At 62.2% G+C, this 56,074-nt stretch carries 53 protein-coding genes and 1 pseudogene (2 of these 54 cut by a window edge); 26 read left to right on the top strand and 28 right to left on the bottom strand.

Translation table 11 applies throughout. From position 1 onward, the window contains the following. Window positions 1-414, bottom strand: the 5' portion of a protein-coding gene (locus tag QOS90_RS15645; RefSeq protein WP_027593826.1) for a sigma-70 family RNA polymerase sigma factor. It extends 93 nt beyond the left edge of the window; 414 of the gene's 507 nt are visible here — the first part of the coding sequence; it begins with the start codon at window positions 412-414; the stop codon falls past the left edge of the window. Window positions 415-609: 195 nt separating this feature from the next. Next, a complete protein-coding gene (locus QOS90_RS15640; protein ID WP_085273275.1) occupies window positions 610-1,515 on the bottom strand; it encodes an AraC family transcriptional regulator in 906 nt (301 codons plus the stop codon). Window positions 1,516-1,695: 180 nt separating this feature from the next. Between QOS90_RS15640 and calA the strand changes: the two genes are divergently transcribed. Beyond that, window positions 1,696-2,748: a vanillin reductase gene (calA, locus tag QOS90_RS15635; protein ID WP_085273276.1), complete on the top strand. Its 1,053-nt coding sequence runs from the start codon at window positions 1,696-1,698 to the stop codon at window positions 2,746-2,748. 64 nt (window positions 2,749-2,812) lie between these two features. Here calA and QOS90_RS15630 read toward each other — a convergent pair whose 3' ends face one another. Next, entirely contained in the window at window positions 2,813-4,129 is a 1,317-nt protein-coding gene (locus tag QOS90_RS15630) for a hypothetical protein (protein ID WP_085273277.1), read from the bottom strand. A 202-nt stretch (window positions 4,130-4,331) separates the two neighbouring features. Here QOS90_RS15630 and QOS90_RS15625 point away from each other — a divergent pair, with 202 nt between their 5' ends. Continuing rightward, window positions 4,332-5,531: a sugar transporter gene (locus QOS90_RS15625; RefSeq protein WP_027593822.1), complete on the top strand. Its 1,200-nt coding sequence runs from the start codon at window positions 4,332-4,334 to the stop codon at window positions 5,529-5,531. Between the two features lie 140 nt (window positions 5,532-5,671). Here the strand turns inward: QOS90_RS15625 and QOS90_RS15620 are convergent, their stop codons facing one another. The 3 genes from QOS90_RS15620 to QOS90_RS15610 are packed head-to-tail and all read right to left on the bottom strand — an operon-like array spanning window position 5,672 to window position 8,109. Next, window positions 5,672-6,256 (bottom strand): LysE family translocator, encoded by a 585-nt coding sequence (locus tag QOS90_RS15620; protein ID WP_027593821.1) that lies wholly within the window; start codon window positions 6,254-6,256, stop codon window positions 5,672-5,674. A gap of 50 nt (window positions 6,257-6,306) precedes the next feature. Continuing rightward, window positions 6,307-7,137, bottom strand: coding sequence for an AraC family transcriptional regulator (locus QOS90_RS15615; protein WP_027593820.1), 831 nt, complete (start codon window positions 7,135-7,137; stop codon window positions 6,307-6,309). Between the two features lie 48 nt (window positions 7,138-7,185). Continuing rightward, window positions 7,186-8,109 carry a LysR family transcriptional regulator gene (locus QOS90_RS15610; protein WP_085273278.1) on the bottom strand — a complete coding sequence of 308 codons (924 nt, stop codon included), beginning with the start codon at window positions 8,107-8,109 and terminating at the stop codon, window positions 7,186-7,188. Window positions 8,110-8,212: 103 nt separating this feature from the next. Between QOS90_RS15610 and nfsB the strand changes: the two genes are divergently transcribed. After that, window positions 8,213-8,866: an oxygen-insensitive NAD(P)H nitroreductase gene (gene nfsB, locus QOS90_RS15605; protein WP_027593818.1), complete on the top strand. Its 654-nt coding sequence runs from the start codon at window positions 8,213-8,215 to the stop codon at window positions 8,864-8,866. A 139-nt stretch (window positions 8,867-9,005) separates the two neighbouring features. Here nfsB and QOS90_RS15600 read toward each other — a convergent pair whose 3' ends face one another. Beyond that, on the bottom strand, window positions 9,006-10,160 hold the full coding sequence (locus QOS90_RS15600) for a cysteine desulfurase family protein (RefSeq protein ID WP_085273279.1): 1,155 nt from the start codon (window positions 10,158-10,160) through the stop codon (window positions 9,006-9,008). 185 nt (window positions 10,161-10,345) lie between these two features. Continuing rightward, on the bottom strand, window positions 10,346-11,272 hold the full coding sequence (locus QOS90_RS15595) for a LysR family transcriptional regulator (RefSeq protein ID WP_085273280.1): 927 nt from the start codon (window positions 11,270-11,272) through the stop codon (window positions 10,346-10,348). Between the two features lie 140 nt (window positions 11,273-11,412). Here QOS90_RS15595 and QOS90_RS15590 point away from each other — a divergent pair, with 140 nt between their 5' ends. The 3 genes from QOS90_RS15590 to QOS90_RS15580 all read left to right on the top strand — a co-directional run bounded on the left by QOS90_RS15590 (window position 11,413) and on the right by QOS90_RS15580 (window position 14,551). Continuing rightward, entirely contained in the window at window positions 11,413-12,642 is a 1,230-nt protein-coding gene (locus QOS90_RS15590) for an acyl-CoA dehydrogenase (RefSeq protein WP_085273281.1), read from the top strand. Window positions 12,643-12,759: 117 nt separating this feature from the next. Continuing rightward, a complete protein-coding gene (locus QOS90_RS15585; RefSeq protein WP_027593814.1) occupies window positions 12,760-14,157 on the top strand; it encodes a PAAR domain-containing protein in 1,398 nt (465 codons plus the stop codon). Next, window positions 14,150-14,551, top strand: a complete 402-nt coding sequence (locus QOS90_RS15580; protein WP_143491067.1) for a hypothetical protein — start codon at window positions 14,150-14,152, stop codon at window positions 14,549-14,551. Before QOS90_RS15585 ends, QOS90_RS15580 begins: the two co-directional genes overlap by 8 nt. Before the next feature lie 53 nt (window positions 14,552-14,604). Here the strand turns inward: QOS90_RS15580 and QOS90_RS15575 are convergent, their stop codons facing one another. The 7 genes from QOS90_RS15575 to ribBA form a co-directional block, all read right to left on the bottom strand. After that, complete coding sequence (locus tag QOS90_RS15575; protein ID WP_033694108.1) at window positions 14,605-15,672, bottom strand: TerC family protein; 1,068 nt, start codon at window positions 15,670-15,672, stop codon at window positions 14,605-14,607. A gap of 169 nt (window positions 15,673-15,841) precedes the next feature. Continuing rightward, the gene (locus QOS90_RS15570) at window positions 15,842-17,149 is read right to left on the bottom strand and encodes a substrate-binding domain-containing protein (protein WP_027593813.1); all 1,308 of its coding nucleotides are present in this window, start codon (window positions 17,147-17,149) and stop codon (window positions 15,842-15,844) included. 161 nt (window positions 17,150-17,310) lie between these two features. Beyond that, window positions 17,311-18,459 carry an ABC transporter ATP-binding protein gene (locus tag QOS90_RS15565; protein WP_027593812.1) on the bottom strand — a complete coding sequence of 383 codons (1,149 nt, stop codon included), beginning with the start codon at window positions 18,457-18,459 and terminating at the stop codon, window positions 17,311-17,313. 19 nt (window positions 18,460-18,478) lie between these two features. After that, entirely contained in the window at window positions 18,479-19,288 is an 810-nt protein-coding gene (locus tag QOS90_RS15560; protein WP_027593811.1) for an ABC transporter permease, read from the bottom strand. A gap of 6 nt (window positions 19,289-19,294) precedes the next feature. Further along, window positions 19,295-20,212: an ABC transporter permease gene (locus QOS90_RS15555; RefSeq protein WP_033694105.1), complete on the bottom strand. Its 918-nt coding sequence runs from the start codon at window positions 20,210-20,212 to the stop codon at window positions 19,295-19,297. Beyond that, window positions 20,209-21,234: a polyamine ABC transporter substrate-binding protein gene (locus QOS90_RS15550; protein ID WP_027593809.1), complete on the bottom strand. Its 1,026-nt coding sequence runs from the start codon at window positions 21,232-21,234 to the stop codon at window positions 20,209-20,211. Before QOS90_RS15550 ends, QOS90_RS15555 begins: the two co-directional genes overlap by 4 nt. A 348-nt stretch (window positions 21,235-21,582) precedes the next feature. Continuing rightward, window positions 21,583-22,704 (bottom strand): bifunctional 3,4-dihydroxy-2-butanone-4-phosphate synthase/GTP cyclohydrolase II, encoded by a 1,122-nt coding sequence (gene ribBA, locus QOS90_RS15545; RefSeq protein ID WP_085273282.1) that lies wholly within the window; start codon window positions 22,702-22,704, stop codon window positions 21,583-21,585. Window positions 22,705-22,782: 78 nt separating this feature from the next. On the opposite strand from ribBA, the gene QOS90_RS15540 reads away from it, so the two are divergent. Continuing rightward, window positions 22,783-23,076 (top strand): DUF1330 domain-containing protein, encoded by a 294-nt coding sequence (locus tag QOS90_RS15540; protein WP_027593807.1) that lies wholly within the window; start codon window positions 22,783-22,785, stop codon window positions 23,074-23,076. Window positions 23,077-23,098: 22 nt separating this feature from the next. Here the strand turns inward: QOS90_RS15540 and QOS90_RS15535 are convergent, their stop codons facing one another. Further along, window positions 23,099-23,821, bottom strand: coding sequence for a pirin family protein (locus tag QOS90_RS15535; RefSeq protein ID WP_085273283.1), 723 nt, complete (start codon window positions 23,819-23,821; stop codon window positions 23,099-23,101). A 246-nt stretch (window positions 23,822-24,067) separates the two neighbouring features. Here QOS90_RS15535 and QOS90_RS15530 point away from each other — a divergent pair, with 246 nt between their 5' ends. Further along, window positions 24,068-25,465, top strand: a complete 1,398-nt coding sequence (locus QOS90_RS15530; RefSeq protein ID WP_085273284.1) for a PAAR domain-containing protein — start codon at window positions 24,068-24,070, stop codon at window positions 25,463-25,465. Beyond that, window positions 25,458-25,856, top strand: coding sequence for a hypothetical protein (locus tag QOS90_RS15525; RefSeq protein ID WP_143491068.1), 399 nt, complete (start codon window positions 25,458-25,460; stop codon window positions 25,854-25,856). The genes QOS90_RS15530 and QOS90_RS15525 overlap by 8 nt, the downstream gene beginning before the upstream one ends. A gap of 40 nt (window positions 25,857-25,896) precedes the next feature. Here QOS90_RS15525 and QOS90_RS15520 read toward each other — a convergent pair whose 3' ends face one another. Further along, window positions 25,897-26,916: an alpha/beta hydrolase gene (locus QOS90_RS15520; protein ID WP_085273285.1), complete on the bottom strand. Its 1,020-nt coding sequence runs from the start codon at window positions 26,914-26,916 to the stop codon at window positions 25,897-25,899. 146 nt (window positions 26,917-27,062) lie between these two features. On the opposite strand from QOS90_RS15520, the gene QOS90_RS15515 reads away from it, so the two are divergent. Together QOS90_RS15515 and QOS90_RS15510 are read left to right on the top strand one after the other, a co-directional pair. Further along, the gene (locus QOS90_RS15515; protein ID WP_027593802.1) at window positions 27,063-27,947 is read left to right on the top strand and encodes a LysR family transcriptional regulator; all 885 of its coding nucleotides are present in this window, start codon (window positions 27,063-27,065) and stop codon (window positions 27,945-27,947) included. Window positions 27,948-28,068: 121 nt separating this feature from the next. Beyond that, window positions 28,069-28,833 carry a hypothetical protein gene (locus QOS90_RS15510; protein ID WP_085273286.1) on the top strand — a complete coding sequence of 255 codons (765 nt, stop codon included), beginning with the start codon at window positions 28,069-28,071 and terminating at the stop codon, window positions 28,831-28,833. A 32-nt stretch (window positions 28,834-28,865) separates the two neighbouring features. On the opposite strand, the gene QOS90_RS15505 is transcribed toward QOS90_RS15510, so the two are convergent. Beyond that, complete coding sequence (locus QOS90_RS15505; RefSeq protein WP_027593800.1) at window positions 28,866-29,489, bottom strand: glutathione S-transferase family protein; 624 nt, start codon at window positions 29,487-29,489, stop codon at window positions 28,866-28,868. A 177-nt stretch (window positions 29,490-29,666) separates the two neighbouring features. Between QOS90_RS15505 and QOS90_RS15500 the strand changes: the two genes are divergently transcribed. Then, entirely contained in the window at window positions 29,667-32,093 is a 2,427-nt protein-coding gene (locus tag QOS90_RS15500) for a TonB-dependent receptor (protein ID WP_085273287.1), read from the top strand. Window positions 32,094-32,265: 172 nt separating this feature from the next. Further along, window positions 32,266-33,000, top strand: a complete 735-nt coding sequence (locus QOS90_RS15495) for a hypothetical protein (protein ID WP_085273288.1) — start codon at window positions 32,266-32,268, stop codon at window positions 32,998-33,000. A 108-nt stretch (window positions 33,001-33,108) separates the two neighbouring features. Here the strand turns inward: QOS90_RS15495 and QOS90_RS15490 are convergent, their stop codons facing one another. Together QOS90_RS15490 and QOS90_RS15485 are read right to left on the bottom strand one after the other, a co-directional pair. Next, window positions 33,109-33,597, bottom strand: coding sequence for an REP-associated tyrosine transposase (locus QOS90_RS15490; RefSeq protein WP_085273289.1), 489 nt, complete (start codon window positions 33,595-33,597; stop codon window positions 33,109-33,111). 215 nt (window positions 33,598-33,812) lie between these two features. Beyond that, a complete protein-coding gene (locus QOS90_RS15485) occupies window positions 33,813-34,355 on the bottom strand; it encodes a WYL domain-containing transcriptional regulator (protein ID WP_085273290.1) in 543 nt (180 codons plus the stop codon). A gap of 166 nt (window positions 34,356-34,521) precedes the next feature. Here QOS90_RS15485 and QOS90_RS15480 point away from each other — a divergent pair, with 166 nt between their 5' ends. Continuing rightward, window positions 34,522-34,767, top strand: coding sequence for a type II toxin-antitoxin system Phd/YefM family antitoxin (locus QOS90_RS15480; RefSeq protein ID WP_027593796.1), 246 nt, complete (start codon window positions 34,522-34,524; stop codon window positions 34,765-34,767). Continuing rightward, window positions 34,757-35,026: pseudogene (locus QOS90_RS15475) on the top strand (type II toxin-antitoxin system RelE family toxin). The gene QOS90_RS15480 and the pseudogene QOS90_RS15475 overlap by 11 nt, the downstream one beginning before the upstream one ends. Window positions 35,027-35,084: 58 nt before the next feature. Here QOS90_RS15475 and QOS90_RS15470 read toward each other — a convergent pair. From QOS90_RS15470 to QOS90_RS15460, 3 genes are all read right to left on the bottom strand, one after another. Next, complete coding sequence (locus QOS90_RS15470) at window positions 35,085-36,005, bottom strand: LysR family transcriptional regulator (protein WP_027593794.1); 921 nt, start codon at window positions 36,003-36,005, stop codon at window positions 35,085-35,087. A gap of 300 nt (window positions 36,006-36,305) precedes the next feature. After that, the gene (locus tag QOS90_RS15465) at window positions 36,306-37,379 is read right to left on the bottom strand and encodes an RHS repeat-associated core domain-containing protein (RefSeq protein WP_085273291.1); all 1,074 of its coding nucleotides are present in this window, start codon (window positions 37,377-37,379) and stop codon (window positions 36,306-36,308) included. An 84-nt stretch (window positions 37,380-37,463) separates the two neighbouring features. Next, window positions 37,464-38,888, bottom strand: a complete 1,425-nt coding sequence (locus QOS90_RS15460; protein WP_027593793.1) for an aminotransferase-like domain-containing protein — start codon at window positions 38,886-38,888, stop codon at window positions 37,464-37,466. Window positions 38,889-39,215: 327 nt separating this feature from the next. Between QOS90_RS15460 and QOS90_RS15455 the strand changes: the two genes are divergently transcribed. Continuing rightward, window positions 39,216-40,625 (top strand): amino acid permease, encoded by a 1,410-nt coding sequence (locus tag QOS90_RS15455; protein WP_085273292.1) that lies wholly within the window; start codon window positions 39,216-39,218, stop codon window positions 40,623-40,625. Between the two features lie 3 nt (window positions 40,626-40,628). On the opposite strand, the gene QOS90_RS15450 is transcribed toward QOS90_RS15455, so the two are convergent. After that, complete coding sequence (locus QOS90_RS15450) at window positions 40,629-40,808, bottom strand: hypothetical protein (RefSeq protein ID WP_085273293.1); 180 nt, start codon at window positions 40,806-40,808, stop codon at window positions 40,629-40,631. Window positions 40,809-40,915: 107 nt separating this feature from the next. Between QOS90_RS15450 and tam the strand changes: the two genes are divergently transcribed. After that, entirely contained in the window at window positions 40,916-41,692 is a 777-nt protein-coding gene (gene tam / locus QOS90_RS15445) for a trans-aconitate 2-methyltransferase (RefSeq protein ID WP_085273294.1), read from the top strand. Here the strand turns inward: tam and QOS90_RS15440 are convergent. Both QOS90_RS15440 and QOS90_RS15435 read right to left on the bottom strand, forming a co-directional pair. Beyond that, window positions 41,682-42,053, bottom strand: a complete 372-nt coding sequence (locus tag QOS90_RS15440; RefSeq protein WP_085273295.1) for a DUF2784 domain-containing protein — start codon at window positions 42,051-42,053, stop codon at window positions 41,682-41,684. The genes tam and QOS90_RS15440 overlap by 11 nt on opposite strands. 159 nt (window positions 42,054-42,212) lie before the next feature. Then, complete coding sequence (locus QOS90_RS15435; protein ID WP_085273296.1) at window positions 42,213-43,082, bottom strand: LysR substrate-binding domain-containing protein; 870 nt, start codon at window positions 43,080-43,082, stop codon at window positions 42,213-42,215. 244 nt (window positions 43,083-43,326) lie between these two features. Here QOS90_RS15435 and QOS90_RS15430 point away from each other — a divergent pair, with 244 nt between their 5' ends. From QOS90_RS15430 to QOS90_RS15410, 5 genes are all read left to right on the top strand, one after another. Next, window positions 43,327-44,643, top strand: coding sequence for an MFS transporter (locus QOS90_RS15430; RefSeq protein WP_027593787.1), 1,317 nt, complete (start codon window positions 43,327-43,329; stop codon window positions 44,641-44,643). Window positions 44,644-44,657: 14 nt separating this feature from the next. Then, window positions 44,658-46,049: an FAD-dependent oxidoreductase gene (locus tag QOS90_RS15425; protein WP_085273297.1), complete on the top strand. Its 1,392-nt coding sequence runs from the start codon at window positions 44,658-44,660 to the stop codon at window positions 46,047-46,049. Window positions 46,050-46,143: 94 nt separating this feature from the next. Continuing rightward, the gene (locus QOS90_RS15420) at window positions 46,144-46,854 is read left to right on the top strand and encodes a YebC/PmpR family DNA-binding transcriptional regulator (RefSeq protein WP_085273298.1); all 711 of its coding nucleotides are present in this window, start codon (window positions 46,144-46,146) and stop codon (window positions 46,852-46,854) included. Between the two features lie 136 nt (window positions 46,855-46,990). Next, window positions 46,991-47,935, top strand: coding sequence for a LysR family transcriptional regulator (locus tag QOS90_RS15415; protein ID WP_085273299.1), 945 nt, complete (start codon window positions 46,991-46,993; stop codon window positions 47,933-47,935). 87 nt (window positions 47,936-48,022) lie between these two features. Further along, window positions 48,023-49,435, top strand: a complete 1,413-nt coding sequence (locus QOS90_RS15410) for a DOPA decarboxylase (RefSeq protein ID WP_085273300.1) — start codon at window positions 48,023-48,025, stop codon at window positions 49,433-49,435. A gap of 119 nt (window positions 49,436-49,554) precedes the next feature. Here the strand turns inward: QOS90_RS15410 and QOS90_RS15405 are convergent, their stop codons facing one another. Further along, window positions 49,555-50,928, bottom strand: a complete 1,374-nt coding sequence (locus tag QOS90_RS15405) for an MFS transporter (RefSeq protein ID WP_027593782.1) — start codon at window positions 50,926-50,928, stop codon at window positions 49,555-49,557. Between the two features lie 466 nt (window positions 50,929-51,394). Between QOS90_RS15405 and quiC the strand changes: the two genes are divergently transcribed. After that, complete coding sequence (quiC, locus tag QOS90_RS15400; protein WP_027593781.1) at window positions 51,395-53,302, top strand: 3-dehydroshikimate dehydratase QuiC; 1,908 nt, start codon at window positions 51,395-51,397, stop codon at window positions 53,300-53,302. Window positions 53,303-53,443: 141 nt separating this feature from the next. On the opposite strand, the gene QOS90_RS15395 is transcribed toward quiC, so the two are convergent. Next, on the bottom strand, window positions 53,444-54,112 hold the full coding sequence (locus tag QOS90_RS15395; RefSeq protein WP_085273301.1) for a class I SAM-dependent methyltransferase: 669 nt from the start codon (window positions 54,110-54,112) through the stop codon (window positions 53,444-53,446). A gap of 148 nt (window positions 54,113-54,260) precedes the next feature. Between QOS90_RS15395 and QOS90_RS15390 the strand changes: the two genes are divergently transcribed. The 3 genes from QOS90_RS15390 to QOS90_RS15380 form a co-directional block, all read left to right on the top strand. Further along, window positions 54,261-54,773: a sigma-70 family RNA polymerase sigma factor gene (locus QOS90_RS15390; RefSeq protein WP_027593779.1), complete on the top strand. Its 513-nt coding sequence runs from the start codon at window positions 54,261-54,263 to the stop codon at window positions 54,771-54,773. Further along, window positions 54,774-55,751 carry a FecR domain-containing protein gene (locus tag QOS90_RS15385; protein WP_027593778.1) on the top strand — a complete coding sequence of 326 codons (978 nt, stop codon included), beginning with the start codon at window positions 54,774-54,776 and terminating at the stop codon, window positions 55,749-55,751. It begins immediately after the preceding gene. A 101-nt stretch (window positions 55,752-55,852) separates the two neighbouring features. Then, on the top strand, window positions 55,853-56,074 hold the beginning of the coding sequence (locus QOS90_RS15380) for a TonB-dependent receptor (RefSeq protein WP_085273302.1). The gene runs 2,196 nt beyond the window's last position; the window shows 222 of its 2,418 coding nt (coding positions 1-222); it begins with the start codon at window positions 55,853-55,855; its stop codon lies off the right edge, out of view.

Here is a 56,074-nt window from a genome sequence, read left to right as displayed (position 1 = left end):
GTCGACGTAGCTCATGCCGTCGAGCTGGCTGTACAGGAAGGCGGCCTTGACCATGGCGGGCAAGCCGTCCAGCACCTTGTCGATGGTCACCAGTGCCTCGATCAGCAGCAGTTGCTCTTCGGCAGAAGGGGCGATGGGTTCGGGCAGCAGCGCCAAGCGCTCGAGGTACGCCTGCTCGAGTTGGCGACGGCGGTACCGATCGAAGATCAGCCGACGGGCGATGGTCGAGAGGTAGGCACGTGGTTGCTCGATGCTGTCCGGATCGACGCGTGCGCCCAGCATCTGGCAGAACGCCTCGGCTGCCGTGTCCTCGGCATCGGCGCGATTACGCAGGCGTTTGAAGACATGTTGGAGCAGCCAGCGGTGATGGTCGCTGAAGAAGAAGCCCAGCTTGCGGGTCGATGTGCTGTCCAACGCCTGGTATCCAGTTGTGAGTGTGAATCGTTCTCAATATTAGCTGGGTCGGTTGGTGGGTAGCAATGGGGGGTGAGATGCTGGGTGTGTATGGCTGGGGTTTGATGGTGTGGCGGAAACCGAGCGCCGCGCGGGCGGCGCTCGGTTTCTGCCACACCACAACGCCCCAGCCAGACACCTGACGGCCACCACCAATCAAACCGGCAAACTCTGGTACGCCACTTCATCCCCCGGGCTGCGGTCAAACTGGCGTTTGTACTCGCGGCTGAACTGCGAGGTGCTCTGGTAGCCCACCCGGTGCGCCGTCTGCGCCACTCCCAGGCCCTCGCCGATCAGCATCTGCTGCGCCTTGAGCAGCCGCAGGCGCTTGAGGTATTGCATGGGGGCCATGTCGGTGCAGCGTTTGAAATGCTCATGGAAGGTCGACACGCTCATGTTGGCGCGTGCCGCCAGCGCCTCGACGCTCAAGGGTTCGGTGTAGTGTTCACGCAAGTGGGCGAGGGCGGCGCCGATGCGGGCGAAATGCCCCTGCTGTTCGACCAACGCCCGCAACACGCCGGCTTGCGGGCCGCGTAGCGCGGTATAGAGCACTTCGCGCACCCGCGCCGGGCCGAGCACCTTGGCATCCAGCGGGTCTTGCAGGCAGCTCAGCAGCCGTTCGACGCTTTCGCGCATGGGCGCATCCAGCGCTGCAGAGGTCATGGATTGCGGGGTCTGGGCTTGGACGGCGGCATCCGGTGCCAGGTCCATGCTTTGCACCAATTCACCGAGCACGCTGCGGTCAATGTCCACTGCCACGCCCAACAGCGGCGCCTCGCGGGTGGCGAAGGTTTCGCACATGAACGGCACCGACAACGCCTGGACCAAGTAGTGGCCCGCACCGTACTCCAGGGTGCGCGGCCCCAGCCGCGCGAGTTTGCTGCCCTGGGCCAGGATCATCAGGCTTGGCTCGTAAATTTGTGGGCTGCTGGCGACATAGTGGTCCCAGCTCAGCACTTGCACCTGGGGCAGGTGAGTGGGCACGAAACCCGGGCGCGTGGCGAGGCGGCGGATCAGCGCGCAGAGGGGGGCGTTGGCGTCGACATGGCGGGTGAGCTGCATGGTGAACCTGGGCAGAGAATCAGACAGTTGCATCATCGCAGATTGAAGGTCTAGCGTCAGATGCTTGCGGGTAACTCCGGAGAATCAGGCATGCATGCCGGAGAATCTGCGGTGGGCGAGGCGAGGCAGGGCGCGCAAAATGCGCCGCCTGAATCGTTTCACTTCTCTGCGAGGTCCCGCATGTACACCGCCATCGGTTATGCCGCCCAAACCCCGACCAGCCCTCTGGCTCCCATGACCTTCGAACGCCGCAGCCCGCGCCCGGACGATGTTGCCATCGAGATTCTCTACTGCGGCGTGTGCCACTCCGACATCCACCAGGCGCGCAACGAATGGGGCATCGCCGTGTACCCGTTGATGCCGGGCCACGAGATCATCGGCCGGGTCACCGCGGTGGGCGACAAGGTGTCCGCGCACAAGGTCGGCGACCTGGTAGGCGTCGGTTGCATGGTCGATTCCTGCCGCCACTGTGAGGCGTGCGCCAAGGACCTGGAGCAATATTGCCTGGAAGGCCCGACCATGACCTACGCCACCCCTGACCGGGTCGATGGCAGCAACACCATGGGTGGCTATTCCAGCAGCATCGTCGTCAGCGAGCACTTTGTGGTGCGTATCCCTGCCGGCATGGACCTGCCAAGCGCCGCGCCGATCTTGTGCGCCGGTATCACCACCTATTCGCCGCTCAAGCACCACGGCGTTGGCCCTGGCCACAAGGTAGGCATCCTGGGCATGGGCGGCCTCGGCCACATGGGTATCAAACTGGCCAAGGCGCTGGGCGCGGAAGTGACCTTGTTCACCCGTTCGCCAGCCAAGGCCGAGGAAGCGCGCCGCCAGGGTGCCGACCATGTGATCGTGTCCACCGATGATGAGCAGATGCGCGCCGCGGCAGGTCGCTTCGACTTCCTGCTCGACACCATTCCGGTGCAGCACGACCTCAATCCGTACCTGGAAACCCTCACCTTCGATGGTGTGCATATTCTGGTCGGCCTGATCGAACCGATTGAACCGGCGCTGCACGCGGCCAACCTGGTGCTCAAGCGTCGGGTACTGGCCGGCTCGCTGATCGGCGGCATCGCCGAGACTCAGGAAGTGCTGGATTTCTGTGCGGAGCACGACATCCGTTGCGATATCGAGATGCTCGATATTCGTAATATCAACCAGGCTTACGAGCGGATGATTGCTGGGGATGTGAAGTACCGCTTTGTGATCGACATGGCCACGCTTCAGGGCTGATCGAGTAGTCGACTGTGCTGGCCTCTTTGCGGTCCGACTTGCCCGCGAAGAAGCCAGTGCAGATCTACCAGACCAGCGCCTTGTCCCACCCCTTCCAGAACAACCAGCGCCGCACTTCACCATGCTCGCCGGTACCGATCTGCCACTCAGGCCGCCCACTGCCCAGCGCAATCACCGAGATGAACCCGGCATGGCTCGCCGCTACCAGCGTGCGTCCATCGGCGCTGATGTCCATGGCGCTGATGGTCGACCCCAGGAAGTGCTGCCAATGTTCCGTGCCCTCTTCGCCAAAGGCCCGCAGGTAGCCGTAGGCATCGCCGACGATGTACTCGCCATTGCCTGCGACCCCGGCATACACCCGCGCTCCGTCTTGCAGCAGTGGGGTGCGTGGGTCTTCGCTGTAATAGTCGGTGTCCAGGCCCGCAAGGTCTGCCACGCGTACCCCCAGTGTGCCGCCGTTGTAGAAGTGGCAGGCATTGACGATCAACTGGTCGCCGCTGCGGTTGAACAGGGCGAAGTGCGGGTATTCGCCGCCGGGGCCGATCTGCGCCACTTCCTCCAACTGGTCATTCAGCACCAGGTGGCGGCTGCATTGTTCACCCACCACGATCAGGCGCCCGTCCGGCGACACTGCACCGTGCTCCATGGCCAGGCCCAGGGCAATATCATCCGGGTCGGTGCCTTCGGCCAGTTCCTCGAGAATCTGCGATTGGCGTGGCATCAGCCGGGTGGCACCTTCGGCGGCCAGCAGGTAAATCCCCTCGGCGCTCACCAGCAGCACCCGCTGGCCATCGGCGAAGGGCACCAGGCTGGTGGGTGTGGGTGGCAGGTCGAGCGGCTCGAACGGGTAACCCGCTGGCAGGCCTTCGAGCCCGCTAGGCCAGGCCAGGCGAGCGACCTGTGGGCCGCCCCAGCCATCGGTCACGCGCACGCCCTCGGCGTTGGCCAGGGCAAAGTAGCGGCGCTGCGGGCAGCGCCCGAAGTGCTCGATACCGATGACGGGCGTCACGCCTTGTTGATCGATGCGCACCACCTGGCCCTTTTCATAGGGCATGCCAATGCGCGCGAGCAGGCTGCCGTCGTCCAGCAGCAGGACGCTGCAGATGCCTTGCCCATGCGCATCGAGCAGCGGCACCAGCGGCAGGTGGGCGGGCGGCCAGGCGGCGCGGAAGGCTTGGCGTTGCTGTTCGTCCACCCCCGGCCGGTTGATCGCTTCCAAGGCGGCCTGCCAGGCGTCGAGCAGGTGCTCGGTGGCCGCAGGCTGTGGTTCTTCGAGGTTGTCCCAGCCCTGTGCGCAGCCTTGCGCGACGTAGCGGTTGATGGCTTGGGCGTAGGTGGTGACCGCCTGCTGCCACTGCTGCTGGGGTTGTTGCTTGTCCATGGGCGGATCGGGCTCCTTGTTCCGCTTGCAATTCACATTAAGCGGGCATGTTACTCGCAATGTGCCGCTGGTTGTGAGGCCCGGTATTGACGCGTACCATGCCGGCATTCCTTCCAATAACAAACCCGTGCCCCAGCGCGGCCGATACTTGGCCCCTGACGCGCGTCTTTTCGCCATGCCTGCGGAGAATAGAACCCCACCCATGAACGGACCCCTACCCACCGATGTGCCGCCGACCACCGGTAACGGCAGCTGGCTGAGCGTGATCGCCCTGGCCCTCGCGGCCTTCATCTTCAACACCACCGAGTTTGTCCCGGTAGCGTTGCTCAGCGACATTGGCCGCAGCTTCGACATGAGCACTGCCCAAGTCGGCCTGATGCTGACCATCTATGCCTGGGTCGTGGCCCTGGCTTCGCTGCCGATGATGCTGCTGACCCGCAACATCGAGCGCCGGCGCCTGCTGCTGTTCGTGTTTCTCGTGTTCATCGTCAGCCACCTGTTGTCGTGGCTGTCGCAGAGCTTTGCCATGTTGCTGGTGAGCCGCATCGGCATCGCCTTGGCCCACGCCGTGTTCTGGGCGATTACCGCGTCGCTGGCCGTGCGTGTGGCCCCGCCTGGCCAGCAGGCCAAGGCGCTGGGCCTGCTGGCCACCGGCACGACCTTGGCGATGGTGTTGGGTATCCCGCTGGGCCGTGTGGTGGGTGAAGCCCTGGGCTGGCGCGTGACGTTCCTCAGCATTGCCGGGGTGGCATTGGCCACCATGCTGTGCTTGATGAAGTCGTTGCCGCTGCTGCCCAGCCAGAACTCCGGTTCGCTGCGCAGTTTGCCGATCCTGTTCAAGCGCCCGGCCCTGGTGATCACCTACCTGTTGGTGACGCTGGTGATCACTGCGCAGTTCACCGCCTACAGCTACATCGAACCGTTTGCCCTGCATGTGGCGCAGATCAGCGGTGAGCGCACCACGTTGCTGCTGCTGTTGTTTGGTGGCGCCGGCGTGTTCGGCTCTGTGCTGTTCAGCCGTTACAGCGACCGCTTCCCCCAGGGTTTTCTGGTGGGCTCGATTGGCCTGCTGGCGGCCTGCCTGCTGTTGATGTTGCCGTTGTCGGGCAACTTCTATGCGTTTGCTGTGTTGAGCATGTTCTGGGGCGTGGCGATTTTGAGCTTCAGCCTGTCGCTGCAGTCCAAGACACTGAAGTTGGCGTCCGATGCCACGGACGTGGCCATGGCGTTGTTCTCGGGCATTTACAACATCGGTATTGGTGGCGGGGCATTGCTGGGCAGTATCGTCAGCAGCCAGATGGACGTGGCCGATATCGGCCTGGTCGGAGGCTGTGTCGCGGTTGTCGGGTTGCTGCTGGCGGCGGCCAGTACCCGGCGGTTCCGTGATGCCTTAGGTGGCTGATTTGCCTGTACTGGCCTCTTCGCGGGCAAGTCGGACCGCCGCACCGCCGCTCCCACAGGATCTTCACCGGCCTTGAAAGCAGTGGAATACCGGTGGGAGCGGGCTTGCCCGCGAAGAGGCCGGCAAAGCCAACATCACAATCAACCCAGCAGCGTCGCCCAAGCCGACACCAGCAACACCACCGCCAACCCCCGGTTGAACCACAGCAACCGCGCAGGCACCTGCAACCAGCGTGCACTTCCTACCCCCAGCAGTGCCCAGGCCGTCATGCACGGCAGGGCAATCAGCAGAAACACCAGCGCCAACTGCCACACCGGCAGTGCTGGCGCGGCAAATACCCCGATCACGGCCACGGCCATCATCCATACTTTCGGGTTCACCACTTGCAGCGACGCCGCACTGAGCGCATCCAAAGGCTTGTCTGCGTTGATGTCCAAGGGCTGCCCAGCGCTGCGCAGAATGCGCCACGCCAGCCAACTCAACCACAGCACGCCGGCCCAGCTCATCAACTGCTGGGCCAGTGGATGGCGCAGTAACAGCTCGCCCAGCCCCAGCCCGACCAGCAGCACCACGGCCGCCGCCGCGCCACAGCCGGCCAGGATGGGCGCTACGCTCGCCCGCAAGCCCTGCCGTGCGCCATGTGCCAGGATCAACAGATTGGTCGGCCCGGGGCTGATGCTGGCCACCAGGGCGAAGAGGATGAAAGGCAACAACGTCTGCGACATGGCACAAGGCTCCGAGGGTTCGAAGCGCCATGTTCGCTGCCTGGCTGCAGTCAGTCTGGAAGGTTTGAGCAGCGCCTGCGGTAGTCGGCCGGGGTCAACCGATACGCCCGGCGGAACCAGCGCCCCAAGTGGCTCTGGTCGGCAAAGCCCAGCGCCATGGCCACTTCAGCAGGTGTCTGGCCTTGGCTGAGCAGGCGCCGCGCGCGGGCCAGGCGCAACTGGATCAGGTAGGCGTGCGGGGCCAGGCCGAAGGCGGCTTTGAACGCCCGGGTCAGGCGAAAACGGTCGACGCCGCAGGCCTGGGCCAGGTCTTCCAGGCCGATGTCGCGGTCCAGGTGAGCATGCAGGTAGTCACGCGCCCGCTGCGCGGTCAACGGCAGGCGCGGGTCGGGGTTGACGCGTTTGCGCCAGTGCAGGTGGCGGGTCAGGCAGGCCAGCAGGTCGTCCATGGCGGTCTGGCGGACAATGCGCAGGTCCTGATAGTGCACGCTGTTAAAGGCCAGCGCGGTGGCGCGGGCCAGGCGCTCATCGTGGCACAAGGTATCGGCAAAGCTGGGCAGGCCGGCGCTGTGTGCGTGTTCGAACAAGGACCGCAATTGATCGTCCAGCCAGGCAGGCTCCAGGTACAGCGTCGAGTAGGTGAAGCCTTCCTCGGTCGGTGCAAGGCCGTCGTGGATGTCGCCGGGCTCGAGCAGAAACACCTGGCCCGGCGTGCTGCGATGGCGTACCCGCCGGCAGTTGAACTGCTGGACACCTTGCTCGGTGACGCCGACCAGGAAACTGTCGTGCCAGTGCGGGTCGTAGGCATGCCCGACAAAATGCGCGCGGACCGACTCGATGCCGGTGTCGGCGTCTTGTTTGAGGTCGATCCAGTTGCTCATGGGGGCAGGCCGTGGGGGTAAAACGCTACCTTAGCGCACGCGTGCGGTTCAGTCTGGAACGATTGTGCAGCCCTTGTTCAGCAGCCGCGGCCGCAGGGCCTCGAAGCGTTCGCGCAGCCACAGGTGCAGCTGTGTCACCGCCGGCGTCAGCTGTTTGCGGTGCGGGCAGACCAAGGTGACCGGCGTTGGCTCGCCCAGGTATTCGGGCAGCAGAATCTCCAGTGCGCCCGCCTCGATGTCGGCGCTGACATCCAGCCACGATTTGTAGACGATACCTTCACCGAGCAGCGCCAGGCGGCGGATCACGTCGGCGTCGTCGCTGACCAGCGGCCCACGCACCTGCACGGTGCGGTTACCCACCCGCCATTTGTCATAGACCCGGTTCTGTTGCATGTACAACAGGCAGGCATGTTGCTGCAGGGCCTCCGGCGTCAGTGGCCGGCCGTGGCGCGCGAGGTAGTCGGGGGAGGCGACCAGTACCCGGCGGTTCCAGCTGGCCAGGGGCAGGGCGATGTAGTTGGCATCCTGGTTGAGGCCGTAGCGGATGGCGATGTCCACCGGGTCACGATTGAGGTCGGCCATCTGGTCGGACAGAAAGAAGCGCAGGTGCAGCGCCGGGTGCTCGCGGCGAAAGGCACTCAACCAGGGCAGCAGCATGTTGCGGCCCATGTCCGAAGGGGCTGAAACCTGCAGGGTGCCGCGCAAGGTACTGGCATTACCGTGCAGGTCCTCGCGGCCCTGGCGCAGGCTTTCCAGCACGTTCTGCGCGGTCGGCAAGTACAACTCGCCCGCAGCGGTCAGGCGCAGGCTGCGGGTGGTCCGCGCAAACAGGCGCACGTCCAGCTCGCGTTCCAGGCGTTTGATGGCGGCGGCCACCTGGCCCGGCAGCAGTTCGGCCTCATGGGCGGCGGCGGTGAAGCTGCCCAGCACGCTGCTGCGTACGAACAGTTCAAGGTCAGTGATGCGCAGCATTTTCACTCACAGGATGAAAGTGTTGCTGTAGTTTGCCGGTTTTTCTTATCTGCAGGAAAGATAAGATGCGCGACAAATCCCGTTTCACTGCAGGAGTTGTTGCATGGATACCGTTTCCCTGGCCAAGCGCCGCTACACCACCAAGGCTTACGACGCCTCGCGTCGCATTCCCCAGGCCACCCTCGATGCGTTGCTCGAGCAACTGCGCCATAGCCCATCGTCGGTCAACTCACAGCCTTGGCACTTCATCGTCGCTGACAGCGCCGAAGGCAAGGCCCGGTTGGCCAAGAGTACCCAAGAGCGCTTCGCCTACAACACGCCGAAGATTCTCGATGCGTCCCATGTGATCGTGTTCTGCACCCGTACTGAGATGACCGAGGCCCATTTGGATGCGGTGCTCGCGCAGGAAGCCGCTGATGGCCGTTTTCGCGACGAACAGGCCCGCGCCGGGCAGAACCAGAGCCGTCGTCACTACGTCGACCTGCACCGCTTCGACCAGAAAGACGTGCAGCACTGGATGGAAAAGCAGACCTACCTGGCCTTGGGCACCGCACTGCTTGGCGCTGCGGCACATGGCCTGGATGCGACGCCGATCGAGGGCTTCGACAGCAAGGTGCTGGATGCCGAGCTGGGGCTGCGCGAGCAGGGCTACACCAGTGTGGTGATCATGAGCCTAGGCTATCGGAGCGAGGCTGACTTCAATGCGGGGCTGAGCAAGTCGCGGTTGCCGGCTTCGAAGGTCTTCACTTTCCTGTGATATCGCTGGGGGCCGCTTCGCGCCCCATCGCGGGCAAGCCAGCTCCCACCGGAATTGCGCCGTCTTCAGGACAGTGATGGCCCTGTAGGAGCTGGCTTGCCGGCGATGGGGCGCGAAGCGGCCCCTGACAAGCTCGGCCTCACCACAATGCCATTGAAGCCTGCGCTGTCACCTTGGCAAACACCTCGATGGCCTTGTCCACTTCAGCCTCGGTGCTGAACCGCCCAATGCTCAACCGCACGCTGTTACGTGCCTGGCTTTCATTCAGTCCCAGCGCCAGCAGCACATGCGATGGCGCATTGCTCGCCGAATTACACGCTGACGTGGTCGACAATGCCAGCTCACTGGCCAACGCCGCACTGTTGAAGCCTCGGCTCTCAATACACAGGTTCAAGGTATGCGCAATGCGCTGTGTGTCGCAGCCGTTGAGGCTGACCGCTGGCAAGGCCAGCAACCCATCGCGCAGTCGCCGGGACAGGTGCTCGATGCGCTGGTGCTCGCTGTCCCCCGGCTGGCCGGCGAGGGCAAAAGCGCTGCCCATGCCGACAATCTGGTGGGTCGCCAAGGTGCCGGAACGCAGCCCGTGTTCATGCCCGCCACCGTGCATCTGCGCACGCATCAGTTCGCGCGCGCGCGGCCCGACGTAGAGCGCGCCGATGCCTTTGGGGCCGTAGGCTTTGTGGGCCGAGAACGACATCAGGTCTACCGCCATTGCTGCCAGGTCGATGGCCAGTTTGCCCACCGCCTGCGCGGCGTCCACATGCAACAGCGCACCGTGGGCACGCACACGCTCGCCAATCGCCGCAAAATCGGTCACGGTGCCCAGTTCGTTATTGACCGCCATCAGCGAGACCAGGCGGGTATCGGCCTGCAGTGCCGCCTGCACGGCTTCAGGCTGAATGAGGCCCGAAGCATCCACAGCCAGGCGGGTAACGGCCCAACCTTGGCGCTCCAGTTCAGCGACCGTGTCAAGCACGGCTTTGTGTTCCAGCTGGCTGGTGATCAGGTGGCCGGGCTCGCCAATGCCTTGGGCGATACCCTTCAGCGCAAGGTTGTTGGACTCGGTAGCGCCTGATGTCCACACCAGCTCATCGGCGCGGGCGCCGACGCGTTCGGCGACCTGCTGGCGCGCCTGCTCCACAGCATTGCGGGCTGCTTGGCCATAGGCGTGGCCACTGGATGCGGGGTTACCGAAGTTGGCTTGGCGGCCAAGGCAGGCGAGCATCGTTTCGATGACGCGGTCGTCAACGGGCGTGGTAGCGGCGTAGTCGAAGTAGAGCGGGGCGCTGGGCATGGGGCAGGTCCGTGTCTGTCACGTTGAATTCAGTGATCGTTGCAGTAAGCGTACCCGGCCCTTGGCCAAACATTTTTGCCTTCTGTTTGGCTGATTCGCACCTTTTTGGTAAAAAAATCTATGTATGAAGGCTGGTAGAGAAAATAATTCTCCACCAGGCTGGCATCTGTACCATGGTAGGAACGTCAGGCAGGTTCAAGCGTGCGTTCTTCCTCCGCCACCACCCGTTCGCACAACTCGATGATCTGCTCGCGCATCCAGCGGTTGGCGGGGTCCTGATCCGTGCTTTCATGCCAGTACAGGTGGGTTTCCAGCGCTGGTACATCCACTGGCAATGCCTGGTAGCGCAGTTGATGGCGGCGGGCGAAACGCTCGGGGACGGTCATCACCATGTCGGTCTGCTGCAGCACCTGCGAAGCCATCAGGTAGTGCTGGGAGCGCAAGGCCACCTTGCGTTGCACGCCCATCTTGCCCAGGGCCAGGTCGACATAGCCGAGGCCATTGCGGCGGCTGGAAATATGGATATGGGTCATGCCCAGGTAGCTGTCGAGGGTCAGTTTGCTGTCGGCCAGCGGGTGGCCCTGGCGCAGGGCGCAGACATAGCGGTCTTGCATCAGTTTGACGTGGCGTACCTGTGGGTCGGTGTTCAGCGGGGCGTCGACGGCAAAGTCCAGCCGCCCGGCTGCCAGCTCCTTGGTGGTTTCGCGACGTTTGCACAGGAAGCTCTCGATCAGCACCGAAGGCGCCAGGCGGCGCAGGCGCTGGAACAGCGGCGGCAGGATCACCGCCTCGGTCAGGTCGGTCATGCTGATGCGGAAGGTCTTGTTGGCCTGTTGCGGGTTGAAGATGCGGCTTTCTTGCACCGAGGTGCGCAGCAGGGCAAGGGCGTTGCGCACTGGGCCGATGATGTTCTGCGCCATCGGCGTGGGCACCATGCCTTGTGCGGTGCGCACGAACAGCGGGTCGTTGAAGGTTTCTCGCAGCCGCGACAGGGCATTGGACACCGCCGGTTGGGTGATGCCGACAATTTGCCCGGCGCGGGTCAGGTTGGCTTCGGTGTAGATCGCGTCGAAGACGATGAACAGGTTGAGGTCGACCTTGCTGAGGTTCATGTGCGCCGCTCGTTGTTGGAATTATTGCCCGATCATATATCGGTTATGAATGTTTATACACGCGGAAAATAGACTAGGTGGATGGACGCGTGCTGCTCTAGGCTCTGGCCCATGTCCTACGAACCGTGAAGGTAGCCCCGATGGATTTCGCCTATTCGCCCAAGGTCCAGGCATTGCGTGAGCGCGTCACCGCGTTCATGGATGCCTATGTCTATCCCGCCGAGGCGGTGTTCGAGCGCCAGGTCGCCGAGGGGGATCGCTGGCAGCCCACCGCGATCATGGAAGAGCTCAAGGCCAAGGCCCGCGCCGAGGGGCTGTGGAACCTGTTCTTGCCTGAGTCGGAGTACGGCGCCGGGCTGAGCAACCTGGAATATGCCCCGCTGGCCGAAATCATGGGCCGCTCGCTGCTCGGGCCAGAGCCGTTCAACTGCTCGGCACCGGACACCGGCAACATGGAAGTGCTGGTGCGTTATGGCAGCGAGGCGCAGAAACGCCAGTGGCTTGAGCCCCTGCTGCGCGGGGAGATCCGCTCGGCGTTCGCCATGACCGAGCCGGACGTGGCCTCCTCGGACGCCACCAACATGGCCGCCACCGCTGTGCGTGATGGCGATGAGTGGGTGATCAATGGCCGCAAGTGGTGGACCTCCGGGGCCTGTGACCCACGCTGCAAGGTCATGATCTTCATGGGCCTGTCCGACCCCGAAGGGCCGCGCCATCAGCAGCACTCGATGGTGCTGGTGCCAACCGACGCGCCTGGCGTGAAGATCGTCCGGCCGCTGCCGGTGTTCGGTTACGACGACGCGCCGCATGGCCATGCCGAGGTGTTGTTCGAGAACGTGCGGGTGCCTTACGAGAACGTGATTCTGGGTGAGGGCCGTGGCTTCGAAATCGCCCAGGGTCGCCTCGGCCCAGGCCGCATCCACCACTGCATGCGCTCGGTCGGCATGGCCGAACGGGCCCTGGAATTGATGTGCAAACGCTCCGTGGAGCGCACTGCCTTCGGCCGCCCGCTGGCCCGCCTGGGCGGCAACGTCGACAAGATCGCCGACTCGCGCATGGAAATCGACATGGCCCGCCTGTTGACGCTGAAAGCGGCCTACATGATGGACACGGTCGGCAACAAAGTGGCCCGCAGCGAAATTGCGCAGATAAAAGTAGTGGCGCCGAATGTGGCCTTGAAGGTGATTGACCGGGCGATCCAGATGCATGGTGGCGCCGGGGTGAGCGGTGATTTCCCGCTCGCGTATATGTACGCCATGCAGCGCACCTTGCGCCTGGCCGACGGGCCGGATGAAGTGCATCGGGCGGCGATTGGCAAGTATGAGATTGGCAAGTATGTGCCGGTGGAGATGCTGCGTAGTTCCAAGTGATTTGTAAGCAGATTTCGTAAGTGCTGTAGGAAGTGTCTGGTTTTGACGTTCAGGCACTAAAAGCGCTGTTGCAGCTGTTAGGTTTCGACACCTCACCTATGCACAGAGAGCGTGTCGATGCGTGTCAACCTGGGAGGAAAAGGTCAGGCGGTAGACGGTGATGTCACCACGACGGGCGCTGTTTGCATCGCGACTGATCCCTGCTATTTGAGCGATGGGCGTAGGGTGCTCAGGGAGGGCGACAGGACAACACCCTGTCCCCTCTGCGGCAATGAAGGGACCGTCGCTGAAGGCGTTTTGCATTTCTTCTCTGATGGCCATGCCGTGGCCATGGATGGGGCGCTGGTGAACTGTGGTTGCCCGCCCGGTAGTAACCGAGTCGTAGCACCGCTGGATGTGGCACCGCCACCTCTGCGGACTTTGGCGTCTAACCGCGTAATGTCTATTGTGCCAACCGCGGGTGCTCAAGCAGGCAACTGCTCGCGAGGGTCAGTTACAGCATTGTCGGGGACAATGGAGCCGGGCTTTTATGTGGTTCCCAGAAGCATGTCGTTCTCTCAGGTTCTGCTGCGGTTGGCCGAGCAGGACGCCACGTTACCCATTTCCCGTTTGCAGCGGCTTAATCCTACCTACGATCAAGGATTCAAGGCTGGGGAAATTTTCGTCATTGGTGACCCAGATAATGGCGATGCCTGTACCCGTGAGGAAGCCAAGCTGATGGCTGCCGCTCAGGACGCCCGGCACGCGTTGGCGGCGCTGGATTTTGCCGAATCGGATTTCATGATGAAGCACCAGGCTGATATTGCCGGCTTGCTCAGCAATGCCAGCCAATCGATGGGCGTGGGCAAGGACATGCTGGATCAAGGGTTGAAACAGGTCCGCAACACCTTGAACCAGATCGAGCAATTGCATCAGCGGGAGTTTTTGCGGCATGGGCATTTGAACAGTCGCGAATTCTTCGTCTCGCGGCGTCAGCTGTTGCAGCAGCTGGATGGACAGTTGAAGGCGGCATTGCTTAACAAACAGCTGAACTTGGGGAGTTATGAGCGGCTGAAGAAGAGTCTTAATATTTCGACCAAGAGCCTGGTGCACCATTGGTCGAAAGCGGGTGGGGCGGGGCAGATACCGGGGTATGCGACGCATCTCGATAAAGTGGCGAAACTCTCCAATTACCTCAAACACGGCGGGAATGCTGCAATTGGACTGAGCGGGGCTTCGTCGTACCTCAATGTGAGAGAGGTTTGTCAGGCAGGGAGTACAGAGGCTTGCAGGAAAGCCCGTTTCGTAGAAACAGGAAAATTTAGCGGGGGCGTGGGTGGTGCAATGGTAGGGTCGATACTGGCCACTGCAGCGATTGGCACATTGTGTGTTGGTTTTACCGTAAGCACAGCGGGAGTAGGGGCCCCACTGTGCGGCATTATAGTGGCAGGGGGTAGTGGCCTAGTTGGCAGTAAGCTTGGCGAACTAGCCGGTGAACACACGGGAGAGTTCATATATGAGGTGTCAGGTGACTGATATTCATGCCTGGCCCGCGATGGTAAAGCTGCTGTTAATAGCTGTGCCATGCTTTGTCTGTATGGTGGGTGTTGCTATTAATGTGTACACCACCTTAAGCCGCGATTACCACGTTGTATGCGACTCGATCACTACCAGTCCTTATATGGAAATGCTGAAGGTTACTTGGGGTGCATCCACCTTCAAATGGCGCGTGCTTTTAATGTGTGCGATAGGAGGGCTTGTTATTTTTCCAGGACGAGCCTTGCGTCTTGGACAGTTGAGTCCGGATGAGCTAAAAGCATTTCCACCTAATCTGAGGCTAAGATTTTTAGTGGCTTTATGGCTAACTGCTGTAGGTTTCATCGGGGCCGCAGCCGTCACCTTGGTGCTTGAACTGTCCAAGAGTAATTAACTGACTCCTAAGTTCCATAACCTTTTCGCGGCGTTCTGCCGCGAAGAGGCTCGTCAACTGACAGAGTTCTGCTTCGTGTCAGCAGCCTTGACCGCAGTCTTTTGTTCAGCAGAAGCTCGCTCCAACCGATCCCCCTCTGTTGCCACCTTATCCCCCCGCGTCTTGACCAACGACACCACCACCCCACCCAGCAACAACCCAAACGTCACCCCCAGCGACAGCAACGCCGGTACCTTGCCGACCATCCCGTGGTAGAAGATCTTGCAACCAATGAAGATCAACACTAACGCCAGCGCGTACTTGAGGTAGATAAACCGGTGCATCAACGCCGACAAGGCGAAGTACAGCGAGCGCAAGCCAAGGATGGCGAAGATGTTCGAGGTGTAGACAATGAACGGGTCCTGGGTAATGGCGAAGATCGCCGGCACGCTGTCGACCGCGAACACCAGGTCGGCCAGTTCGATCAGTACCAGGGCCAGAAACAGCGGGGTGGCATACCGCAGCGCCTTGCTTTGCCCTGGCGGGGTCTGGCGCACGAAGAAGTGCGAGCCGTGGATCTGGTCGGTAACCCGCATGTGCCGGCGCACGAATTTCAAGATTGGGTTGTTGGCCAGGTCCGGATGGCTGTCCTCCTTCGACAGTGCCATCTTCACCCCGGTAAACAGCAGGAAGGCGCCAAAGATGTACAGTACCCATTCGAAGTTCTGCACCAGTGTCGCACCCACGCCGATCATGATCGCCCGCAGGAACACCACGCCCAGGATGCCCCAGAACAGCACGCGGTGCTGATAGCGGCGGGGGATGGCGAAGAAGCCGAAGATCATCGCCATGACGAACACGTTGTCCATCGACAGCGACTGCTCGACCAAGAACCCGGTGTAGAACTCCAGCGCCGACTGCGCGCCCAGCTCATACCAGACCCAGGCGCCGAACAGCACGCCGACACTGAAATAGCCTGAGTACAGCAGCAGGCTTTCGCGCATTTCGATCTCGCGGTCCTGGCGGTGCAGCACGCCCAGGTCGAGTACCAGCAAACCGATGACGATGGCCATGAACACCAGCCACAACCACGTGCTGGTACCGAGAAACGGAGTGGTGAGGAATGTCTGCAGAGCCGTCATGAGCCCCTCCTTGATTGTCGACGTTGCAAGGCAACAGTGATCCGACATGGCGGCTTGGCAGCCGTCAGAGGGGCCCGGTATCACATGGGCTTGAGCCTAGTCCCGTTTGCGCGGGATGCCGAATGCAGACCTGTTACATTTCTTTGCCTGGCACCCGGCGGGTGACGCCTTAATACACCCACACTTCTACCCGCCGATTGCGCAAGCGGCCTTGCTCCTGGTCGTTTCCTGCCACGGGCAGTTCGTCGCCCATGCCGGTCACTTCCAGCACGTCCACGCCGTCGCGTGCCAGCTCGCGACGAACCGCCAACGCCCGTAAGCGCGAAAGCAGCGCCGCGCGCCCCGGTGTCTCCTTGGGGTCACCAAAGCCCACCAGCACCGCCTTGCTCTGCAACTTGCCGGCCTGGCGCAGGTACTCGGCTACCCGCTGCACATCGCGCAACGCTTTGTTGTCGAGGCTGGCGCTGCCCTCCTGAAAGCGAAAATTCACGCTCAACCGCTGGGCTTGCTGGGCCAGCGTGCGGTAGCGTGGCGGCATGTCGGCCTGAGGGGGGACCGGTTGGGCCTTGACCTGCTGCGAAACGAAACCCAGTTGCGCGACGATGGCCTGGCCGGCTGGGCTCTGGGCGAAGTCGGCCAGGGCCTTGGCCTGAGGCTTGGGGTTGGCTGGCAGGTAGAAATACAGGCGCCGCGACAGCGGGTAGTCCTCGCTGGCCACGAGCGAGCGCTGCGGCAGCATGGCCGGTGCATCGCCCTGGGCGACGGCCAGCACCTTGGCCCCGTGTACTGCCGCCAGGCTGCTGAAACCGATGGCCTGGCGGTCGGCAGTGACGCGCTCAGCCAGCGTGTCGCTGGATTCAAAGCGCTGAGCATTGGCAGACAGCTCGCCTTGATTAGGGTCGAGCACCAGTGCCTTGAAGGTTTCGAAGGTGCCGGAACGGTCGTCGCGGGCATAAAGGTGAATCTTCCCACCCGCAATGCCCACCTGGTCCCAGCGCTGTATCTGCCCGGAGAAGATCTGCGCCAGTTGCAGCGTGGTCAGTTGCGGCAGTGGGTTGTCGGGGTGGACGATCACCGCCACGCCATCGAGACCGATGACCTGTTCGGCGCTGGCCGCACGCAGGTCACCCAGGGCATGCAGTTGCTGAACTTCTGTATCGTTGATCGGCCGCGAGGCGGCAGCCAGGTCGGCCTCGCCCCGGCCCAACGCTGCAAAGCCGGTGCTGGAACCATGCGCGGCGATGTCGATACGCAGCGGTTGCCCGCGAACGTCGCGGGCGGTGATGACGGTTTCGTTGGTGTGTGTGCCGGGGGCCTGTTCAATCGCCGTTGCACCTTGAGCCCGCAATTGCCCTTGCACCAAAGCCGGCAGCAAGGCCGCGCCGATGGTGTTGGAGCCCTGCACGCGCAAATGCGCAAAATCGGCCAGGGCCGACAGCGGAAGCAGGGCAAGAAGAATGAGCAGCAGGCGGGGCATGCCGGGCAACCTATGGCACAGAGTTGCCCGGCAGATTACGACGGTGGCGTGATAGAAATATGACAGGCAGTCGGGAGGGCGTTAATCCTGTGGGAGCTGGCTTGCCCGCGAAGAGGCCGGCAAGCACCACAAGACAGTTGCTCCCACAGGTTGCTGTTAAATCAGTGCGCGCCTGCCGACTTGCTCAGGTCACTCTCCGCCCACTCGGTATAGATGCAGGCATCGGCCACGGCCCAACGCACGTTCACGGTATCCCCTGGCTGCATCGGCATGCCTGCCGCAGACAGCGCCTTCACGGTCATTTCGGTACCGCCGGCAGTGACTACATGGCACGTTTGGCTTTCACCCAGGAACAACACTTCGGCGACCTTGGCCCGCACCTCGTTCCAGCCCGCTGGCAGGGGTTGCGCGGCGGCTTGGGCTGCGGTCAGTGCCAGGGCTTTTTCCGGGCGTACCATGATCAATGCCTGCTGCTCGGCAGCCAACCCGGCGGTCAGGCGAATGGCCACCGGCTGGCCCTCGAAACTGCCCGCGCCATTGCTGCTGGCCTTGATCCGCAGGAAGTTGGAATTGCCCAGGAACGAGGCGACGAACGCGTTCGGCGGGTTCTGGTAAAGGTCATAACCACTGCCCAACCCAACGATCTTGCCATGGCTGAAGATGGCGATGCGCTGGGACAGGCGCATGGCCTCTTCCTGGTCGTGGGTGACGTAGACGATGGTGATGCCTAAGCGGCGGTGCAACTGGCGCAGTTCGTCCTGCAGGTCTTCACGCAGCTTTTTATCCAATGCGCCGAGCGGCTCGTCCATCAGCAGGATGCGGGGCTCATAAACCAGCGCGCGGGCGATCGCCACCCGTTGCTGTTGGCCGCCCGACATTTGCGAGGGCTTGCGGTGAGCGAACTTTTCCAGCTGCACCAGCTTGAGCATGGCATCGACCCGCTTGTTGATCTCGGCGGCGCCGAGCTTGCGGATGGCCAGGGGGAAGGCGATGTTGTCGCGCACGTTCAGGTGCGGGAACAGCGAATAACGCTGGAACACCATGCCGATATCACGCTTGTGCGGCGGCACGTTCACCAGCGACTGGCCTTCGACCAGAATCTCGCCGCTGCTGGGGGTTTCGAAACCGGCCAGCATTGACAGGGTGGTGGACTTGCCCGAACCGCTGGAGCCGAGGAAGGTGAGGAACTCGCCGTCCTGGATTTCGAGGTCCAGGTTGTCCACGGCGGTGAAGTCGCCGTAGTGCTTGTTCAGGCCGCGCAGGCTGACCAGGGTCTTGTTGTGCGCGTTGTCTTTGATCACTGCACTCATTGTTGTTTTCTCCGGGCGCTCAGGCGTTGACTTCGGTGCGCCGGCGCAAAGCGGCGGCAATGACCATCACAAGCAGGGACAGGCCGATCAGCAGCGTCGAGGCGACGGCGATCACCGGGCTCAGGTCCTGGCGCAGGGTGGTCCACATCTTCACGGGCAGGGTCTGCAGGTCGGGGCTGGCCATCATCACGCTGAGCACCACTTCATCCCACGAGACGAGGAAGGCGAACAGGCCGCCGGCGATCATGCCCGGGCGAATGGCTGGGAAGGTCACCTTGAAGATCGCCTGCAGGCGCGAGGCGCCGCAGATGACCGCGGCATCTTCGATCGACTGGTCGAACAGCTTCAGCGAGTTGATGATCGAGATAATGGTGAAGGGCAGGGCGACGATCACGTGGCTGACCACGAACGCGAACAGCGTGCCGGTGTAGCCCAGTTTGAGAAACAGCGCATACACCGCGACGGCGATGATCACCAGCGGCACGATCATCGGCATGGTGAACAGGCCGTAGAGCATCTCACGGCCGGGGAAGCGGCCGCGCACCAAGGCAAACGCCGTCGGTAGGCCCAGCAGCACTGCGGCAACAGTGGTCAGCACGGCGACCTTGAGGCTGGCCAGGGCGGCATCCATCCACTCTGGGTTGGAGAAGAACTGGCCGTACCACTTGAAGGTCCAGCCCGGCGGTGGGAACACCAGCCACTGCGAAGAGCCGAACGACAGCAGCACGATGAACACCACCGGCAGCAGCAGGAAGGCCGCGATGACCCCGGTGGTCAGGTACAGGCCCGTACGCAGCGGGCGGCCCATGGCATTGGGTGACAGGAGCATGGCGGATTACCTCGCGTTGCCGACCGGGGATTCCGGCTGCAGCTTCAGGTACAGGTAGAAGAGCACCAGGGTGATCACCACCAGCAGTGCGGCGGCGGCGCTGGCCAGGCCCCAGTTGAGGAACGACTGCACCTGTTGAATGATGAATTCGGGCAGCATCATGTTCTGCGCACCACCGAGCAGGGCCGGCGTGACGTAGTAACCGAGCGACATGACGAACACCATCAACGCCCCCGAAAACAGCCCCGAGCGGCACAGCGGCAGGAACACCTTCCAGAAGTTGGTCCACGGGCTGGCCCCGCAAATCGACCCGGCTTGCAGCACCATCGGATCGATGGCGTGCATGGTCGCCTGCAGCGGCAGCACGATGAACGGGATCATGATGTAGCTCATGCCGATCACCACGCCGGTGAGGTTGTGCACCATCTCCAGCGGGGTATCGATGATGCCCATGGCCATCAACGCCTTGTTGATCACACCCGAGCTTTGCAGCAGCACCAGCCACGAGTAGGTGCGCGCCAGCAGGCTGGTCCACATCGACAGCAGCACGATGTTCAGCAACCAGCGGCCCCAGCCGTTAGGCACCAGGGTGATCGCCCAGGCCAGCGGGAAGCCCAGCAGCACGCTGATCAGGGTCACCACACCGGCCACCGAGAAGGTGTTGAACAGCACCCGCGCATAAGCCGAGTTGGCGAACAACTGCTCGTAGTTGCCAAGGCCTGGCACTGGCTCCAGCACGCCGCGCAGCAACAGGCCGATCAGCGGGGCGAAGAAGAACAGACCGAGGAACAGCAGGGCAGGCAGCAGGTTGCGGCTGCCTTTCCAGCGCTGGCCCAGGCTCACACGGCGGGGGGCCGTTCCCGGAGCGCCGGCGCCCGTGGGGGCACCTTGCGCGTTGTGCAGGGCGTTGATGGCGACTTTCATTTGACCAACCACTCATTCCAGCGTGCGGCGATGGCCTGGCCGTTTTTCGCCCAGTAGGCAAAGTCCAGTGTCACCTGGTCCTGGGCGTAGGCGGTCGGCAGATTAGGTGCCAGGTCGGCTTTGAGCTTGGGCACGCTGTCCAGGTTGACCGGCGCGTAAGCGGTCAGGTTGGCGAACTCGGCCTGGCCTTCGGGGCTGCTGGCGTTGGCCAGGAACTTCATGGCCGCGTCCTTATTCTTGGCACCCTTGGGGATGACCAGAAAGTCGGCCATGACCAGGTTCTGCTTCCAGCTCACGCCCACCGGTGCACCGTCTTGCTGCAAGGCATACACGCGGCCGTTCCAGAACTGGCCGAGCGAGGCTTCACCAGAGGCCAGCAGTTGCTGCGACTGCGCGCCGCCACCCCACCAGACGATGTCTTTCTTGATGGTGTCGAGCTTTTTGAAAGCGCGGTCCAGGTCCAGCGGGTAGAGCTTGTCGGCGGGCACGCCGTCGGCCAGCAGCGCCAGTTCCAGCACGCCAGGGCTCGGCCATTTGTACAGGGCGCGCTTGCCGGGGTAGGTCTTGGTGTCGAACAACGAGGTCCAGTCAACCGGCTTGTTGGCACCCAGCTTGCCTTCGTTGTAACCGAGCACGAACGAGAAGAAGAACGAGCCGACGCCATGGTCGGACACGAAGCGCGGGTCGATGCGGTCTTTTTTGACGGTGTTGAAATCCAGCGGCTCGAGCAGGCCTTCACTGGCGGCGCGCAGGGCGAAGTCGGCTTCGACGTCGACCACGTCCCACTGCACGTTGCCGCTTTCGACCATGGCCTTGAGCTTGCCGTAGTCGGTAGGGCCGTCTTGGACGACTTTGATGTTGGTCGCTTTGGAGAAGGGTACGGCCCATGCTTCTTTCTGGGCGTCCTGGGTGGTACCGCCCCAACTGACGAAGTTCAGGCTGTCAGCGGCCTGCGAGGCCTGACACGCCAGGGTCAGCAGGCTGGCGGACAGCACTGCGGTTACACGTTTGCTCAACAGCATGGTTACGCCCTCGTTGCTTTTGTTATTCGAGGCGGGGCTTTTTGGTGCGCCCGCCAACAGTATTCGGGGAGCAGCTAAAACAAAGTGTCGGTGGCCGATTGTGAGTGTAGGTGCCGGCCTGCACATTCAAGGTCTACGGGATATCATATTATGGTATTCCAAACTTTTGGCAAGAGGCGGAGGCGACCGGCCATCACTCCAACCTTTCCAACCATCGCCTCCACGTGCTGTAGGCGCAGCCTTGTGCTGCGAAGAGGCCGGTGCAAACAGGACCCTTCTCTGGGTAAGTACCGGCCTCTTCGCAGCACAAGGCTGCTCCTACACGGCGTGGGCGCTATGGCAGCGGTGTCAGCTAGCCAACACTGGCTCGAACGGAATGCTCTGCACCACCTCCAGCTCATACCCTGCCAACCCCGCATACTTGAGCGGCGGCCCAAGGTGGCGCAGCTTGCCTACGCCCAGGTCCTGCAAAATCTGTGCACCGGTGCCGACTTCCGAATACACCTTCGACTGCCCGCGCTGGTAAGGCCGCACCGGCTGGGTCAGCTGCGGAACGCGTTCGAGCAACGCCTGCGAAGATTCATGGTTGGCCAGGATCACCACCACGCCGGTGCCTTCTTCGGCGACCTTCTGCAGCGCCGCCCACAGTGTCCAGTTGGCCGGGCCGGCGTATTCGGCGCCGACCAGGTCGCGCAGCGGGTCGATCACATGCACGCGCACCAGCGTCGGTTGCTCGCGGCGGATGTCGCCCATGACCATGGCCATGTGCACGCCACCTTCGATGCGGTCTTCGTAGGTGACCAGGCGGAAGGTGCCGTGCACGGTGGGCAATTCGCGCTCGCCGATGCGCTTGATGGTCTGCTCGGTGCTCAGGCGGTAGTGGATCAAATCGGCAATGGTGCCGATCTTGATGCCGTGCCTGGCGGCGAACACTTCCAGGTCCGGGCGGCGCGCCATGGTGCCGTCGTCATTGAGCACTTCGACGATCACCGAGGCGGCTGTGAAACCGGCCAGGCGCGCCAAATCGCAGCCCGCTTCGGTGTGGCCGGCGCGGGTCAGCACGCCGCCTTCGCGGGCGCGCAGGGGGAAGATATGCCCAGGCTGCACCAGGTCTTCCGGGCGCGCGTTCGGCGCCATGGCCGCTGCCACGGTGCGCGCACGATCGGCAGCGGAAATACCGGTAGTGACGCCAGTGGCGGCCTCGATCGACACGGTGAAGGCGGTGCTGAACACGCTGCCGTTGGCCGGTACCATCTGCTCCAGGCCCAGGCGCTGGCAATGATCGTCGGTCAGCGTCAGGCAGATCAGGCCACGCGCTTCGCGGGCCATGAAGTTGATGGCCTGGGCGTCACAGCGTTCGGCGGCGATCAGCAGGTCGCCTTCGTTTTCCCGGTCCTCATCGTCCACCAGCAGGACCATCTTGCCTTGCCGGTAGTCCTCGAGAAGTTCTTCGATGCTGTTGAAAGCCATGCTGCACGCTCGCTGTGGTGGGGTGATTTTTATGGTATACCATCATACACAAATACTTTTGCAACAGGAGAGCAGCGGATGAAAGCGTATTGGATCGCCCACGTGGATGTGACCGACCCCGAGCAATACCAGCAATACACCCAGCGCGCGCCCGCTGCCTTCGCCGCATTCGGTGGGCGGTTTCTGGCGCGGGGCGGGCGTAGCGAGGCGATGGAAGGGCGACCGACGCCGCAGCGCAGCGTGGTGATCGAGTTCGACTCATACGAGCAGGCGGTGGCCTGTTATCAGTCGGCGCTTTATCAGGAGGCCTGCAGCCACCGCCAAGGTGTGGCGAAGGCTGAAGTGATCATCGTCGAAGGGTTCGAGCCCTGAGGTGATCAGGGCCGGCATCGTTTTACGGCATGCCTGGCAACTCATGGGGGCGCAAGTCGAACACCAGGACCTCTGCATCCTGGCCATTGCCAAGTTGCAGCAGCTGCTCCTGGCGCACCCGAACGCCATCGCCCTCATTCAGCACCTGCCCATTGAGCTCGATGCTGCCGCGCGCCACATGCACGTAGCCGTGCCGATCCTGCGGCAAGTTCAGGCTCGCCCGTTCTGCACCGTCGAACAACCCGGCGTACACCCGCGCGTTCTGGCGCACCTGCAATGAACCTTCGGCACCATCCGGGGAGATGATCAGCCGCAATTTGCCGCGTTTTTCCTCGGCACTGAAGTGCTGCTGCTGGTAACGCGGCGTTGCGCCCTGGACGTTAGGCACGATCCAGATCTGCAGGAAGTGCACTGGCTGCGCCTGGCTGTGGTTGAACTCGCTGTGAGCCACACCGTGCCCGGCACTCATCAGTTGCACGTCGCCAGGGCGGATCACCGAGCCGGTGCCCAAGGTGTCCTTGTGCTCCAGCGCACCTTCGAGCACATAAGAAAAGATTTCCATGTCCCGGTGCGGGTGCTCGCCAAAGCCCTTGCCAGCGATGACGCGGTCGTCGTTGATCACCAGCAGGTCCGAGAAGCCTTGTTCGTCGGGGTTGCGGTAGTGGCCGAAAGAGAAGGTGTGAAAGGATTTCAGCCAGCCATGAAAGGCCAGGCCGCGGTCTTGGGCGTTACGGACGGTGAGCATGGGGAGTTCTCCTTGAATGCCGGGGCCGAGAGGGCTGCCGCGCAGTTGATGGAGACACTTTACTGTCACTTCAAAATAGGAAAAATAGAGATGTGCAAGTATCATTGTCACTTTTTATTTGACAAATAAATGGATCTTTCTACGAGTTTGCCGTGAATGTCGTAGGAGTATTCTGATTCTTTCTCGGCCAGGATTCTGCGCGCTATGCCGGTGTTAGCTTCCCGTTTTCTACCGAGGAAACGGTACATGACGCGCATATCGATACACGGCAAAGGACAGGCATTTGACGGGGATTTCACCACCACAGGTGCAGTATGTGTCGCCAGCAATACAAATTATCGAGGGAACAACCAGATCGCGCTACGCCTGGGAGATGTCACGACTGAGTGTCCGAAGTGTAAAAAGCCAGGCGTCATTGTCGAGGGCGTCCCTTTCTTCATCATCAAAGGTAGCCCTGCAGTCGTGGATGGTGCGCTGGTCCAGTGCGACTGCCCCAGCGGCAGCAACCGGGTCCTGGCACAGTCTGCCCTGAACGGGGTTGGCATCCGCTCCAGCCACACTTCCTCGCCCGTTCCGGCCGCCCGGTCTTCAACTTCCTCATCGGGGCAAACACCTGCCCAGTCATACAACACATCGGTAGTCGATTCTGCCACTGTACTGGAGCCGGGCTTTCATATTGTTCAAGGCAGTATGTCATTCGAACAAGTGCTCAAGAGCCTGGGCGAAACGAACAAGCCATTACCTGTTTCATTACTCCAGCGCTTGAACCCCACGTTTACACAAGGCTTTAAAGCCGGTGAGATTTTCGTACTCGGCAGTACGAGCAGCGGCGTTTCCTGCAGTCCCATGGAAGCAGAGCTGATGATGGTGGCAGAGAAGGCGAGGGAATCGCTGGCCGTTCTTTCCGATGAGGAAGCCAACTTCATGATGAGCCATATCGGCGAGATCGCTGGAGTACTCAGTGGGGCGAGTCTGTCGATGGGGGTGGGCAAGGACATGCTTGAGCGTGGCTTGGGGCAGGTCAAAGATACGCTGAAAGGGATTGAGGTTTTGCATCAGCAGCAGTTTGCTTTGCATGGCCATTTGAAAAGTGCGGATTTTTTTGCGAAACGCAAAGAGCTTTACCAGCATCTGGGCGCTCAGTTACGCACAAGTTTCTTGAATAAAACATTGAATCTCGGTAGCTACGATACGCTTCGGCGTGATCTGGGGATCTCCACGAAAAGCCTGGTGCACCATTGGAAAAAAGCTGGCGTCCCGGGGCAAATTCCAGGGTATGCGACGCACCTTGATGAGGTGGTGAAGATGTCAAACTACTTGAAGTATGGTGGGTACGCAGCGATTGGGCTTGGGGCGGGTTCTTCCTTGTTGAAAGTCCAAGCGGCCTGCCGAGCAGGCGAAACCGAAGCGTGCAAGAAAATTCGTTTTACTGAGACCGGGAGCTTTACCGGTGGATTAGTCGGTGGTGTTGCGGGCGGTAAGGTCGGATCTATTGCCGCAGCAGCTGTCTGTTCATTTGGTGTATACGGTAAGGCTATCTGCGGCATTGTGACGATTGGAGGTAGTTCCTACTTAGGCAGTAAGACCGGAGAGACATTTGGAGAGGGGATGATGGAATGGTCCTATGAGGTACTTCATGATTGACTTTTCATACCTGCCCACTGGCGTAAAAATTGCGTTAGGAGTAGTGCCTTTCACCCTTAGCATGGTGGGTATCGGCATGGGCTTTTACATCGCAGGTTCTCGTCACTTTAACGTGCTCTGCCGCACATTCAAGAATAGCAACGGGTTGGTCGATGATCTTAAGTACTGGAGCACAATCTCCATCAGAACAAGATCAATGGTGGTAAATCGTTTCACCTTAGCGGCTGTATGGCCGAATCTGGGTATTCGCCAAGGCTGGTTGAATGCCGAAGACTTTAGGAATTGCCCAGTCTATTTGAAGCGGCGCTTACAGGTATCGTTTTGGTGTTCCATTACCGGTTGTACTGGAATCGTCGCCGGTGGTACTTTGATTGAACTCGGCAGATTCTGATGCCCAGAAGACCCGCTCACGCGGGTCTTGTTCTATCTCACTATTGCAAATGCACCTTCAGCTCCCCAGCCGCCTGGCGCATCGCCGCTTTCACTTCAGGCACCTGGCTCAGTGGGTTCAGCAACCCATAGTCATGAATCATCCCGTTGTACCGCACCGCAGTCACCGTCACTCCCGCCGCATCCAGCTTGCGTGCATAGGCCTCGCCCTCATCACGCAACACATCGAACTCTGCGGTCTGCACCAGCGCTGGCGGCAGGCCTTTGAGCTGCTCGCTGCTGGCGCGCAGCGGCGAGGCGTAGATTTGCTCACGTGCCTTGGCGTCAGTGGTGTAGCTATTCCAGAACCACTTCATCATGCCAGTCGTGAGGAAGTGCCCTTCAGCGAACTGCTTGTACGAGCCGGTTTCGAAGCTGGCATCGGTCACCGGCCACAGCAGCAACTGGAAGCGCAGCTTAGGCGTACCGGCCTCCTTGGCCTTGAGCGCGACCACTGCGGCCATGTTGCCGCCGACGCTGTTGCCGGCCACGGCCAGGCGCTTGCCATCCACGCCGATCGCTTTGCCATGCTCGGCCACCCAGCGGGTGGCGGCATACGCCTGGTTGATGGCAGTGGGGTAGTGCGCTTCAGGCGAAGGCGTGTAGTCCACGTACACCGCTACCGCGCCGGAACCGACCACCAGGTCGCGAATCAGCCGCTGGTGAGTCGGGAAATCGCCCAGTACCCAGCCGCCGCCGTGGAAGAACATGAACACCGGCAACTCACCCTTCACATTGGCCGGGCGGACAACTTGCAGCGTGATCGCCTCGCCGTTGGCCTGGATCGTGTGTGCTTTGACTTCGATGCCGGACAGGTCAACCTTGACCGACGATTGAGCACCGGTCAGCACTGCACGGGCGTCCTTCGGCGCGAGCTGTTCCAGGGGCTTGCCACCACCCTTTTCCAGGGCTTCGAGGAAGGCTTGGGTGTGCTGCTCAACGCCTGGGCTGCCTGCTGCGAACGCAGTGGAAACGGAGAGGGCAAGGAGGCTGGTGGTGAGTACCTTGTGGACAGTGTTCATGTGCGAATCCTTTTCTATGCAAGTGTTTGAGAGGGGCGCATTGCCTGGCCTTAAAGGCCATCGCTGTGACTTGCGAGTAGATTAAGGAGATGCCTTCGTGGGAAAAAGCGGCTATAAAGCGTTTGACTGTCACCAGGAGCGAGACAATGAACCCTTACGAAGACATGCGGATCTTCGCCCAGGTCATGGAAGCCGGTAGTTTCACCGCTGCGGCGGACCGTCTGGGCATGTCCAAGCAATCGGTCAGCCGGCGCCTGATGCAACTTGAAGAACGCCTGGGCGTGCGCCTGCTCAACCGCTCGACACGGCGCCTGGACGCCACTCCGCTGGGGCAGCACTATTACCAGTCGGCGTTGCGCTTGCTGGGCGAAGTGCAGCAGGTGGAGCACGACATCAGCGGCCAGGCCCAGGCCTTGCGCGGCACCTTGCGCCTGAGTGCGCCGCTGTCGTTCGCCATGGCCCACCTGGGGTGCCTGCTGACCGAATTTCTGCAGTTGCACCCGCAGGTGGATGTAGAAGTGGACCTCAGCGACCGGGCCGTGGACCTGATCGGCGAAGGCTATGACCTGGCCTTGCGCATTGGCGCGCTGGAGGACTCCAGCCTCATCGCGCGGCGTATTGCCGGTGTTGAACGGGTGTACTGCGCAAGCCCGGCCTATCTTGAGGCGCATGGGGTGCCCGCATTCCCCGAGCAGTTGGCCGGGCATGACTGCCTGCCTTATGGGCATTCACGGCAGGTGCAGTGGCAGTTCAAACAGGGCGGCAAGACGCAGGCGATTGCGGTGGCGGGGCGGATGCGCGCCAACAATGGCGAAATGCTTAGGGATGCGGCGATAGCGGGGATGGGCGTGACGTACCTGCCCACGTTCATCGTTGGCCAGGCACTGACGGATGGCCGTTTGGTGACGTTACTGGAAGACTGGACGCCGCCGGCGTTGCAGTTGTCGGCGGTATATCCGCAGCATCGCCAGGTGGCGCGGGCGGTGCAAACCTTTGTCGGGTTCTTGCGGGAGCGGCTGGCGCAGTTGTGACGGGGCCGGCGCGTTCGCCGCTGGTGGGCAGAAGTGCAATTCGGCTAGCATGAGGCTCTGCCAAGCAACCCGCGCGCGACTGCGCAAGGCTTGATCCCTCCCTTCTGACCCGAACCTCTGCATGACTGCCTTCTACCTCAAACTACTCATGACACCCACCCTCATGCTGGCCATCTCGCTGGCGGGCAAACGTTGGGGTACGCAAATTGGCGGGCTGCTCTCGGGGCTGCCTGTCACCTCGGCGCTGGTGATGCTGTTTCTCAGCCTTGAACAGGGTGAGGTGTTCGCGTCGCAGGCCGTACCTGGGGCATTGGCGGGGGTGGCCGCCGTGCAAGCGACCTGTTTGTTCTACTACTGGGTGACCCAGCGCGTCAGTGTGTTTGTCGGCTGCATCGTAGCGCTGCTGTTCTTTGCTGTGGCCGCCTTGGCGACCAGCCACCTGGGCTGGGTGGCGCTGTCTGTCGTTGCCACGCTGTTACTGGTCGTCGCCATCGTCGTCGCTACCTCGCAACCGGCCCAGGCCTGTTCAGCGCGTTACGTGCCGATGCCGCGCTGGGTCATCCCGATGCGCATGATGACCGCCACCTTGTTGCTGTTGGTGATCACGGCCAGTGCAACGATGCTCGGGCCGGTGGTCAGTGGGATGCTGGCGCCGGTCCCGGTAATCGCCTGGCCGCTTGCAGTATTTGCCCACGTCCAGGGCGGGCGCCATGAGTTGGGCGCGATCGTGCGTGGCAATGCCATTGGCGCGGTGGGCGTGGTGGGCTTCTACCTGGCCCTGCAAAGTACGCTGTTGCAGTGGGGCGCAGTCCTGTCGATTTCGCTTGCGGTGTTGCTGGCCGTGGTTGTGACGTTCGTCTTGGCGAAGCTCTTGCAGTCACGCTAGCGCGCGCTGCAAGGCTCCTGTGCATCAAGCGCTCAGGGGGTGCCGTTCCTGCCATGCAGGCAAAACGCCCGGCGCTTGCTCAAGCGTTCGTAATACGCCCTGACGGCTGGCAAATGAGGATGCTCGAAAGGCGTCTCGAACCACCGGTTGACCGAAAGGCCGATGGGGATGTCAGCCAGGGTGAACATGTCGCCGGCCACATACGCACCGGTTGCGGCGAGCTGGCGGTCGAGGATCTGCATGTAGCGAGACCATTCGGCACGGCCGGCGGCCAGCGCCTGCGGGTCCTGATGGGCGGGTGAATGCCTGACCAGCGACATGAAGGTGTAGCTCCAGGACCTGTTGAGGTCCGAAGCCTGCCAGTCGATCCATTGATCGATACCTGCCCGTGCTTTTGCCTCGGTCGGGTACACCGAGGCGTGGCCATAGCGCGTCGCCAGGTAACGGATGATGGTGTTGGATTCCCACAGGGTGAAGTCGCCATCCTGGATGACCGGGATCATGGCGTTGGGGTTAAGTGCCAAGAATTCGGGGGTGTCGGTGGCGGTGAAGCCCGCGCCCCAGTCTTCCCGTTCGAAGGGAATATCAAACTCGGCACAGGCCCAGAGGACTTTACGCACGTTGATCGAAGACGCTCTGCCCAATATCCGTAACATGGTATTCGTCCTTGCTTGTGGAAGGCTGATCGTCCTTCACGGCATGACCTCGGTCAAGGATTAACCGTGGACGGTGGGCAGGGTTTTTCGTTCGTTAAAAATAATGCTGCAAGGCTGTCCCTTTTTTTCAGGCCGCCTGTCATTAGCGGTAGTAGAGAATAAAGGGAGCCTGTTTCAATGCCTGCCGTATTGCCTTGCCGCCCGCGTGCGGCGTCACTTCGTTCGCGTCCGTTGATGTACCTGGGTTTTGCCATCAGCCTGAGTGCCAACCTGTTGTCTTCGTCAGCCTGGGCCGACGACCTCGCGCGGCGTACCTACACCGTGCCCGCCGGCACCTTGGGCGCCGCACTGACCCGTTTCGCCCACCTCGCCGGGGTCAGCCTTTCACTCGACCCGGCGCTGGTCACTGGCCGGCAAAGCAGGGGGTTGTCAGGCAGTTACAGCGTTGACGAGGGCTTCATGCAGCTGCTTCAAGGCAGCGGCCTGCAGCTGCAACCAGTGGGTAACGGGGCGTTTACCCTGGTGCCTGTGGCGCAAGCGTCGGATGCGCTGGAGATCGCCCCGACCAGCATTGTCGGTGGCCATGTGGGTGGCAGCGACGCGCCACCTTATGCCGGTGGCCAGGTCGCCCGCCAAGGGTCGCAAGGCCTGCTTGGCTCGCGCGACTTCATGGACACCCCGTTCAGCATGACCACCTACACCAGCGACCTGGTGAAGAACCAGCAGGCACGTACCCTGGGTGACCTGATCGCCAGCGACCCCTCGGTGCGTGCGACCAACCCGGCAGGTGGGCGCTTCGAGCAGTTCACCATCCGCGGGTTCAGCTTGTTCAACAGCGATGTATCCTACAATGGCCTGTTCGGCATCTTGCCGACCTACTCGATCGACATGGAGATGGCCGACCGGGTCGACATCATCAAGGGGCCGAGCCAGTTGCTCAATGGTATTTCGCCGCGTGGCAGCGTGGGCGGCGGTATCAATGTGGTGCCAAAGCGGGCAGGCGATACGCCCATTACTGAGTTCACCGGCAGTTTTGCCTCGGGCAGCCAGGCCGGCGGTGCGGTGGATGTCGGCCGCCGCTTTGGCGAGGGTGGGCAGTTTGGTATCCGCTTCAACGGCGTCAAGCAGGCCGGCGACACCGAGTGGGATCACCAGCGTGTCGAGCGGGACATGGCGGTGCTGGGCCTGGATTTTCGCGGCGAGCGGCTGCGCTTATCGACCGACATCGGCCACACCGAGCGTGATACCGATGCCCCCCAGGAGCGTGTGCTGATTGGTGCCAATGCCAAGGTGCCGAGCGCCAATGACGTACACCACAACTACGCACAGGCCTGGAGCAAGGCGCGCACTAATGACACCTTCGGTGCCGTCAATGCCGAGTACGACATCAGCGACTCGCTGATGGCTTATGGCGCAGTCGGTGCGCGCAAGAGCAACCATGACTTCTTGCGCCACAACGTTTCGATCATCAACGATGCCGGGGACTTTACTGTTCAGCCGCGCGATTTCACCCGCGATGAAAGCGTGCGTACCGCCACGGCCGGTGTGCGCAACTGGTTCCATACCGGGCCGGTCAGCCACGAAGTGAACCTGGCCGCCACGTACTTCTACATGGACTTCACCAACGGCGGCGCGCGCTATGCCTCCGCGCCCAGCAACCTCTACAACCCGGTGGCCACGCCGACACCCGGCACCCCGACCCGGCTCGACCCCAAGGTTTACACCGAGAACCGGTTCAGCGGCGTCGCCCTGGCCGATACCCTTGGCTTTTTCGATGACCGCCTGCTGCTGACCTTGGGCGCCCGCTGGCAGCGGGTGCAGGTCGATGACTGGAGCGACGGCGTCAAAGGCGACACGGCCTACGATGAAGAAAAGGTTTCGCCATCGGCGGGCGTTCTGCTGAAGGTCAGCGAGCAGCTGTCGCTGTACGCCAACTACATGGAAGGCTTGAGCCAAGGCAAGATCGCGCCGTCGACGTCGGTCAACGAAGACCAGATCTTCCCGCCCTTCACCAGCCGGCAGGTGGAAGTCGGGGCGAAGTATGACTTGGGTAAGGTCGGCTTCACCGCCAGCGTGTTTCGCATACGCCAGCCCGCCTACGAAACCAATGCCACCACGCGGGTGTTCGGGCCCAATGGCAAGCGCGACAACCGAGGTGTGGAGCTCAGTGTGTTTGGCGAGCCGCTGGAGGGCGTCCGCCTGCTGGGCGGGGTGATGTACATCGACAGCGAACTGACCGATACCGTCGGCGGCGCCTTCGACGGCAACCGCGCACCGGCAACGCCCGAGTACAACGTCAATGTGGGGGCTGAATGGGATGTGCCGAAGGTAAACGGGCTGACCTTGACCGCGCGGGGTATTCACTCGAGTTCGCAGTACCTGGACCAGAACAACAGCAAGCAGATCGACGGCTGGGAGCGTTTCGACTTGGGCGCCCGCTATGCCTTCAAGGTTGACGCTACCCAGGTCACGCTGCGGGCCAGTGTCGAGAACGTGTTGGACGACCGCTACTGGGCGTCGGCAGGGGCTTCGGACGACAGTGAGCCAGGGCTGACGCTGTCTACCCCTAGGACCTACCTGCTGTCGGCGACGCTGGGCTTCTGAGCCCAGGGTCAGAACTTCAACCTGTCGATGCTGAGGGTGGCTATGCTCTGCTATCAGGGTACCGGTGTGGTCGCTTTCGGCTCCCAGGGCGTTGAACGCTTGCCTGGGTGCCACGAAATTGGCACCCTTGGGCGCCTTGAACCGTCAGTATCACGACAGAAGGAAGTTTGCGTTGAGCTGGGACAAAGTCGGCAAAGTCCTCGTAGCCCTGCTGATTGGCCTGATGGTCATGGTAGTGGCCTATGTGGTGATCAAAGGCAGCCCTCGCCTGGAGGCCTCCCTGACCTACGCCTACCTCACTTACCCGAGCCAATTCAGCGAACGCATCACCAAGGCCAGCGAGCAACTCAAGTACGAGCAATTGCAGGGCCGTATCAACACCATCAGCGAAGGGCAGTTGCATCAGGATCAGGTCGACAGGTTGATCGAACTGGCCCAGGCGCCTTACGCCCAGTTGTTCGCCAAACCGTTCGAGGCGGGGCTGGTCGACCACCGCACCGGTCTGCTCATCGACCTGCGCAACACCGGTAATGCGCCGGTTCGCCTGGTGAAGATTCGCCTGCCTGCCAAGGGCCTGGTGCAAGTGCGCGATGCGGCTGGCAACGACACCATTATCGAAGCAGCCACGCCCTTGGTCGAAATACCCTCCATCGAACCGGGTGGGGTGTGCAAGGTGTGGGTGTACTTCGATGCCGACTACTCGCAGATCCGCCAGGGCGGCGTCAGCATCCGTCATGCCGACGGCGTGGCCGATGTGCAGGTGTACCGCGAGTTCACCGGCTTCCCCGCGCAAGTGGCGCGCTACAGCCGCGAATTGATGGTGTTATTGGGGATATTGGGGTTCAGCGTGCTGGGGTTGGCGTACGCCTGCCTGTCACGCCGACGTGAGTCGGTGTTGCCTTCCTGAACCTGTCAATCGGTCACTGTAGGAGCAGCCTTGTGCTGCGAAGAGGCCCGTAGCACCAGCGAAGATTCCCGGTGTTGTCGCGGGCCTCTTCGCAGCACAAGGCTGCTCCTACAGTGAGTTAAGTGGGTCGGTCACGTCCGCAGTGAGCCACACTGCGTCCCAGTGGGGATAGTCACCTATGTGTTCAACCAAACCCGCACGCAATGGGTTGGCAACAATGTATCTGGCTGTCTTGCGCACGTCATCGTCCTTGCGTAAGGCACGGTCGTGATAACCACGTTGCCAGACTTGGCCACGACTTACCCCGGCTTTGCACAATGCAGTGCCAGAACGCGACTTGAACTGCCGCATCAGGCTGCACAGCGTATTGGTGTGAAGTTCTATCAGCCAATGTAAGTGATCAGGCATCACCACCCAGGCAAGTGACTGGCAGGCGTCTTCTCGTTCCGAATGGCGCATTTGCCCAATAACCAAACGCGCAGCAAGCAGGCTTGCAAACAGCGGCTTGCGCTGGTGAGTGACGGTGGTGAGCAGGTATAGCCTGCCGGGTTCCGAGAACCGTCCCCGCCGTAGTAGCTTTGCTTCGGCCCACTCCATGGTGTGTTCCTCGTTTAACGATCCTTGTCGTTAAAACAATAGGAGACGCAGCAATCCAGCACTCGACAGATCGTTACCGAATATCACAACCCCATACTGAACAGGGGTGGTGTAGGAGCAGCCTTGCGCTGCGAAGAGGCCCGTAGCACCACCGAAGATTCCCGGTGTTGTCGTTGGCCTCTTCGCAGCGCAAGGCTGCTCCTACACGCTCGTGCTTAGCTGCATTCTTCGTGCAGCGCCAGGCTCTGGCGCTGCTGCTCCAGCAGGGCGGTGCGCAGTGATGCGGGGGCTAGGACACGTATCGAACCTGCCTGGGACAGTAACCAGCCCATCAGTGCACGGCTGTCGTCGACGGTAGCGGCCAGCGCGGCGCCGCCGTCTTGCTGAGGTGCCAACTGCATGTCTGTGGACAGTGGCTGCTGTTCCAGGCGCCGTGCGAGCGCGTCATCGACCCAGGCGCGTAGCCCGATCTGGCGAACCGGTGCGAGGGCATCCGGTTGCAGTTGCTGCGCCTCGTCCAGGCTCAGCCCAGGTTGCCAGTACCAGCCATAAGGCATGCCTTTACTGTTGCAGTGCAGCGGAAACAACGCCGACAGTTCCACCAGGTCGCGTTCCACGGTGCGCTTGCTGGTGGTGTGGCCCACCTTCGCCAGCGCTGCCTGCAACTGCGTAGAGCTCATGCCTGGGTGGCGCCCCGGCAGCAGCTTGAGCAGCTGCCATTGGCGGGCGATGGTGTGGCGGGTAGGGTGGCTGGGCAAAGGAGGCTCGTCCGTGAATGCCAGGCACTGAGCGCCCGGATGGTGGCATTTGGCTATCCTGCAAGCATACCCTGCCCGGGGATGGGATCCAAACTTTTACGGGGCCGTCCCTAGCCATGTTTCTTGAATTTGACCAAAATATAGGTCTTAATTTAGGGCTGATAGCATGCAGAATATTTTCGCTGACGTAGCGGTAAGCGTTTCAGAGCTAAAAAAGAACCCAACTGCAGTAATGTCTGGCGCCGCAGGCATGCCCATTGCCGTACTGAATCACAATCGTGTGATGGGTTACATGGTGCCGGCCGAACTGTATGAAGCCATGATGGAAAAACTGGAAGACATCGAGCTAAGCGAGCTGGCCAAGTCCCGTCTTGGTGAGCAAGGTATACCGGTGTCTTTGGATGACTTATAAGCTTGAGTTCGTCCCTTCAGCGTTCAAGGAGTGGGGCAAACTGGGCCATACGTTGCGTGAGCAGATCAAGAAGAAGCTTGGCGAACGTTTGCAGGCACCGAGGGTGCAGGCCGATGCTCTGCGGGAGCTGCCTAATCACTACAAAATAAAGTTCAAGGCTTAAGGCTACCGGGTCGAAGATGAGCGGGTCGTTGTTGTGGTAGTTTCAGTGGGCAAGCGTGAACGCAGCGCGGTTTATCAGTCAGCCAAAAAGCGCTAGAGGGGCGTTCACAAGCAGCGTTTTTGCGATGTTGCGATGAACTCCCCCTCACTGTGTCCTACGATTCTTTGTTATCCCCGCACTGTTGCAGGGCCTCGATAAATACTCGCTCGGCCCGGCTCAGCCGTTGCTCCCTGTTCCACAGCAGGTGGATATCCACATCCGCAATCCCCTCCTGCGGTGGCAGCTTCCATAACAACCCCGCCGCCACATCCGCCGCCACCACGTGTTCCGGCAGGCAGCCGATGCCAAAGCCCGCGATCACCAGCCGGCGTACCTCTTCAAGGCTGGGCGAGGACGCCACGATCCGCCCGGAGAACCCTTGCTGGTCCCGGAAGATGGTCAGCGGCGAGAGCATCCCGCCGATCTGGTCGCTGGTGAAACTGACGAAGTTCTCACGTTGCAGGTCGCCCTCCAATTGGCCGAACAAGGCATGGTGCTTGCCGCAGAAAAACCCATAGCGCTGGCGCAGGAACAGCCGCTGCTCCAAACGCGGTTGCGGCCGTCGATTGAGGCTCAAGCCCGCCGTGGCAGTCTTCTCCTGCAAGGCGGCGACGATGTCGGAGCTGCGCATCACCTCGATTTCCAGCTCTACCCGTGGGTGCTGGCGGTGGAAGTCGGCGAGAAAATCGTCGAACTGCTCGCTTTCGATGCGGCTGATCATCAGCAAGCGCACCTTGCCCACCAGCTCGTCCGCCGGTTGCTCCAGCAGGCCGCCGATCAGCGACATTTGCCCATACACCTCGCCGGCCAGCACAAACAGCTGCTCGCCCATTTCAGTCAGCACAAAGCGTGGCCCACGGCGGGCGATGAGTTGCCGGCCGAGCTGATCTTCGAGGCGTTTGAGCGCCTGGCTCACCGCCGGCTGGGTAAGGTGCAGGCGGGCGGCCGCGCGGCTGATGGACAGCTCTTGGCCGATGACCCGGAAGGTACGCAGCAGGTTCCAGTCGAGGCGGTCGTTGAGCAGGCGGTCGGACATGGTCGGGCTCGATAATAAGCTGGGCTAATAGTGCAAATAATAAATAGAAAATTGACTAATCATAGCCCGGGGACGATAAATCGCAGCGATGCACCGACCAAGCGCCACCAGAGCGCAACTGTGATGACCCACAACTCCTGCCAGAACAACAAGCAAAGGCGCCCTCCATGAAGCCCACCGCTTCGCCCCAGCCACCGCGCAGCGATAGAGGCTCTACAGTGGATTTAAATGACTGCAGCAAAGGTTAGGGGGCTCTGCCCTGGGAAATACCCAAAGGTCCTGCAGGGTGGTGGATCGTGTTCAAAGGCGAGTACCACTGTTCGGTTCCATCGGCTGTGTAGTGAGCTGTCTCAATTCACGCGCGGTGAGTGATAACAGCGCCGCATTGAAGTGAGTTCGGTTGGCTCTAGACTCATTAGGTGTGTTCTGTTTGAGTGGATCTACCTTGATACCCGTGGGTGTTTGATAGAGAGAACCCTCATCGTACGTATTGACAGGTTGCAGGTTGAACCCGGCGGCTACAAGTGTATCGTGGTGTGAGAGCATTAAACTAGCGTCTGGATCACCTAGACGTTGGCCAAAGCCAAGTATCACCACGCTGTTTTCCTCGTTGGTGTAGTAATGGCCGGTAGGTATTTGTCGTTGGTTTTGCAAGAGTTTAGAAGTCGATTTAATTCTCGGGCGTTTTTCTGCGGCATCATATTTTAAGTATGTACGGTTATAACCTTTTGGGGCGGTTGGAGTTTTACCGTCGCCGAAGCCAATTGCGTGTAAGCGCTGTTCCGGATTATCAACCAAATACTGGAGCACTGAGCTACCTTTGGTGGTAAGTTTTTGGTAGAGCTCGAAAGTCCATCGCCCGGTGGGATCAGCGCTGTTTATTGGATCCCCCGCGCAGTAGGCGTACGCGTTAAAGCCCCCTTTGCCAAACGGGCTCAGCGCATCGGGGCTGCTGAAGCGCCGTAATTGTGGATGATAGAAACGGTGCCCATTTCCCAGCGGGTAGGTGCCAGATATAGGATCTATCCATTGTCCTGTGAAGCCCAATAGTGGCGCGCTCTCAGCAGCGAAACGATGGCCATAAGGCGTATAGACTGTCCCCTGATACTCATCGTTGAAACTGCCCAAAGCCGAGCCTTGCTGGTCTGTCTGTAGCATCTGATTGTGCCACGTTCCACTTACTTGCGTGCCCTGCGCCACTCCGATATTGAGTGCCCAGATTACGCGCTGACAACCCTGGGTGTTCAGCCGTGTTGCCAGGCGGTTACCGTTGTAAAAGTGATAAGTGTGAGGGCTGTTTAGCTGGGAAGCCGGCGGCGTTGAGCGTTGTGGCGTCAGCTGTTGAGCATGAAGGCTGCGTATTGAATCATTCATTATCGCGACCTGCTGGAGGGAGATGTCCCAGTTTGGATCACTCCGGCCGCCCCTCACAACTGGCAGTTTTACTAGGCTCTGTCCCTACACCCCACCCCGCCGCACATGCTTCACCAGCACCTTCTCCAACAACTCCCACATCGCCGGGTCCGTACTGAACGCCACATTGAAGCGCATCCACCCGGTCGGCTTGGCATCGACCATGAACAGCTGCCCAGGCCCAAGCATGATGCCTTTCTCCAACGCATCATCCAGCAGCTCCGCGCTGTCGGGGATGGCGGGGTGGCGGGTCCAGATGTACATGCCTTCGTCCGACTCGGTGAACAGCTCGAAGCCCAGCCGGTGCAGGTGCCGGCCCACTTCCTGGTGCGCCTCGGCCAGGCGCTGGCGCAGGCGTTTGAGGTGTTTGCGCCAGCGGCCGTCGATGATCGCGGCATACACCACGCGTTCCATCACCTGCGAGGTGGTGAGGCCTGAGCGCATTTTCAGGTGCACCAGTTTCTGCATCAGCTCCGGGTTGGCCATCATGTAGCCAACCCGTACGTTGGGCGAGATGCTCTTCGAATAGCTGCCGACGTACACCACCTGCTGCAGGTGGTCGAGGCTGGCCAGGCACGGTTGCGGTTCGGCGACCATGTCGGCGTACAGGTTGTTCTCGACCAGGCGGAAGCCATGCTGGCTGGCCAGTTGCAACAGCCGATGCAACTGCGGCAGCGGGGTGCGCGAGCAGGTCGGGCTGTGCAGGTGCGGCTGGGTGAAGAACGCGGTCGGGCGGTGATGCGCCAGCAACTGCTCCAGCTGGTTCAGGTCGTAACCGGCAGGGGTGCGGGGTACGCCCACCAACGTCGCGCCCTGGGTGCGCAGGATGCTCATCAGGTTGGGGTAGCCGGGGTCGTCGACCAGCACCACGTCCCCTGGGCGCACCAGGGTGCGCGCGGCCAGGTCCAGGGCCTGGCTGGCGCCGTGGGTGAGCATCAGCTGCGCCGGGTTGGCGACGATCGACAGCTCCTGCTGCAGGTTTTGTGCGGTCAGCGTGCGCAGTTCGGCCAGGCCCATGGGGTCGCCGTAGCCGGACAGTTCCAGCGGGCTGCCAGCGACCTGGCGCAGGCCGCGGCGCAGGCCTTCCTCGTACATCCAGTCATTGGGCAGCCAGCCGCAGCCGGGCTTGAAGGGCAGCTGGCGGATCTCGAAGATCTGCTGCAGGTACCACTCGGAGTTGAACGTTGGTCGACTGGTGTCGGCCTCGACATTGTGTTTGTCCAGCAACTCGCCAGCCGCGCGGTTGATGAAAAACCCGGCATTGCCGCGGCTGACCAGCAGGCCCTGGGCGACCAGGCGGTCGTAGGCCTCGACCACGGTGAAGGTACTCACCGAGTAGGTCGCGGCAAAGGCGCGGATAGACGGGACCTTGGCCCCAGGCTTGAGCGTCTGGTTGTCGATCAGCTCGCGCAAGCCGTCGATGATCTGGTTGACCAACGGGGTGGGGGCGTCTGGGTGTAATTCGAACATTCGAGGGCCTTTCAGGGTGCGTAGCGTCAGGTGCCTGCAGGGTGTACTGCATTGGCGACCTGTACAGTGCAGTGCGAGATTCATGCCACTGTGCATGGCTCTCTGCGTCGGACATTTTTACATTAGGTGTCGGATATCGCCACATAAAGCATGTTCAGTTCGCTCGAAGGGCAAACCTTCGGGCGCGTCAGCAGGCCGCCATGGATGGCCTGCGTGTGTTTGCTCACACCATCCTGCCCGCATTAGCACTGATGTACAGGTGAGGCCGCTAGCCATCGGGGTCTCACAGTTTTCCTTGGATAAAAAGAAGCACGGGGTACACAACTGATGGACGCAACATCCACAACCACCACCGCGAAAGGCGGGCACGACAGCAAGCTCAGTGCCTCGCTCAAGTCGCGCCACCTGACGATGATGTCAATCGCCGGGGTTATCGGCGGCGCCTTGTTCGTCGGTTCCGGCAGCGTGATTCACAGCGCCGGCCCGGCCGCTGTCCTGGCCTACCTGGCAGGCGGCATCCTGGTGGTGCTGATCATGCGCATGCTTGGCGAAATGGCGACGTCCTCGCCTGACACCGGCTCGTTCTCCACCTACGCCGACCGCGCCATTGGCCGTTGGGCAGGTTTCACCATCGGCTGGCTGTACTGGTGGTACTGGGTCATCCTCATGGCGTGGGAAGCCTATGTGGCGGGCAAGATCCTGCATGGCTTCTTCCCTGACGTCAGTGTCAACGTGTTCGTGCTGGCCACGACCCTGCTGCTGATCACCGTCAACTTCTTCAACGTCAAGCATTACGGCGAGTTCGAGTTCTGGTTTGCCTTGATCAAGGTGATCGCCATCGTCTGCTTCCTGGTGGTGTGCACCGCAGCGGTGATGAACGTCTGGCAGTTCGGTGAAGTGCGTGGCATCAGCCACCTGACCGCAGAAGGCTTCATGCCCAACGGCATCACTACGGTGATTGGTGCGTTGCTCGGGGTGATGTTCGCCTTCCTCGGCGCAGAGATCGTGACCATCGCCGCGTCCGAAGCCAAAGATCCGGCCGCGCAGATCGTCAAGGCCACCAACTCGGTGGTGTGGCGTGTGTGCTTGTTCTACGTTGGCTCGATCTTCCTGATCGTCTGCCTGGTGCCGTGGAACGACCCGCACCTGGGCGTCTCGGGCTATGGCGCCTACCGCCGTACCCTGGAGCTGCTGGGCGTGCCGTATGCCGAGTTGCTGATGAACTTCGTGGTCCTGACCTCGGTGAGCAGCTGCCTGATCTCCGGTCACTACACCGCTTCGCGCATGCTGTTCTCGCTGTCCCAGCGTGGCGACGCGCCGTCGTTCTTCAAGATCACCCGTGCCGGCACCGGCGTACCGGTGTACGCGATCATGGGCTCGTGCGCCGTGGCGGTGGTGTGTGCGCTGATCAACTTCAGCGAAACCCTGCGCCCGAAAGACGTGCTGGACACCCTGATGAACACCACCGGCATGATCGCGCTGCTGGTGTACTTGGTGATCGCCTTCTCGCAGCTGCGCATGCGCCGCAAGCTGATTGCCGAAGGCAAGGAAGTGCGCCTGAAGATGTGGCTGTTCCCGTGGCTGACCTACCTGGTAATCGCGTTCATCGTGGCTGCCCTGGTGACCATGGCGTTCATGCCTGACTACCAGATCCTGGTGATCTCCACCGGTATTGCTGCCGCAGTCGTGGTAGCCATGGGTGTGGTGCATCAGATCCGTAGCGCCAAACGCCACTAAGCTTCAGTTGTGGTTCAAGACGGCCGGCTCCCTTGAGGACCCGGCCGTTTCGCGTTGTTGGGCCGGGTATTTGTCCGGCGGCATGTGAAAACGCTGGTTCATCCACGGCGAGCCGAGGAGGGCGGCAGCGGCGATCAGGGCCAGTATGGCGAGGGCCAGGAATGTTTTCATGGGCAGGCGCATATAAGGACTGACTTCAAGGATAGACGCTCGGTTCCGGCCCGCGAATAGACCCTAAGTGCCACTACTTGGCTTATGCTGGGCACATTGCCCGCCCAAAGGAGCCGCACATGGCCTGGTCCGCCACCCAGTATTCCCTGTTCGAAAACGAGCGCACCCGCGCCGTACGCGACCTGCTGACCGCCGTGCCGCCGCGCCCGGTCCGCCATGCCACCGACCTGGGCTGCGGCCCGGGCAACTCGACCGAGGTGCTGCTGCAGCGCTACCCCGATGCCCAGGTGACGGCGTTGGACAGCGACCCGGACATGGTCGAAAAGGCCCGGGAGCGCAAAAGGCTGTGTGTACCACGCGTGCGCTGCGCCATTGCCGACATCGCCCAGTGGTCCGCGCCAGAGCCGCAAGACCTGATCCTGGCCAATGCCTCGCTGCAATGGGTGCCGGACCACGCTTCGCTGTATCCGCACCTGGTCAGCCAGCTGAGCGAGGGCGGCAGCCTGGCGGTGCAAACCCCTGACAACCTTGACGAGCCAGCGCACCGGCAACTGCGCGAAATCGCCAGCAAAGGCCCCTGGGCCACCAAATTCGCCGATTTCCAGCTACCGCCCAGGCACAACGCCGCGTTCTATTACGACCTGCTCAGCCCGCGGAGCGCGCGGGTGGATGTGTGGCGTACTACGTACCATCATCCGTTGGAGGGTGGCGCCGAAGCGGTGGTGGAGTGGTTCAAGGGCTCGGCTTTGCGGCCTTACCTGGCCAGGCTGGACGAACAAGAGCAAGCCGCCTTCCTGCAGATGTACCTGCAGGCGATGCAGCACGACTACCCACCGGCCACCGACGGCAAGGTGCTGTTGCCGTTCCCGCGCTTGTTCGTGATCGCTACGCGGTAGGGCGGCGCCAGCGCCCGAGCACGTAGCCATAGATGCCGAGGTTGACCAGCAGGACGATGGCGCCCAGCAGCCATTGGATCTGCGGCGTCAGCCCGGCCGGATAGATCAGCGGCCAGATGTAATGTTCGACGAAACCGCCGTGGTAGCCCGCGTCGCCGGCGGCGAAGCGCATGCGGTTTTCCCAGTCGGTCAGCGGGCATTCCAGGTGCAGCCCTTCCACCGCCAAGCCCCAGGCCAGGGCAGGCAGGTGGACGAGCAGGGCGGGGCGCCACTTGAGTACCAGCAGGCCACCGAACAGCACCCACAAGATGAAGGCCAGGTGCAAAAGCACCAGAGCGTCGGCGGCAAATCGAAAGAGCATGGGGCGTGATCCTCGTGATCCTCGTGATCCTCGCGATCCTTGTAGGAGCAGCCTTGTGCTGCGAAGAGGCCGGTACAGGCACCATACATCAATGCTGCCTGCACCGGCCTCTTCGCAGCACAAGGCTGCTCCTACCAAGCAAACATTGGGAATGCAGCTTTACAGCCCTTCCTCAACCATTTGCAAGAACGTCGCTACTACCCGTCGCGTACGTTGCTCGCTGAGGCACACCAGCGTCTCGGTCAAATGCCGCTGACAGTCGACAATCGGCAACGCACACACCCGCGCATCCGCGCCAAACTCCGCCGCCGACACAACCCCCACGCCAATCCCCACCACCACCGCTTCGCGCGCCGCCTCCCGGCCTTCCACCTGGATCGCCGGCCGAATCCGCAGCCCGGCGCGCTGCATTTCTTCTTCCAGCGTCTGCCGCGTCACCGACCCAGGCTCCCTCAGCACCAACGGGGTGTCATCCAGGTCCGCCAGGCTGATCGAGCCCCGGCTGGCCCAAGGGTGATGGTGGCTGACGAAGGCAACCATCGGGTCGCGGCGCAGCGGCAGGCAGTGCAGGCGCTCATCGTCGACGTCCCGTCCCAGCAGTGCCAGGTCCGCCTGGTAGCTGAACAGCCGGGCCAACGATTCATCAGTGTTGCCGGTTTCGATCTTCACCTGGATGCCCGGGTAGCGCTGGCAGAACCGCGCAATCTGCGGCAGCACGTGCACCGGCGCGTCCACCGCCAACACCAGGCTGCCGGTGTGCAGGGCGCGTGAGTCCTGCAGCAGCTCGTGGGCTTCGGCTTCGCAGGCGAACAGGCGTTGGCTGATGCCCAGCAGGCGCTCGCCCAGGTCGGTCAGTTGCACCGAACGCTTGTTGCGGTGGAACAGCAGCACGCCGAAGCGCTCTTCCAACTTGCGCACCTGGTCGGAGACAGCCGGCTGGGTCAGAAACAGTTTTTGCGCGGCACGGGTGAAGCTGCCGTGCACCGCCACCGCGTGGAAGGCCTTGAGTTGAGCGTGGGACACCGACATGACGACTCCAGTAACAAGCTGGGCTTATGAGTGAAATACGATAAATCGATTTTATTTATCAGTCACCAGCTGTTTCCATACCTCCCAGCCCCGCCGCAGCCACAAGCGCCGGTCGGGGCCATGGCGCTGATACAGCGCCATCTGACCCGATGACGGGCCCCCGCCATCGCTGTGCGTAACACAAGAACAAGACAGGCGTTTCTTCACATTCTGCCGGCACACTTGAGCAAGAGGTCAGACTCACATGAACCATTCCCTAGCCACGTTCAAACGCTGGCGTATGCAGATTTTCGCAATCACCTGGCTGGCCTACGCCGCCTTCTACTTCACCCGCAAGGCATTCTCGGTCGCCAAGCTAGGCATCGCCGAAGACCCAGGCTTCATGCTCGACAAGGCCGCCATGGCCAACCTTGACGCGATCTACCTGGCCGCCTATGCCGTGGGCCAGTTCACCTGGGGCATGCTTGCCGACCGCTTCGGCCCACGTGTGGTGGTGCTTGGCGGCTTGCTGATCTCGGCGGCGGCGGCGGTGGTGATGGGCAGCTACGCCACCTTCCCAATCTTCGCCACCTGCATGTTGATCCAAGGCCTGGCGCAGTCCACCGGCTGGGCCGGTTTGTGCAAGAACATCGGCAGTTTCTTCCCAGCCGCGCAGCGCGGGCGGGTACTGGGGTTGTGGAGCTCGTGCTATGCCTTTGGCGGCCTGGTGGCTTCGCCGTTTGCCGGCTGGTGGGCTTACACCCTGGTCGGCACCTGGCACGCCGCGTTTTTCTCCAGTGCCGTGGTGGTCGCCCTGGTGGCTGTGCTGTTTTTCTTCCTGCAGCGCAACAGGCCAGAAGACGTCGGCTTGCCTGCCGTAGAGCCCGAGCCGCAGAGCATGGCACCGGGCGCGAACCTGTGCAGCGTCTGGGCGCCATTGCGCGAGATCCTGCGTAACCGCACGGTGTTGACCCTGGGCCTGGCCTACTTCCTGCTCAAGCCGGCGCGCTACGCCATTCTGCTGTGGGGGCCAGTGATCGTCTTCGAGCAAATGCCGTCGGTGGGCAAGGTCGGCGCGGCGATCATCCCCACGGCCTTCGAGCTGGCCGGGTTGCTGGGGCCGATCATGATCGGCCTGGCCTCCGACAAACTGTTCGGCGCGCGGCGCATGCCGGCGTGCGTGATCAGCCTGGTGCTGTTGACGGTGACGCTAGCTGCGTTCATGGCGGCCATGCACACCGGCAGCGTGATGCTGGTGGTGGGCCTGCTGTTTGTCATGGGCCTGACTTTGTATGGCCCTGACTCGATGATCAGCGGCGCTGCGGCCATCGACTTCGGCACCGCCAAGGCAGGTGCCACCGCAGCAGGCTTCGTCAACGGCTGTGGCTCGGTGGGGGCCGTGCTTGGCGGGCTGCTGCCGGGTTATTTCGACGGCGTCACGGTGTTCATCGTGTTCGCCGGTTGCGCACTGTTCTCGGCGCTGGTGCTGCTGCCGCACTGGAACAGCCGCCCGGCCACCGCGGTGCAGCGCTACGACGTGGCACCGAACACCAGCATGGCAATCAAGCCACTGCGTACCTAAAGGAAAGCGAGCTAATGAGACCCTTCTGGCTGCAACAGGCCCTGGATTCGGCGCAGGAAGCGGCGTGCCCGCCGCTGCAAGGCGACAGCCGTTGCGATGTGTGCATTGTCGGCGGCGGCTACACCGGCCTGTGGACTGCGTTGATGCTCAAGGAGGCGGTGCCGGCGCTGGATGTCATGCTGATCGAGGCCGACATCTGCGGCGCTGGGGCCAGTGGTCGCAATGGCGGTTGTGCGCTGTCGTGGTCGGCCAAGTACTTCACCCTCGAGCGCCTGTTCGGGGCGGCCGAAGCGGTGCGCCTGGTGCACGAATCGGAACGCAGCATCGGTGCCATCGGCGCGTTTTGCGCGGCCAATGGCATTGACTGTGACTACCGGCTGGACGGCACGCTGTACACCGCCACCAACTCGGCCCAGGTCGGTGCCACCGATGCGGTGATCGCCGCGCTGAAGCAGCAGGGGGTGAATTCGTTCCAGCGGCTGCCGCTGGACCAGGTGCAACGCCTGGCGGGGTCGGCGCGGCACCTGGAAGGCTGGTTTTCGCCGGCCGCCGCCACCGTGCAGCCCGGGCAGTTGGTGCGCGGCCTGCGGCGGGTGGCGTTGCAGCGTGGCGTGCGCATTCACGAAGGCACGGCCATGACGAGCCTGGCGCACGGTGCGCCGGTACAGGTGCGCACGGCCCACGGCACGGTGCACGCCGACCGTGTGGTGTTGGGCCTCAATGCCTGGATGGCGCGGGCGTTCCCGCAGTTCGAGCGCAGTGTAGCGATTGTGTCCAGCGACATGATTATCACCGAGCCGTGCCCTGAGCTGTTGCGCGAAATCGGCCTGGACAGCGGCGTCAGCGTGCTCGATTCGCGCATTTTCGTGCATTACTACCACAACACCTCCGATGGCCGGCTGATGCTCGGCAAGGGCGGCAATACCTTCGCCTATGGCGGGCGCATGCTGCCGGTATTCGACCAGCCCTCACCCTACCGGCCGCTGCTGCGTGAAAGCCTGGGCGAGTTTTTCCCGGCGTTGGCGGACGTGCCCTTGGCGGCCAGCTGGAATGGGCCGTCGGACCGCTCCGTCACGGGCTTGCCGTTCTTTGGCCGGTTAGACGGGCAGGGCAATGTGTTCTATGGCTTTGGCTATTCCGGCAGCGGCGTCGGGCCGTGCCACATGGGGGGGCAAATCCTGTCGTCGCTGGCGCTGGGGCTGGACAACCCCTGGACCCGCTCGCCATTGGTCCAGGGGCCGCTGGGGCTGTTTCCGCCAGAGCCGATTCGCTACCTGGGGTCGCTGATGGTGCGCAATGCCATTCGCCGCAAGGAGCGCGCCGAGGACCGCGGGCTGCGGCCACGGCACCTCGATGTACGCCTGGCACGTTTTGCGGCGGCGGCGGGGAAGGCCGACAAAGCATGAGATTTCTTGTCGATCACATGCCCGAGGGCGTATAAACTGCACCCACTTTTGGCCGGTCGCTTCCTGAACTGGCCGTTGAAACAAGAGAGTCGACATGGGCGCACAGTGGAAAGCCAAACATAGAGAAACAGCGGCCAATGCCAAAGGCAAGATCATGGGCAAGCTGTCCAAAGAGATCCAGATCGCTGCCAAATCGGGCGCCGATCCCGACATGAACCCGCGCCTGCGCCTGGCGATCGTGCAGGCCAAAAAGGCCTCGATGACCCGCGAGACCCTGGACCGGGCAATCCGCAAGGGTGCCGGCCTGGACGGTGATGCCGTGCAGTATCACGCGGTCAGCTACGAAGGTTTTGCGCCGCACCAGGTGCCGCTGATCGTCGAGTGCCTGACGGACAACATCAACCGTACCGTCGCGCAGATCCGCGTGCTGTTCCGCAAGGGCCAGCTGGGTGCGAGCGGTTCGGTGGCCTGGGACTTCAACCACGTCGGCCTGATCGAAGCCACCCCGAGCGAAGGCGCAGACCCAGAAATGGCCGCCATCGAAGCCGGTGCCCAGGACTTCGAGGAAGGGGAAGAAGAGGGTTCGACCCTGTTCATCACCGACACCACCGACCTGGACGCGGTACAAAAGGCCCTGCCGGAGCATGGCTTCACCGTGACCTCGGCAAAGATCGGCTACACCCCGAAGAACCCGGTAAGTGCTGCCAGCTTGAGTGCTGAGGCATTGGCCGAGGTCGAGGCGTTCCTCGAGGCGATCGATGAGAACGATGACGTGCAGAACGTCTATGTCGGCCTGACCGACTAAAAGCCGGGGCCGCTTTGCGGCCCATTCGCGGGGCAAGCCCGCTCCCACAGGCCCCACGATGCTGAAGATTGTGGTACCCCTGTGGGAGCCGGCTTGCCGGCGATTGGGCCAGTAGTCTTAATGAAGGGAAGCCTGCATGACCCCCACCTTCGCCTCCCTCAGCCTCGCCCACCTGCGTACCCTCGACCACCTGTTGCAGCTGAAAAACCTCAGCCACGCCGCCGAGCGCCTGGGTGTCAGCCAATCTGCCCTGAGCCGTCAACTGGCCCACCTGCGCGAAGCATTCGACGACCCGCTGCTGGTGCGCCAAGGCCGTGGTTACGTGCTCAGCGAGCATGCCGAAGCCCTGGTCGAGCCACTGCGCCAGGTCCTAGAAGAGCTACACGCCCTGCGCCAACCGGCCGTGTTCGACCCCGCCCGCTGCGAGCGCCGTTTCTGCCTGGCGGCCTCGGACTACGTCGCCGAGCATATGCTGCCGCTGCTGGTGGCGGCGCTGGAGCACGAAGCGCCCGGCGTGTCCCTCGAATACCGCACCTGGCAGGCTGGCCAGTACGCGTTGCTGGCCAGTGGCGAGATCGACCTGGCCACCACCTTGTTCGATGAGTCGCCGCCCAACCTGCATGGTCGTCTGCTCGGCGAGGACCGCGCGGTGTGCCTGATGCGCCGCGACCACCCGTTGACCGCCCATGAAACGCTCAGCCAGGCAGCCTATCTGGCGCACAAGCATGTGCGCATTTCCGGGGGTGGCGACAAGGACAGCTTCATCGATCGCCACCTGCGCGCCCAAGGCCTGCAGCGGCGGGTCAGCCTGGAAGTGCCGTTTTTTTCGGCCACCGTGCAGGTGATCGGCAACAGCCAGGCGGTGGCCACGGTCCCGGAGCACATCGCCCGGCAACTGTGCCGTTTGCATGACCTGGCCTGGCGACCGTTGGGCTTCATCGATCACAGCCAGCGTTACTGGGTGGTCTGGCACCAGCGCCTGCAGGCCTCGGCCGAGCACCGCTGGTTGCGCAACCGGGTGTTCGAGCTGTGGCGCCAGTCCCAGTTCGGCGTGCAAGGGGGGCATGCGCCAACGCCATAGGAGGTATGCACGAAGCGGGGTTCTTTGCAGGGCGGGTGGCACCTAGACTGGTGGGCCTGTATTGCCAGTGCCCAATGGAGACCGCCCGTGACCCCAGAACAATTCCGCCAGTACGGCCACCAATTGATCGACCTGATCGCCGACTACCGCCAAACCGTGGGCGAACGCCCGGTCATGGCCCAAGTCGAACCGGGCTACCTGAAAGCGGCCCTGCCTGAGTGCGCCCCGCAGCAAGGCGAACCCTTCGAAGCGATTCTCGACGACGTCAACAACCTGGTCATGCCGGGCCTGTCGCACTGGCAGCACCCGGATTTCTACGGTTACTTCCCGTCCAACGGCACGTTGTCATCGGTGCTGGGCGACTTTCTCAGTACCGGCCTGGGTGTGCTTGGCCTGTCCTGGCAGTCCAGCCCAGCCTTGAGCGAGCTGGAAGAAACCACCCTCGACTGGCTGCGCCAGTTGCTCGGCCTTTCAGGGCAATGGAGCGGGGTGATCCAGGACACCGCCTCAACCAGCACCCTGGTGGCGCTGATCTGCGCCCGCGAGCGGGCCAGCGATTACGCGTTGGTCCGCGGTGGCCTGCAGGCCCAGGCCAAGCCGCTGATCGTCTACGTCAGCGCCCACGCCCACAGCTCGGTGGACAAGGCCGCACTGCTGGCCGGTTTTGGCCGTGACAACATTCGCCTGATCCCCACCGACGCGCAGTTCGCCCTGCAGCCAGACGCGCTGCGGGCTGCGATAGAGCAGGACCTGGCGGCAGGTAATCAGCCCTGTGCGGTAGTCGCGACCACCGGCACCACCGCCACCACGGCACTCGACCCACTGCGCCCGATTGGTGAAATCACCCAGGCCCATGGCCTGTGGCTGCACGTTGACTCGGCCATGGCGGGGTCGGCGATGATTCTGCCCGAGTGCCGCTGGATGTGGGACGGCATCGAGCTGGCCGACTCGGTGGTGGTCAACGCGCACAAATGGCTGGGTGTGGCCTTTGATTGTTCGATCTACTACGTGCGCGACCCGCAGCACCTGATCCGGGTGATGAGCACCAACCCCAGCTACCTGCAGTCGGCGGTGGATGGTGAGGTCAAGAACCTGCGTGATTGGGGTATTCCACTGGGCCGGCGGTTCCGCGCTTTGAAACTGTGGTTCATGTTGCGCAGCGAAGGCGTCGAAGCGCTGCAGGCGCGCTTGCGCCGTGATTTGGATAACGCTCAGTGGCTTGCTGGGCAGGTCGAGGCGACGCCGGGTTGGACGCTATTGGCACCCGTGCAGTTGCAGACGCTGTGCATCCAGCAGCGGCCGGCGGGGCTGGAAGGGGAGGCGCTGGATGCGCATACCAAGGCCTGGGCCGAGCGGCTCAATGGTTCTGGGGAGGCGTATGTAACGCCGGCTACCCTTGATGGGCGGTGGATGGTGCGGGTGTCGATTGGCGCATTGCCGACCGAGCGGGAGCATGTTGAACAACTGTGGCAACGGCTGCAGGAAGTGATCAAGGGCTGAAAACGCTGGGGCCGCTTTGCGGCCCATTCGCCGGCAAGCCGGCTCCTACAGGGATTTGCGCACACTTGTAGGAGCCGGCTTGCCGGCGAAAGGGCTGCGCAGCAGCCCCCTGCGATCTATCAGTGGCTTGCAGTCTGCAAGCTGCCTTTACGGCTGGCTTCGTACGCGGCCTTTTCCATCGGCTTGGCTTGCGGGTTGCCGAGGTCTTCCATCGACAGGCGATGGGTTTCTGGTGCGATGTACGCCGCCAGGGCGCAGATGCAGGTGATGAAGAACGCCATGCCACCCACGACCAGTGGAATGTTGTCCGAGCCCGGTGGTGCCACCAGGGCGAACAGCGCCGGCAGCATGGCCGTCAGCATGGTGCCGATGTTCTGCGCAATGGCCATGGCCGAAACACGGTAGCGGGTCTGGAACAGCTCAGGGTAGAAGCTTGGGAACACCGCGTTGTAGCCCTGGTAGACCATGCCCCACATCACGATCGAGGCGGCGAAGGCCAGCGGTACGTTCTGGATGCTGATCGCATACAGGTAGACGAAGGCCAGCAGGCCCGAACCCAGGCACCCGGCGATCATGGTCGGGCGACGGCCGATCTTGTCGGAAAGGTTGCCGACGAATGGAATCACCAACACCGCGACGATGTTGCCGACCACCGGAATCCACAGGTACACGCTCTTGTCGAAGCCGATGCCATAGGCCGGCTGCACCGCGTAGGCCGCGCCGAAAATGGTCGCGACGACCGGGATCACGTTCATCAGGGCCATGAACATCACCAGCACCATGTGTTTCCAGCTGTGGCGGAAGGCCTCGCTGACCGGCGATTTGGCGACTTTATCCTGCTTCTCTTCCTTCACGAAGGCAGGTGTTTCGTGCACTTCTTTACGGATGATGAAACCGGCGATCAGCACCACGGCGCTCATCAGGAACGGAATCCTCCAGCCCCAATCGTTGAAGGCTTCACTCGGCATGAAGTAGGCCAGTGGCAGGAACACCGCCGCCGCCAAGACCTGGCCGGCTTGTACGCCCTGCAGGGTAAAGCTCGCGTAGTAGCCTCGTCGGCCGAACGGCGCGTGCTCCATGATCATCGAACTGGCACCGGAGATCTCGCCGGCTACCGCGAAGCCCTGGACCAGGCGCAGCAGCACCAGCAAGGCGGGGGCGAGGATACCGATGTCGTGGTACGTCGGCAGCAGGCCGACGGCCATGGTCGACACACCCATCAGGAACATGCACAGCAGCAGTACGTTCTTGCGTCCGCGGGTATCACCCCAGTGGCCGAGCACGATGGCGCCGACCGGGCGGGCCAGGTAGCCGACACCGTAAGTGGCCAGCGAGGCGATGATCGCCATTTTCGGGTCGGTGTTAGGGAAGAAGATTTGCGGGAAAATCAGGGCCGCAGCCTGTGCATAGATGAAAAAGTCGTAGTACTCGAGTGCCGAGCCTATCCATCCACTGGCGGTCGCTTTCTTGGCTTGAGAGCTGGAGTGAGCCATCGGTGTCTCCGTTGTTCTTGTTGGTTCCCGCACGGCGCAAGGCGAGCGTGGGGTTATCTCGGGAGTGGGGTCAAACGTGAAGTGCGGGCGTATTCCGCGCCAAGGCCGTGACAGGCAGCCAGGAGACAGGTGCGGATCGCAAGGCGAGAGCAGTGTTCATAGGTCGGTACCCGGTTTTATTGAACTTATTATGTTGTGGCGTTGGGCTTGTTAGCGCAGGTTCTGCCGAATGACCGTCTGGCAAGAAGGCGGTGGTCGGTGTGCCTGCGTCTGGTTTCATGTTGACCACGGGGTGGCGGTCTAGCAATTCGCGAAATCCGGTTTTGTTCGGTAATCGAACACAAAACTAACCATTCCGTACAAAGAGATTGATGAGGCGACTTTACCTGCGAATAATCCATCATGCCAGGCACCGTTACCGTGGTTTTCCTGCGCCGTCGTCCCCTAACAACAAGGAACTCCCGCCATGCAGCGTTCGATTGCCACCGTGTCCTTGAGCGGCACTCTGCCGGAAAAGCTCGAAGCTATCGCCGCCGCCGGTTTCGACGGCGTCGAGATTTTCGAAAACGACTTGCTCTATTATGCCGGCAGCCCGCGTCAGGTTCGCCAGATGTGCGCGGACCTGGGTATCGCCATCACCCTGTTCCAGCCGTTCCGCGACTTTGAAGGCTGCCGCCGCGACCGGCTGCAGCGCAACGTCGACCGCGCCGAGCGCAAGTTCGACTTGATGCAAGAGCTGGGCACTGACCTGGTGCTGGTGTGCAGCAACGTCCAGGCCGATGCCCTGGGCGACGAGCAACTGCTGGTGGACGACCTGCGCCTGCTGGCCGAGCATGCCGGCAAGCGTGGCCTGCGCATCGGTTATGAAGCGTTGGCCTGGGGCCGACACGTCAATACCTACCAGCAGGTCTGGAACCTGGTGCGCCAGGCCGACCATCCGTCGCTTGGGGTGATCCTCGACAGTTTCCATACCTTGTCGCTCAAGGGCGACCCGAGCGCGATCCGTGACATCCCGGGCGACAAGATTTTCTTCGTGCAGATGGCCGACGCACCGATCCTGGCCATGGACGTGCTGGAGTGGAGCCGCCATTTCCGCTGCTTCCCGGGGCAGGGCGAAATGGACCTGGCCGGCTTCCTCGCGCCGATCCTCGCCACCGGCTACCGCGGCCCGCTGTCCCTGGAAATCTTCAACGACGGCTTCCGCGCCGCGCCACCTCGGCAGAATGCTGCCGACGGCTTGCGCTCGCTGCTGTACCTCGAAGAGCAGACCCGCCTGCGCCTGGAGCAAGAGGCCGTGGCGGTGGAGCCGGGCGTGCTGTTCAACCCGCCGGCGGCGAGTGCCTATGATGGCGTGGAGTTCCTCGAATTCGCCGTCGACGAGGCGGTGGGTGCGCGCTTGAGCAACTGGCTGAAACGCCTGGGCTTCGCCGACGCCGGCAAGCACCGCAGCAAGGACGTGCAACTGTTGCGTCAGGGCGACATCAACATTGTCCTCAATGCCGAACCCTATTCGTTTGGCCACAACTTCTTCGAGGCGCATGGCCCGTCGTTGTGCGCCACGGCGTTGCGCGTTAAGGACCAACAAGCTGCCTTGAAGCGCGCCACGGCTTTCCGTGGCCAGCCGTTCCGTGGCCTGGTCGGCCCCAACGAGTGCGAAGTACCCGCCGTGCGCGCGCCCGATGGCAGCCTGTTGTACCTGGTAGAACAGGGCACTGCTGGCCAGACCCTGTACGACACCGACTTCAGCCTGGACAAAACCGCCACTGCCAGCGGTGGCCTGCGCCGTATCGACCACATGGCCCTGGCGCTGCCGGCCGAGTCGCTGGACAGCTGGGTACTGTTCTACAAGAGCCTGTTCGACTTCGCCGCCGACGACGAAGTGGTGCTGCCCGACCCGTACGGCCTGGTCAAGAGCCGTGCGCTGCGCAGCCAGTGCGGCACCTTGCGCCTGCCGTTGAACATTTCCGAGAACCGCAACACCGCCATTGCCCACGCATTGTCCAGTTACCGCGGCTCGGGTGTGCATCACATCGCCTTCGATTGTGATGACATCTTCCGTGAAGTGGCGCGTGCCAAGTTGGCTGGCGTGCCGCTGCTGGAAATCCCGCTCAACTATTACGACGACCTGGCGGCGCGCTTCGACTTCGACGACGAATTCCTCAGTGAGCTGGCGTATTACAACGTGCTGTATGACCGCGATGCCCAAGGCGGCGAACTGTTCCACGTGTACACCGAGCCGTTCGAGGAGCGCTTCTTCTTCGAGATCATCCAGCGCAAGGGCGGCTATGCCGGGTATGGCGCAGCGAACGTCGCCGTGCGCCTGGCAGCCATGGCCAAGGCCCGCAGCGGGGCAGCGCGCAAGCCGGTGCTGTAAGCGCCGCTACCCTGTTGGATCAAACTGATCCTTTTTGCATCCACAGGGCCCCTGTGGGAGCGGGTTTACCCGCGAACACCGGCGAAGCCGGTGCCATACACCGCGTCGCCTGCTTCGCGGGTGAACCCGCTCCCACAGGGTTCACCGCCCCTCGGCCACCATCAACAACGCCTGCGGCACCGCACTTTGCGGATGCTGCGGCTCCTGCAGGCTGACCAAGCGCAGCCCGGCCATGTCCAATGCATTCAGCCAACTGGCCAAAGTGCGGAAGTACCAAGGCATCGGCCGCCAGTCCCCGGCAAACCCTGCGAACGACTCTTCCCGCCAGCCATCCTGATAGTCGCCCGCAGCCACACTCCAGGGGTGCAACGTCTGGATCACCACTGCACCACCCGGAGCCAGCAGCCCATTCATCGCCGCCAACAAGGGGATGACGTCCTGCTGCAACAACGCAAAATTGGCACAAACCAAATCGTAGTCACGGCCAACGCTGACGTCGCCCTCGGCCAGCTGTGCGTAACTGGCAAGGTGCACCTCGGCGGAGCCTGCCGCACGGGCCGCCTCCACCAGGGTGTGGTCGCCATCCACGCCGACCGCCTCGATGCCGCGATCGGCCAGCGCCCGCAGCAACCAGCCTTCACCACACCCAAGGTCGAGCACGCGCTCGGGTTGTCGGCTGAGAATGGCCAGCAGGATAGCCTGGTCGGTCACCTGCCGACGGCTTTCGATGGCGCCACTGCGCACCGCGTCGATCCAGGCCTGGGCGTTGTGCTGCCAGCTGTGCAGCAGGTTGTCTTCGGGGTTGTGCATGAGGGTTTCCGCCGCCTTGGGTGAGTTGAAGCATAGGCCGCGAGCGCGTGCCTTTGCGGCTGAATGCTGGCCCATATTGAACTTGCTTTGCGCGCCAGCGCTAAATTACCATTGAAAATAGTTCTCACTTGCGTAGACAAGACCGCCCATGAGCGACGTGCTGCCCAGCCCTGACAATCACATACGCAATGTCGAAGCGCTTTACACCGGCCACCAGGGCTGGTTACACGCGAAATTGCGCAGGCGCCTGGGCAACGCGGTGGATGCGGCCGACCTGGTTCAGGACACCTTCACCCGTATCCTCGCCTCCAAAGCCGTCGTATTCGATGAACCCCGCGCTTATCTGAGTTGCGTCGCCGGCGGCATTCTCGCCAACTGGTGCAAACGTAAATCGCTGGAGCGTGCGTACTTGGCGGCGCTTGAGCACCTGCCTGCCCCTGAAGTGCCTTCGCCAGAGACGCGCTTGCTGATTCTGGAAACCTTGCACGAGATCGATGCCATGCTCGATACCTTGCCGCCACTGGTCCGGCGCGCGTTTCTGCTGTCGCAGTTGGCTGGCATGAAGTACGAGGCGATTGCCGAGCAGCTCGGTGTATCGCTGATTACCGTCAAACGCTACATGAAGCAGGCATTCGTTCAGTGCTTGAGGCTGCTCGACTAGATGGCCGATGCACAGCGCGCCGAGCCGGTAGACGCCGAAGCGCTCGAAGAAGCCGCCGAGTGGTTGATGTGCATGAGCGCAGGCGACGTGACCGATGCGCAGCAGGCCGACTGGCTGGCCTGGCGCAACAGCAGCCGGGCCCGAGCAAGCGCTTGGCAGCGCGCGGAGCGGTTGATGGGCAAGTTGGGTAGCCTGCCACCGGCACTGTCGATGCCTGCACTGGACCGCCCGGCCGACCCTGGCCGTCGTGCACTGGTCAGCCGGCTGGCGCTGCTGCTGGCCCTGGCCCCGGCCAGCTGGGCAGGCTGGCGGCTGACCGAGCAACAAGGCTGGGCAGCCGACTACCGCTCCGGCATTGGCGAACGCCGTGACCTTACCCTGGCCGATGGCACGCAGGTTGTGCTCAATACCGACTCCGCCATCGATGTGCGTTTCAATGCCGGCGAGCGGTTCATCCGTTTGCTCCGTGGTGAAATCCTGGTGCAGACGGCCCCCGACATCGTGGTCCCTGCTCGCCCCCTGTGGGTAGGGACGCGGGAGGGGCGCATGCAAGCCTTGGGCACCCGGTTCACCGTGCGGGAGGTCGGCGGGCGCACCTACCTGGCGGTCATCGAAGGTGCAATTCGCATCGAACCTGGCAATGCCGATCACCTTGCCCGCCGCGTCGTGCAAGCCGGCCAACGCGCTGACTTCGACGCCCGAACGATCGCTGCACCAAGGCCGGTAGACGAGGCTGTCACGGCCTGGACCCAGGGCATGCTGCTGGCGGACAAGATGAGGCTGGACGCTTTCGTTGCCGAGCTCGCACGTTACCAACGGGGGTTCATTCGTTGTGACCAAGGCATTGCCGACCTTCGCGTATCGGGGGCATTTCCCATCAGCGACCCGCGTCGAACGTTGAGCATGCTGGAGTCGACTTATGCCCTGCGGGTGGAGGCGCACATGGGGGGCTACTGGACGATGCTTGCGCCGCGCTGACCGCACTGCAAAAAAAGTCGTGCCCCAGGTGATACTTTTTTCCGCCTCGGCTGGCAGTAGGAGTGAACACCTCCATTCCTGGTCAGAAGGACCCTCCTGTCATGCCTGTTGCAAGTCGTCCCCAGCTCGCCATTGCAATCCGTCGCGCCCTGTTCAGCTGTGTGCTGGTGGCAGGTGCCAGCCATTCATGGGCGGCGCTCGCACAACCACTGGAGGCGACGGCTACCAGGCCGTACGAGATCGCCCCAGGGCCGCTCGGCCGGGTCATGGCCAGCTTCGCGCTGGCCTCCGGTGTGGCCCTGTCGTTCGAGCCTGCATTGACG

The organism is Pseudomonas sp. LAIL14HWK12:I10 (genome assembly GCF_900184205.1).
GTDB classification, from domain to species: domain Bacteria; phylum Pseudomonadota; class Gammaproteobacteria; order Pseudomonadales; family Pseudomonadaceae; genus Aquipseudomonas; species Aquipseudomonas kermanshahensis.
This window is presented reverse-complemented; position numbering and strand designations above follow the sequence as displayed.

Coding starts and splice junctions, on each gene's coding strand:
- QOS90_RS15500 (WP_085273287.1), top strand. CDS start 29,667: ATGCCTGCCGTATTGCCTTGCCGCCCGCGTGCGGCGTCACTTCGTTCG.
- QOS90_RS15535 (WP_085273283.1), bottom strand. CDS start 23,821: ATGCTCACCGTCCGTAACGCCCAAGACCGCGGCCTGGCCTTTCATGGC.
- QOS90_RS15385 (WP_027593778.1), top strand. CDS start 54,774: ATGGCCGATGCACAGCGCGCCGAGCCGGTAGACGCCGAAGCGCTCGAA.
- QOS90_RS15455 (WP_085273292.1), top strand. CDS start 39,216: ATGGACGCAACATCCACAACCACCACCGCGAAAGGCGGGCACGACAGC.
- QOS90_RS15450 (WP_085273293.1), bottom strand. CDS start 40,808: ATGCGCCTGCCCATGAAAACATTCCTGGCCCTCGCCATACTGGCCCTG.
- QOS90_RS15465 (WP_085273291.1), bottom strand. CDS start 37,379: ATGAATGATTCAATACGCAGCCTTCATGCTCAACAGCTGACGCCACAA.
- QOS90_RS15600 (WP_085273279.1), bottom strand. CDS start 10,160: ATGCCCAGCGCCCCGCTCTACTTCGACTACGCCGCTACCACGCCCGTT.
- QOS90_RS15570 (WP_027593813.1), bottom strand. CDS start 17,149: ATGCCCCGCCTGCTGCTCATTCTTCTTGCCCTGCTTCCGCTGTCGGCC.
- QOS90_RS15430 (WP_027593787.1), top strand. CDS start 43,327: ATGAACCATTCCCTAGCCACGTTCAAACGCTGGCGTATGCAGATTTTC.
- QOS90_RS15540 (WP_027593807.1), top strand. CDS start 22,783: ATGAAAGCGTATTGGATCGCCCACGTGGATGTGACCGACCCCGAGCAA.
- QOS90_RS15505 (WP_027593800.1), bottom strand. CDS start 29,489: ATGTTACGGATATTGGGCAGAGCGTCTTCGATCAACGTGCGTAAAGTC.
- QOS90_RS15525 (WP_143491068.1), top strand. CDS start 25,458: ATGATTGACTTTTCATACCTGCCCACTGGCGTAAAAATTGCGTTAGGA.
- QOS90_RS15585 (WP_027593814.1), top strand. CDS start 12,760: ATGCGTGTCAACCTGGGAGGAAAAGGTCAGGCGGTAGACGGTGATGTC.
- QOS90_RS15595 (WP_085273280.1), bottom strand. CDS start 11,272: ATGAACCTCAGCAAGGTCGACCTCAACCTGTTCATCGTCTTCGACGCG.
- tam (WP_085273294.1), top strand. CDS start 40,916: ATGGCCTGGTCCGCCACCCAGTATTCCCTGTTCGAAAACGAGCGCACC.
- quiC (WP_027593781.1), top strand. CDS start 51,395: ATGCAGCGTTCGATTGCCACCGTGTCCTTGAGCGGCACTCTGCCGGAA.
- QOS90_RS15560 (WP_027593811.1), bottom strand. CDS start 19,288: ATGCTCCTGTCACCCAATGCCATGGGCCGCCCGCTGCGTACGGGCCTG.
- QOS90_RS15575 (WP_033694108.1), bottom strand. CDS start 15,672: ATGACGGCTCTGCAGACATTCCTCACCACTCCGTTTCTCGGTACCAGC.
- QOS90_RS15435 (WP_085273296.1), bottom strand. CDS start 43,082: ATGTCGGTGTCCCACGCTCAACTCAAGGCCTTCCACGCGGTGGCGGTG.
- QOS90_RS15440 (WP_085273295.1), bottom strand. CDS start 42,053: ATGCTCTTTCGATTTGCCGCCGACGCTCTGGTGCTTTTGCACCTGGCC.
- QOS90_RS15530 (WP_085273284.1), top strand. CDS start 24,068: ATGACGCGCATATCGATACACGGCAAAGGACAGGCATTTGACGGGGAT.
- QOS90_RS15520 (WP_085273285.1), bottom strand. CDS start 26,916: ATGAACACTGTCCACAAGGTACTCACCACCAGCCTCCTTGCCCTCTCC.
- ribBA (WP_085273282.1), bottom strand. CDS start 22,704: ATGGCTTTCAACAGCATCGAAGAACTTCTCGAGGACTACCGGCAAGGC.
- QOS90_RS15565 (WP_027593812.1), bottom strand. CDS start 18,459: ATGAGTGCAGTGATCAAAGACAACGCGCACAACAAGACCCTGGTCAGC.
- QOS90_RS15550 (WP_027593809.1), bottom strand. CDS start 21,234: ATGCTGTTGAGCAAACGTGTAACCGCAGTGCTGTCCGCCAGCCTGCTG.
- QOS90_RS15590 (WP_085273281.1), top strand. CDS start 11,413: ATGGATTTCGCCTATTCGCCCAAGGTCCAGGCATTGCGTGAGCGCGTC.
- QOS90_RS15610 (WP_085273278.1), bottom strand. CDS start 8,109: ATGCTGCGCATCACTGACCTTGAACTGTTCGTACGCAGCAGCGTGCTG.
- QOS90_RS15405 (WP_027593782.1), bottom strand. CDS start 50,928: ATGGCTCACTCCAGCTCTCAAGCCAAGAAAGCGACCGCCAGTGGATGG.
- QOS90_RS15515 (WP_027593802.1), top strand. CDS start 27,063: ATGAACCCTTACGAAGACATGCGGATCTTCGCCCAGGTCATGGAAGCC.
- QOS90_RS15415 (WP_085273299.1), top strand. CDS start 46,991: ATGACCCCCACCTTCGCCTCCCTCAGCCTCGCCCACCTGCGTACCCTC.
- QOS90_RS15640 (WP_085273275.1), bottom strand. CDS start 1,515: ATGCAGCTCACCCGCCATGTCGACGCCAACGCCCCCCTCTGCGCGCTG.
- QOS90_RS15470 (WP_027593794.1), bottom strand. CDS start 36,005: ATGTCCGACCGCCTGCTCAACGACCGCCTCGACTGGAACCTGCTGCGT.
- QOS90_RS15395 (WP_085273301.1), bottom strand. CDS start 54,112: ATGCACAACCCCGAAGACAACCTGCTGCACAGCTGGCAGCACAACGCC.
- QOS90_RS15510 (WP_085273286.1), top strand. CDS start 28,069: ATGACTGCCTTCTACCTCAAACTACTCATGACACCCACCCTCATGCTG.
- QOS90_RS15480 (WP_027593796.1), top strand. CDS start 34,522: ATGCAGAATATTTTCGCTGACGTAGCGGTAAGCGTTTCAGAGCTAAAA.
- QOS90_RS15490 (WP_085273289.1), bottom strand. CDS start 33,597: ATGGAGTGGGCCGAAGCAAAGCTACTACGGCGGGGACGGTTCTCGGAA.
- QOS90_RS15625 (WP_027593822.1), top strand. CDS start 4,332: ATGAACGGACCCCTACCCACCGATGTGCCGCCGACCACCGGTAACGGC.
- QOS90_RS15615 (WP_027593820.1), bottom strand. CDS start 7,137: ATGAGCAACTGGATCGACCTCAAACAAGACGCCGACACCGGCATCGAG.
- nfsB (WP_027593818.1), top strand. CDS start 8,213: ATGGATACCGTTTCCCTGGCCAAGCGCCGCTACACCACCAAGGCTTAC.
- QOS90_RS15630 (WP_085273277.1), bottom strand. CDS start 4,129: ATGGACAAGCAACAACCCCAGCAGCAGTGGCAGCAGGCGGTCACCACC.
- QOS90_RS15420 (WP_085273298.1), top strand. CDS start 46,144: ATGGGCGCACAGTGGAAAGCCAAACATAGAGAAACAGCGGCCAATGCC.
- QOS90_RS15620 (WP_027593821.1), bottom strand. CDS start 6,256: ATGTCGCAGACGTTGTTGCCTTTCATCCTCTTCGCCCTGGTGGCCAGC.
- calA (WP_085273276.1), top strand. CDS start 1,696: ATGTACACCGCCATCGGTTATGCCGCCCAAACCCCGACCAGCCCTCTG.
- QOS90_RS15555 (WP_033694105.1), bottom strand. CDS start 20,212: ATGAAAGTCGCCATCAACGCCCTGCACAACGCGCAAGGTGCCCCCACG.
- QOS90_RS15460 (WP_027593793.1), bottom strand. CDS start 38,888: ATGTTCGAATTACACCCAGACGCCCCCACCCCGTTGGTCAACCAGATC.
- QOS90_RS15390 (WP_027593779.1), top strand. CDS start 54,261: ATGAGCGACGTGCTGCCCAGCCCTGACAATCACATACGCAATGTCGAA.
- QOS90_RS15425 (WP_085273297.1), top strand. CDS start 44,658: ATGAGACCCTTCTGGCTGCAACAGGCCCTGGATTCGGCGCAGGAAGCG.